The organism is Streptomyces sp. NPDC088915 (assembly GCF_044749825.1).
GTDB lineage: Bacteria > Actinomycetota > Actinomycetes > Streptomycetales > Streptomycetaceae > Streptomyces.
The window spans coordinates 616,695-672,896 of sequence record NZ_JBIVIR010000001.1 but is presented as its reverse complement, the minus strand read 5'-3'; the positions used below and the strand labels follow the sequence as shown (position 1 = coordinate 672,896).

Here is a 56,202-nt window from a genome sequence, read left to right as displayed (position 1 = left end):
TGTGGACGGCGCCGCTGAGCCCGTACGGGGTGTCGTTGGCGATCCGGACGGCCTCCTCCTCGCCGTCGAAGGGCACGATCAGGGCGACCGGGCCGAAGATCTCCTGGCTCAGGACCGGGGAGTCGGCGGCGAGGCCGGTGAGGACGGACGGGGAGACGAGGTTGCCGTCGGCCGCGCCGTGCAGCAGGGCGGTGGCGCCGGCGGCGACCGTCTGGTCGACCAGGGAGGAGACGGACTCGGCCTGCTGGGAGTTGATGAGCGGGCCGATGTGGGTGGCCGGGTCGGCCGGGTCGCCGACGCGCAGGGTCTTGACCTTGGCCACGAACTTCTCGGTGAACTCCGCCTCCAGGGAGCGGTCCACCAGGATGCGGTTGGCGGCCATGCAGACCTGGCCCTGGTGCACGAAGCGGCTGAAGACGGCCGCGTCGACCGCGTAGTCGACGTCGGCGTCGTCGAGGACGATCAGGGCGCTGTTGCCGCCGAGTTCGAGGACGGCGTGCTTGAAGTGCTCCGCGCAGACCGTGGCCACGTGCCGGCCGACCTTGTCGGAGCCGGTGAAGGAGATGACCTTCGGGACCGGGTGGGTCAGGAGCGCGTCGCCGATCTCGGCGATGTCGGTGACGACGACGTTCAGCAGGCCGGCCGGGAGCCCGGCCTCCTCCAGGACCTTGGCGACGAGGGTGCCGCCGCAGATCGGGGTGTTCTGGTGGGGCTTGAGGACGACGGCGTTGCCGAGCGCGAGGGCGGGCGCGACCGACTTGAGCGAGAGGAGGAAGGGGAAGTTGAAGGGGGATATGACGCCGACGACGCCGACCGGGACGCGGTAGACGCGGTTCTCCTTGCCGTCGACCGGGGAGGGCAGGATGCGGCCCTCGGGACGCAGCGCGAGCTGGACCGCCTCGCGCAGGAACTCCTTGGCGAGGTGCAGCTCGAAGGCCGCCTTCAGGCGGGTGCCGCCCAGCTCCGCGACGATCGTCTCCGCGATCTCCTGCTCGCGGTCCTCGACGATCCGCAGCGCGCGCTCGAAGACGAGCCGGCGGGTGTACGGGTTGGTCTCGGCCCACGCGGTCTGGGCGCGCTCGGCGGCCCGGTAGGCGCGGTCGACCTCGGCGACAGTGGCGACGGTGATCGAGGCGAGCTTCTCCCCGGTGTACGGGTTGAAGTCGATGATGTCCCACGAGCCACTGCCCGGCTTCCACTCGCCGTCGATGTACTGGTGGGCCAGGTCGGTGAAGTGCGACATGGTGGAGACCCCTCTACCCGCTACCCGCGCGATGCGACTGATGTACGAAACCCGTACGCCTGATGTGGCGTCATCGTACTGATGCGTCAGGAGAGTTGGAGGAGACCCCGGAGGATGTCCCGGCTTTCGGCCGGATCCGGCCCGTCCTGCTGGAGCCGCTCCATCACCCGCCGGTACTGGGCGACCTCCTCGCGCTTGTCGAGGTAGAGAGCGCTGGTGAGCTGCTCCAGGTAGACGACGTCGGAGAGGTCGGACTCGGGGAAGCTCAGCATCGTGAAGGCGCCGCTCTCGCCGGCGTGGCCGCCGAAGCTGAACGGCATGACCTGGAGCGTGACGCCGGGGTGCTCGGAGACCTCGATGAGGTGCTTCAACTGGCCGCGCATGACGGCCCGGTCGCCGTACGGGCGGCGCAGCGCGGCCTCGTCGAGGACGGCGTGGAGCTGCGGGGCGCGCTCGGAGACGAGGACCTTCTGGCGTTCGAGCCGCAGGGCGACCCGGCGGTCGATCTCGGCGCGCGGGGCGTCGGGCATGCCGCGCGTGACGACCGCCTGGGCGTACTCCTCGGTCTGCAACAGGCCGTGGACGAACTGCACTTCGTAGACGCGGATGTGGGAGGCGGCGCCTTCGAGCCCGATGTACGTCTGGAACCAGCCCGGCAGGACGTCGCCGAAGCTGTGCCACCAGCCCGCGACGTTGGCCTCGCGGGCGAGCCCGAGGAGGGCGCCGCGCTCGGCCTCGTCCCCGACCCCGTAGAGCGTGAGCAGGTCCTCGACGTCCCTGGCCTTGAAGCTCACCCGTCCCAACTCCATGCGGCTGATCTTGGATTCGGACGCGCGGATCGAGTAACCGGCCGCCTCCCGGGTGATGCCGCGCGACTCGCGCAACCGCCTCAGCTGGGAGCCCAGCAGGATGCGCCGCACCACGCTTCCGTTCGCTCCGCCCGTTTCGCCTGCGGTCACGGCCCCAGCCTCCCCATTTACGGTGTCGACCCCCGTCGAATCCCCCGTCGCATCCCCGTCGAGCCCCGGATTCTGCCACCAAACGCTTCAGCGCGTACACATTCGATTACGGAAAGGCGGCGACTTCCGGGCATCCACGGGCACAGTGCGTGCAGATCCGGGGAAGTTCCCTTCCAGTAGTGGACCCGGCGCGGACGACTTATGCACAGATTAGGCACAGGAAAGGACAGGTCCGGCGCGTGCACGTGCATCTGCCCTTGCATCCGGGGGTCGCATTCGGAACCATGGGGCCCGCGCAGCCGCGTACTCGTTCGTGTTGTCGTGTTGTCGCACCACAGTCGCGATTCCCGGGAGTGCCTCGCATGGGGACGAATGGATCGACCGTGCTCGAGCCGTTACGGCAGGGCCTTCCGCCGCTCGATCCCGGCGCCGTCTCCACCTCCGCCTCCTGCGCGCTCCCCGCGCGGTACGAAGCCGTGGGCGGGGCACGGAAGTTCACCAGCGCGACGCTCGACCGCTGGGAGCTGTCGGAGCGCTTCGACGACGTGGCCCTGGTCGTCTCCGAGCTCGTCACCAACGCGCTGCGCCACGCGGTGCCCTCGGACGCGTGTCAGGACGACGTCCAGGGCCCGCCGGTCCGCCTGCACCTGATGCGCTGGGCCTCGCGCCTGGTGTGCGCCGTGCGCGACCCCAGCGTGGAGAGCCCGGAGGCGCGCGGCGGCGAGGAGGACTTCTCCGCCGAGTCGGGGCGCGGCCTGTTCCTGGTGGACTCGTTCAGCGACAGCTGGGGCTGGCACCCGCTGGCGGGGACGCTCCGGGGCAAGGTGGTGTGGGCGCTGTTCCAGATCGGACCGGAGTAGACGGCACGTGTGCACGGGGAAGGGCCCGGCGGTGACCGCCGGGCCCTTCCCCGTACGTCCTGCGCGCTCACACCAGGTGGTCGAACTCCCCGTCCTTCACGCCGAGCAGGAGCGCCTCTATCTCGGCGGGCGTGTAGACGAGCGCGGGCCCCTCGGGATGGCGGGAATTGCGGACGGCAACGTTTCCCCCCGGAAGTTTTGCGAACTCCACGCACGAACCCTGGGAGTTGCTGTGCCTGCTCTTCTGCCACACGACACCGCGCAGCTCGGTGGCCGCCATGCCGTTGTACGCGTGATGCGCAGGATGCACTGGTAGCTCCCGAGTTGCTTGGTGCAGGTGTCAACTTGCTCGGATCATAGCCGTGTTCATATGCGGCTGCGTGAGCAGATGCACGTGCACGCGGGGTGCTGTAGCGGATACGCGACAGAGCGTGCCACCTGCCGGTATGCGCTTTTCCGGCCCCTCAGCCGGGGAGTCCGGCGAGCCGCTTCCCCGCCCGGTCGTACAGCGTCACGGCGGTCTCCCCGACGCCCGGTCCGGTGTGCGCGTACCAGACCCCCCAGCCGGGCCGGCCGGGCAGTTCGAGGAGGGTCGCGAGGACCGTGCGGCCCCCGGGGGCGGTCAGCTCGACCCGGCCCGCCGTACGGGTCCCGTAGTAGAGGCCCGAGTGGAAGGCGCCCGCCGGGCCCCCCTCGCTCTGGTGGCTGACGCCGGGCTCGGAGGTGTCGACGTTGCCGTCGACGGCGCTGCGGAAGTTCTCGTACTCCTCCGGGCCGTTCCAGTGCTTGCCCTCCTCCGTCAGCCACACCGTGTAGCCCTGCCCGGCGTCGACGCGCTCGCCCGGGGCCACCACCCGGACCGGCGCCGGGTCCGGGGCGCGGGGCGGGGAGGGGGACGGGGTACGGGCGGTGCTCGGCTGCGCGGCGGCGTGGGCGGGGCCGGCCGGGGACGGGCGTACGGGGGTCAGGACCACGACCGCCGCCACGGCCGCGGCGGCGCCCAGCACCGAGAGCGCCGACAGACCCGCCGCCCGGCGCCGCCGCCGCGCCAGACCCGCGCGCCGGACGGCCGCCAGGGGGACGGGGCCGGGGACGACGTCACGGACGGCCCGCGCGAGGAGGTCGCGGACGTGCTCCTGGTCGGAGGGGGGCGAGGGGGAGGGGTCGGGATCGGGGTCGGGAGAGGGGGCGGGGGTCATCGGCGGGCTCCGGAGGGGGCGGGGAACGGCGGGGCGGAGGCGGGAGCCTGGCCGACATCGGTACCTGTACCGGTACCGGTACCGGTACCGGGTGCGGGGGCGAGGCGGGGGTGGGCGCGCAGGGCCGTCAGGCCGCGCCGGGCGTGGGACTTGACCGTGCCGACCGAGCAGTCGAGGACGCGCGCCGTCTCCGTCTCCGTCAGGTCCTCCCAGTACCGGAGCACCACCACGGCGCGCTGGCGGGGCGTGAGGTCCGCGAGGGCGGCGAAGAGCGCGGTGCGCTGTTCGACCGTCTCGGCGTGGCCCCCGGAGGTGTGGCGGAGGGAGTCCGGCAGGACCGGCGTCAGCAGGTGGGCGACCCGCTTCCGGCGGATCCGGCTGAGGTTGTTGTTGATCAGCGCGCGGCGGACGTAGAGGTCGACCTCGTCCCGGGGGACCCGCCGCCACCGCCCGTACACCTTGGCGAGCGTCGTCTGCACCAGGTCCTCGGCCTCGTGGAAGTCCCCGGTCAGGAGCTGGGCCGTGCGGACCAGGCGGGGCCAGGCGGCGACGGCGAACCCGGTGAACCCGTCGTCTCCGGCGGCGGGGCCGTCGTCTCCGGTGGCGGACTCGTGCGGCACGGTGGCGGACCTCGCGATCGGTGGGGACGGGAAGGGGGACGCGGCGGGGCCCGCCCCGTGCCGGGCCCCGCCGCGCGTCGTGGGCCGGCGGCTCAGAAGGGTCCGGCCGGCAGGTCGGCGAGGAGCGTGCCCCGGCGGTCGTACAGCGCGACGGCGAGGCCGCCCTTCCCGGTGGGCGCGGGGGTGTGGGCGTACCAGACGCCCCAGTCGGGGCGGCCGGGCAGCGCGAGGAGGGTGGCGACGGTCCTGCGGCCCCCGGAGTCGGTCAGTTCGACGCGGCCGGCCCGGGTGGGGCCGTAGAAGAGGCCCGAGTGGAAGACGCCCTCGGCGGTCCCCTCGCTCTGGTGGCTGACGCCGGGCTCGGAGCGGTCGACGTTGCCGTCGACGACGCTGCGGAAGTTCTCGAAGCCGTCCGGGCCCGCCCAGTGCTTCCCCTCCTTCGTCAGCCAGACGGTGTAGCCCCGTCCGGCGTCCACGCGCTCGCCGGAGCGGACTGTACGGATCCGGGTGGGGGCGGGGTCGGCCTCGGCGGGGGCGGCCACCGTGGTCGCGGTCTCGGCGGAGGGCCCGGGGGCCGCTCCCACGGCGGACGGCGCCGCGAGTGCCAGGGAGGCCACGACGGCCACGGCGGCGGCCGGCAGGTGCTTCTTCATCCGAGTGCTCCCGGGGTCCCGGGGCCGCGACCGTCCGCGACCCTCACTCCTCTCAACTCCGTACACCCCGGGGACGGGTGACACGGTGCCGGAATCCCGTCGGAATCCCGTCGGAATCAGCGGCTCGGGGTGGTCTCCGAGAGGGCCGTGGCGAGTTCGTCCAGGCTCTCCAGGAGCAGGACGGCGCCCTTGTGGAGGAGGAAGTGGTCCGGTGGTTCGCCGGACCAGGCGTCGACCGTCTTCCGCAGGTCGTCCCAGCCCGGCTCCTCGCGCTCCCGGACCTCCTTCGCGCCCCGCCCGGTCGACCGGCGCAGGGAGTCGGCGAGGACGGCGGCGTACGGGAGGGGTGCGGCGCCCCGGTCGGGCAGGTGGGCCTCCATGAGCATCGCCACCCGGCCGAACTCCCCGAGCGCGTGCTCGGCCTGCTCGACCGCCGCGTGCGAGAGGCCCCGGTGGCGCACCGGCTCGTGTGCCGCGCGCTCCAGGGCCTCCTGCCAGGCGACCCGGGCGGCGCGGGTCCTCAGGAGCGCCTCGCGGACGACGGGGTCGGCCGGGCCGGCGGGGTCGGCGTACCCGGCGGTGACGACGGCCGCGTACCGTCCGACGGCCTCCAGCCAGTCCGCGAGCAGGCCGCGCAGCCGGGGGGTCTCCCAGGCCGGGTAGACGGCGTACGCCAGCATCGCGAGGAGCCCGCCGAGGAGGGTGAGCAGCACCCTCTCCCTTACGGTCTGGTCCACTCCCCCGCCGGCCGTGCCGAGCAGGAAGACGACGTACGCGGAGACGCAGACCTGGCTCGCCGCGTACCCCGTCCGCATCAGCAGGTACATCCCGAAGGCGCACAGCACCGCGAGTCCGGCCGAGAGGTACGCGCCCGGGTGCGCCGAGCGGACGACCGCCGTCGCGAGGCCGACGCCGACCAGGGTGCCGCCGAAGCGGGCCACCGAGCGGGCGTACGTCTGCGAGAAGTCCGGGCGCATCACCATGACCGAGGCCATCGGGGCCCAGTAGCCGTGGCCGAAGGGGAGGACGGTGCCGAGGAGGTAGCCGGCGGCGGTGACCACCGAGACGCGGATCGCGTGGCGCAGGACCGGGGACTCGTGGCGCAGCTCGGCGCGGACCTGGGCGAGGACGAGGGGGGCGAGGCGGAGGAGGGTGGGGCGGGAGCGGGCCACGCCCGTGCGGACCGACGTCTCCGCGTGCGGCTCGGCGGTCTCCAGGACGTCGCCGAGGAGGGCGGTGAGGCGGACGGCGGCGCGGCGCGGCGGGCCGGTGAGGACGGAGCCGGAGCCGGGGGTGCGGAGGGCGGCGAGGGCGGGGGCGGGCGGGGCGACCGGGTCGCCGTGGCGGATGGCGTGCGCGGCTGCGTCGAGGACGGCGGCGGCGGCGTCGAGGAGTTCGCGCACCCGGTCCCGCTGCGGGCCCTCCCCCGGGACGCCGACGGCCGGGTCCGCGAGCGAGGCGAGGACGGGGCGGATGCGTTCGGCGAGGCCCCGGGAGCCGTGCAGCTCGGCCGGGCGGCGGCGGGCCTGGCGGGGGGTGACGGCGGCGGCGTTGCGGGCGGTCATGAGCGGGACGGGGTCGAAGGGGGCGACCGGGTCGTGGCGCAGGCGGCGGGCGTAGTCGGCCTCGGCGGCGAGCGCGTCCGCGAGGGCGTCGCGCTGGGCGCCCCAGCGGCGGGCCGGGAGGAGGGCGGCCAGGGCGGCCTGGACGACGCCGCCCGCGAAGATCACGGCGGCGTGGCCGGCGGCGGTGGCGACGGAGGTGGGGAGGGTGACCGTGACCAGCATCATCGCCACGTTGGAGGAGGCGATGAGGCCGGCGGTGGGGCCGGCGGCCCAGGCGAGCCCCGCCAGGAACGTCCAGAGGAGCAGCAGGGCGAGGAAGAGCCCGTCGTGGGCGCCGACGAGGTAGCCGACGAAGGTCGACGCGGCGAGGCTGGCGCCGGAGGCGAGGGCGAGGACGGGGCGGGGGCGCCAGGAGCGCTGGAAGGTGGCGATGGCGGCCTGGAAGGCGCCGAAGGCGGAGGAGACGGCGACGGCGGGGCCGAAGAGGGCGAGCGAGAACCCGACGACGAGCGCGAGTCCCAGCGCGCCCCGCGCCGCCCCCACCGGCTCCAGCCGCCGCCGCTCGACGGTGAGCCCGGAGCGGACGGTTCCTTTCAGGGCCCGGAGCCAGCTCATGCGGGAAGCGTATCCGTACCATCCGGCACGAAATGGTCATGCGCTCCGGAGCGGGGGCTCCCGTGGGGCCCGGCTCTCCAGGAGTCGGGGTCCCGTGGCCTACCCGTCGGACGGACCCCGGGACCCGCCCTCCACCCGGTGCCGTTCCGGGTGGAGGGTCGCCCGGTCGGCGGCCGTTGCGCCGTGGGTCCAGCCCGCCTCGTCCCAGGCGGCGCGGACGCGGGTGGTGCGGGTCTCGGGGAAGAGTTCGTCCGTGCGGGTGGTGACCGCCGCCTCGCGGGAGGCGAGGGCCGGCAGGAGGGTCGGGGCCTCGGCGGCCACCCGGCGGGAGGTCGCCGAGAGCCGGGCGCCCAGCCGGTTCGCGTACGCGAGCAGGAAGGACTGCCGGAAGGACTTCGTGCGCTTGCGGCCGCCCGCCCGCTGCTCCGCCTCCGCCCGCGTCATCGCCGCCGTCCCCTGCACGAGCAGCGAGGTGTAAAGCAGCTCCACCGGGTCCAGGTCCGACTCGAAGCCGACCACCGTGGAGAAGCCGTGCGCCTCGTTCCACACCGCCCGGCAGTGGTTCGCCGTCGCCACCGCGTCCAGCAGGATCGCCTTCGCCTGCTCGTACGGCGGTTCCACCCCGATCCGGAGCGCCCCGGGCGCCTCCGGGGACGGCGCCCCCGCCGCGAGGGACGCCTCGTCGAGGCTGTGCCGGGCCATCAGCTCCTGCGCCTTGGCCGTCAGCGCCTCGGCCTCCTCCGGGTATCCGGTCGCCTCCGCCTTCGCGAGCAGCGCCCTGATCCGGCCCAGCATCCGGGGCTCCCCCGCGACCGGCGGCGGCAGCGCCTCCCCCGGCGCCGGCCCGACCGCGTCCAGGCGCGGCAGCCGGACGAGCAGCCGGTACAGCTCCAGGACGGCGGTCGCGTACGAGAAGCGGTCGGCCGGGCGGCCGGGGCCCTCGGGCAGCTCGGCCACCTGCGCCGCCCAGCGGTGCGGCAGCCGCCCGTACCCCGCCGTCTCCGTCCTGATCAGGCCCGCGAGGAGCCGTACGTGCTCCTCCGCCAGGTCGCGGCGGGCCGTGCGGAGCAGGTCCGCGGGCTGCCAGCCGCGCCCCCACAGCGTCCGGACGAACTCCTCGCCTCGCCGCGCCAGTTCCGCGTCCGCGCCCCGGTCGGCGGCGAGCAGCGAGGCCGCCGTGTCGAGCGACCCGTCGTCGCTCGCGTACAGCGCCTCGAAGGCCTTGTCGATGGTGGTGCCCACGCCGTCCTCGCGTCCCGTCCCGGTGCCCGTTCCCCTCCCCATGGTCTCAGCCCCCGCCGGGCGCCCCCGGGGGCAGGTGCGAGGGGCGCCCCGCGTGGCGCGCCGTCCGGCGACCGGTCATGGTGGGACGACGGGGCGGTGACCGGGGTCGGAGCCGGGTCACCGCCCCGGTCCCCTCGTCAGGCGACCGTTCCCGCCGCCTTCGCCGCGCGCCACTCCGGCGCCAGGACCGACCAGACCTCCTCGTCGTGGCGGCGGCCCCGGTGGGCGTGGCTCTCGCGCAGGACCGCGTCCCTGGTCATGCCCAGGCGGCGGGCCACGGCGATGCTCGGCGCGTTGTCGGAGGAGACGACCCACTCCACCCGGTGGATCCCGCGCGCCTCGATCGCCCAGTCGACGAGCGCCCGCGCCGCCCGGGTCACCAGGCCCCGGCCCGTCGCGGCCGGCTCCAGCCAGCAGCCCGCCTCCGCCGTGCCGTGCGCGGTGTCGAGCGTCCGGAGGATCACGGCGCCGACCAGGGTCCCGTCGAGCCGGATGCCGTGGATGCGGCCCGTGTCGGCCGCCGTCCTCTCCGCGTACGTCCGGAGGAAGGCCCGGCTGGACTCCAGGTCGGTGACGACGTCCGGGAGCGCGTTGCGCGCGCCGATGAACTCCCGCCCCCGGTCCATGTGCGCCAGGAACTCGTCCGCCTGCCACGGTTCGAGCGGGCACAGCTCCGCTCCGTCGTCCCCCAGGGACATCGCGTACATCGTCCTCCCCCTCCACGTCCGGATCCGGTGTCCGCGCCCCAGCGTAGGAGAACCGGGTCTGTCAGTGGCAACTGCCAGACTCGCCCCCATGAACGAGAGGTGGGCGCTGGCCGCCGAGGAGGAGGGGGACGGGGCCCTGCTCGCGCCCCTCGGCCCGGACGGGGCGCCCGCCGGGCCGGTGCGGCGCGAGCCGGACCTGGTGGCGGCCGTGCGGGACCGGCCGGAGGTGGCCCGGTGGGTGTGGCGGTCGACGGCCGAGGTGTATCCGAGGCTGCTCGCCGCCGGGGTGCGGGTCGAGCGGTGCTACGACGTGGAGGGCGCCGAGCAGCTGCTCCTCGGGCACGAGGGGCGGCTCGGCGAGCCCCGCTCGGCCGCCGCCGCCTGGGCGCGCCTGCGGAACGCGCCGGTGCCGCCCGACCCGCCGCCCCGCACCGCCGAGCCCGGCTCGCAGGACTCGCTCTTCGAGCCGCGCCGGGTGGCCTCCGTGCCCTTCGAGGGGCTCCTCGCGGTCTACGCGGAGCAGCTGCGCCGCCACGGCCTGGCCGAGCACCCGGGCAGGATGCGGCTGCTCACGGCCGCCGAGTCGGCGGGAATGCTGGTGGCCGCCGAGATGCACCGGGCCGGGCTGCCGTGGCGGGCCGACGTGCACCGGGGGCTGCTGGACGAACTGCTCGGCGAGCGGTACGCGGGCGGGGGCGAGCCGCGCCGCCTGGCCGAGCTCGCGGACGAGGTGTCGGCCGCCCTCGGCCGCCGCGTCCGGCCCGACCTGCCCGCCGACGTGGTGAAGGCCTTCGCGGGGGCCGGCGTCAGGCTGCGCTCCACGCGCCGCTGGGAGCTGGCCCGGGTCGACCACCCGGCGGTGGAGCCGCTGATCGCGTACAAGAAGCTGTACCGGATCTGGACGGCGCACGGCTGGTCCTGGCTGGCCGACTGGGTGCGGGACGGCCGGTTCCGGCCGGAGTACCTGCCCGGGGGCACGGTCAGCGGGCGCTGGACGACCAACGGCGGCGGGGCCCTGCAGATCCCGAAGGTGATCCGGCGGGCCGTGGTCGCCGACGAGGGCTGGCGGCTCGTCGTGGCCGACGCCGACCAGATGGAGCCGCGCGTCCTCGCCGCGATCTCCCGCGACCCCGGTCTGATGGAGGTCGCGGGCCACCCCGACGACCTGTACACCCGGCTCTCGGCCCGCGCCTTCTCCGGTGACCGCGAGCACGCCAAGCTGGCGCTCCTGGGGGCGGTCTACGGGCAGACCAGCGGCGACGGCCTGAAGAACCTGGCGGCGCTGCGCCGCCGCTTCCCGCTCGCCGTGGCGTACGTCGACGACGCGGCGAGGGCGGGCGAGGAGGGCCGGCTCGTGCGCACCTGGCTCGGCCGGACCAGCCCGCCCGCGGCCGGCGCGGGCGACGCCGACGAGGCGGGCCTGCCCCAGGAGGGCGGGGAGGAACCGGCCGTGGAGGAGGGCGAGTTCACGCCCGGGTACGCCTCGGGGAACACGCGGGCGCGGGGCCGCTTCACCCGCAACTTCGTCGTCCAGGGCAGCGCCGCCGACTGGGCGCTCCTGATGCTGGCGGCCCTGCGGCGCTCCCTCGCCGGGATGCGGGCGGAGCTGGTCTTCTTCCAGCACGACGAGGTGATCGTGCACTGTCCGGCGCAGGAGGCGGAGGCCGTCACGGAGGCGGTCCGGGCGGCCGGGGACGAGGCGGGGCGGATCACGTTCGGGGAGACGCCGGTGCGGTTCCCGTTCACGACGGCGACGGTGGAGCGGTACTCGGACGCGAAGTAGGGCGTACGGGGGAGGAGTTCTCTCCCCGTACGCCTCCCCCCACGGTCCTACTTGATCAGCTTCCACCACTTCGGGCTCAGCGCGATCGCTTTCAACTGCTCGACGGTCAGGGCGGGTTCGGCGCGCGTGGCGGGGGCCCGGTAGCCGTCGGAGTTGAGGGTGGTGATCACGACCCGGAAGCCGTCGGGCGTGAGGGTGTCGACGGTCCGCGCGACGACGCCGTCGCCGCCCTTCTCCGCGGCCTCCTGGGTCACTCCGACCAGGCGGCCGTCGGGCAGGGTGGTGGCCCCGATGCCGTGCAGGTGGGCGGCGACGTCGGCCATGCCGGTCTGGACGTTGATCTCGACGAGGCTCCGGCCCCTGCCGTCGTCGACGACGACGTACCCGTAACCGCTCTGCCCGCCCTTGTCCTTCACCTTCGCCTCCCGGGGGAGGAGGGAGCGCAGGGTGGACTGGAGGGCGTCGGCGGAGGGCTCGTCCGGCGTGCTCGGGGGCGCGGTCGGCCGCGGCGGCTCTGGCAGCTTCGCGAGCAGTGACCTCCAGGCGTCGGCCGTGACGAGGGCCTTGAGCCGGTCGAGGCTGAAGGGCGGGTTCTCGCGGCTGACCGGGGCGCCCTTCTCGGCGGGTGCGTTGTACTCGTTCACGTCGACGAGGAAGCCGGTCCGGGTGAGCAGGGTCGCCCGCCAGTTCTTGGTCTCCTCGCGCCGGTCGGGGTACTCGTACCCCTGGAGGAGCATCAGCCGGCCGACGCCGGGGAGCTTCTCGGTGGTGCACTCGACGTCGGGGGCGTGGGCCTCGTCGGGGCAGGTGACCATGCCCTCGCCGGCGCCGTGGGCGCGGGCGAGGGAGACGGAGACGGCGGCCTTGCCGTGTCCGTCGTCGTACACGCCGAGCACGCTCTGGCCCACCCCGTCCTCGTCGTCGATCTTCCACCGCCCGGCGGGGGTGTGGGCCTTGAGGACGGCCGCGAGGTCCTTGACGGGGAGGTGCGCGATGTCGGCCGGCGGCCCGGTGGTGGAGGCCGGCTTCGGCGCCGTCGCCACGGACGCGGTGTCCGCCGCTCCGGTGGGGCCGAAGAGCAGGCCGCCGTACACCCCGCCGACGCCCAGGGCGGCGAGCGCGAGGGCGCTGCCGGTCACCGCGAGCCTCCGGCGCACCAGGCGGCGCCGGCCGCGCCGGAGGCCGCCCTCGACGAGCCCGCGCCGGTCGTCGGCGGCGAAGCCGTCGCCGGTGCGGCGCAGGACCGCGCCGAGCTCCTCCTCGAAGCCGTCGTCGTGGGGGCCGTCGTGCTGCGGGTCTTCGTTCCGGGGCATGCGGGATCACCGTCTCGGGTTCGGGGCGGAAGGAGTGGGGAGGGGGGTCCGGTCAGCGGACGGCGAGCTCGGCGAGGCCGCCGCCGAGCCGTTCCCGCAGCTTGGCGAGGGCCCGTACGGACCGGGTGCGGACCGCCGCGGAGCTGACGCGCAGGGCCTCGGCGGTCTCCTCGACGCTGCGGTCCTCCCAGTAGCGGAGCACCACGACGGCCCGGTCCTTGGGCGCGAGCCCGGCGAGGGCGTCGAGGAGCGCGATGCGGAGCGCCGGGTCCCCGTCGGCCTCGGAGGCGCGGTCGGGCAGCTCGCCGAGCGGGCGCTCGGTGGCCGAGCGGCGCCGCTGGTGGCTGAGGAAGGTGCGGACGAGCACCGTCTGGGCGTACGCGGCGGGGTTCCCGATCCGTGCCACGCGGCCCCACAGGGCGTACATCCGGCCCAGCGTCTCCTGGGTGAGGTCCTCGGCCAGATGGGTGTCGCCGCCGGTCAGCAGGCATGCCGAGCGGAACAGGGGCCCCGTGCGCGCGGAGGCGAACTCCAGGAACTCGTTCGCCCGGGACTTTCTCATGCCCCTCCTCGTCTCGGCCGCGTCGTCTCGGTCACGGCGTGCGTTCGCCGTACATCCCATTGACGCGACGGGGGCGGGCATATGTTTCAGATAAATCGGAAGAGATTCCCGCCCGGCGCATCCAAAGAAGCGGAATCGGGTAATCCGTAGACATGAACACTCTCAGCGCAACAGAGAACCTGGCGGCTGGAGTCTGGCAGTCCGGTCTGGCGCAGGTTCTCGGCGGTCTCATCGTCGTCGCCGTCCTCATCGGCGCGTTCGCGTTCGGCATCCGCGTCCGGAACCGCGAGTCGGCGCCGCCGAAGACCGAGGAGCAGCCGCACCGGCCGGACGACGGCTCCCTGCCCGGCGAGGCGAGCGAGTACCGCCAGGGGGCCGAGATGCCGCACACCGACGCCGAGCACCGGCTCATGCCGTACCAGCTCAACCACTCCGGCACGGAGACCTCGCCCCAGCCGCCGGACGAGGAGAAGCGCAAGTGGGGCGGCATCTCCAGCGGAGGCTTCGGCAGCGGAGGCACCGGGCACGGCGACTGACCGGACGCACGCGCGGGAGCGGAATCCGGCGACGGGGCACGACCCCGCCGCCGTTTCCGCGCGCACGCGTACGGACCCGGACCCCTCCGCCTACTTCCCCGCGGCGCGCCCCGCGCGGGAGGCGATGTGGGCGGGCGGCGCGAAGCCCTCGGGCAGGGCGGGATCGGTGACGGGTTCCCCGAAGGCGGTCACCACCGGCAGGACCCCCGCCCACAGCCCGAGCGCCGCGTCCTCGGAGTCCCCGTCGTCCGGCGGCCCGCTCCGCGTCTTCACCGAGGCCTCGGTCAGGTCGAGCACGAGGAGGGCGGTCGCGGCCAGCTCCTTGCGGCTGGGCTTCCGCGCGTACTCCCACTGCCCCGGCGCGCTCTGTTCGGTCAGCACCCGCAGGCCCCGCAGCTTCTCCTCGGGGTCGGTCACGAGCCGGGGGACCCCGTAGACCATCGCGCACCGGTAGTTCACCCCGTGCTCGAAGACGGACCGCGCGAGGACGAGCCCGTCGACGTGGGTGACCGTCACGCAGACGGTGGCCTCGGGCGCGCGGACGAGGCTGCGGCCGGCGACCGACCCGTGGAGGTAGAGCCGGTCCCCCTCCACCCCGTACGCGGTGGGCACCACCATCGGCGTCCCGTCGACGACGACCCCGAGGTGGCACAGGAACCCGGCGGCCAGCACCGCGTCCAGATCGGCCCGCCGATGGCTCCCCTGCTCCCGCATCCGCCGCAGCCGGGTCCGTTCGGTGACGTCCAACTCCGCAGTGCTCACGCTTCTCCCTCGCCCCTCGTCCCATCGATCACCGTTCAGGTGTTCGTACGGGTGTTTGTACGGGGTCGGAGCCCGTCACCGCCACCGGCGCCCTCCTGCCGGGACACCGGCTCGGTCCAGGCGCAGGCGACCGGCACCGCGTCGCGGTCGTCGTGGGGTGCGGACCAGTGGACGCGGTTCCAGGTGCCCGTGCGGGGGTCGAGGGGGACCGGCACGGTCCAGGGGCGGCCGGAGAGGCCCTCTCCCCGGGCCTTCACGCAGGCCTCCTGGACGGTGAAGACCCGGGCGAAGCCGAGCCTGCGGGCGTCCTCGGGCAGGGCGGCCAGGGCGTCGGCGTCCCCGGGGAGGCAGCAGCGCCGCAGCAGGCGGTCGCCGACGGGGGCCGGGACCTGGACGTCGACTCCGACGTCCCGGCCCCGGCCGACGGCCGCGGCGACCCAGCCCGCGGAGTGCGAGAGGCTCACCCCCGGGCCGGGCCGGCCGGGCAGGTACGGGCGACCGCCCGGAAGCGCGGCGACCGGCCCGTCCCCGGCGTCCTCGCCGACCTCCCGCAGCAGGAACCGCAGCAGGGTCCGCGAGGCGAGGTGTTCCGCGGCCCGCCACGGCGGCAGCCCCGCCGCGGCCACCCGGTCCGCGGCGGCGACGGGCAGCACGCCCAGCACCTCCTCGTTCCGGGCGGCCAGGTGGTGCACGCCGTCGACGGGCGTGCGGATCCGGCGGCCGGGCAGGGGCGTGCGGGCCCCGTCGGGCACGGGCGGACCGGCCCCGTCAGGCGCGGTCCGGGACACGGTGCAGGGTGCGGATCGGGCGGGTCGCCAGGAGGGCGGTGGCGGTGAGGAAGGAGACCACCACGCCGACCACGAGGACCGTGTCGGTGCCGAACGCGCCGACGGCGGGCCCGGCCAGCGCGCTGCCGATCGGGTACATGCCGACGGACCCGGCGACCTCGTAGGCGTGGACGCGGTTGAGGACCTCGCCCGGCACCTGCGTCTGCACGCTGGTGGCCCACATGACGCCCCAGACGCCGATGCCGGCGCCGACCAGGACCTGCGCGGCGACGAGCAGCCAGACCGGCCAGCCGAGCACGATGCCGAGCGGGTAGAGCGGGTACGCCATCATCGCCACGGCCCCGGCGGCGAGCGGACGCTGGGGCTTGTAGCGGATCGCGAGGAGCCCGCCGGCCACCGTGCCGGCGCCGAGCGCGGCGTTGATCAGGCCGAAGGCGCTCGCGCCGTGCTCGGGCACGATGACGCCGGCGGCCACCGAGAGCTGCGGTCCCCAGGACAGCACCGCGTAGAACATCCAGATCAGGATGACGCCCCAGAGCCAGCTGCGGGAGCGGAACTCCTGCCAGCCGACCGCCAGGTTGCGCCACAGGCTCTCGCCGGCCGGCGGGGCGGGCACCGCGCCGAGCCGGAGGGCGAACAGGCAGATCGCGCTGGTGCCGTAGGCGACGGCGGAGATCACCATGACCCAGCCGGTGGACCCGAAGCCGACCAGGGCGCCGGCCAGCGCCGGGCCGCCGAGGCCGGTGATCGCCTCGGAGGTGCGCAGCACGCCGTTGGCGCCCTGGACGTCGCGGGAGACCAGGGGGACGGTCGAGGAGGCGCCCGGTTGGAACAGGGCGTTGGCGGTGCCGGCGACGACGAGCAGCGCGTACAGCTGCCAGAGGTGGTCGATGCCGTGGAGGAAGAGCAGGGCGAGCAGGATGTGGGCGGTGAGGTTGGCCAGGTCCGCGACGATCATCATCCGGCGGGCGGTGAACCGGTCGGCGAGCACCCCGCCGAACAGCACGAGGCCGGCGAACGGGGCGACCAGGAAGGCCATCGAGTACCCGGCGGTGTCCAGGCCGTACCCACCGCTGAGCAGACCCGCCGCGACCGCGACCGGCAGCATGGCCCAGCTCAGCAGGCCGGCGCTGCGGGCGGTGAAGTAGTACCGGAAGTTGCGGGACCAGATCGCCGGTTCGTCCGGGGAGGGTCCCGAGGCCCGCGCCCCGGGCTCCCCCGGCTCTCCCGGCTTTCCCGAGGCCCGCGCCCCGGGCTCCCCCGGCCCTTCCGGCGGCGGCGTCTCCAGCTTCCCCGGCTCTCCCGGCGGGGGCGCCGTCGTCCGGGCGGGCTCTGCCAAGCGTTCTTCCATGACCCTTCAGTCCTCCGGTCGTTGATCGGGGTTCGCGGGGGGGCTCAGACGCCTTCGGGGCCCGTGCGGGGCGGTGGGGCGAGTTCGTCCAGGGCGACCGGTTCCAGGCCGCGTTCGAGCAGGCCCTCGACGATCGCCGGGAGGGCCGCCACGGTCTGGCTCCGGTCCCCCGCGCCCTCGTGCATCAGGACCACCGAGCCGGGGCCGACCCCCTCCAGGACGGTCTTGGCGATCTGCTCGGGCCCCGGCCGCGACCAGTCGCGGGCGTCCACGTCCCACATCGTCAGGGTGGCCGGGTGCGCGGCCAGGGCGGCGAGCACCTCGGGGCTCAGCGCCCCGTACGGCGGCCGGAACCAGGCCGGGGCCGCGCCGGCCACCCGGTCCAGCTCCTCCGTCGTCCGGTCGATCTGCTCGCGCAGCTGCCCCGGCGTCAGGTCGAACAGGAAGGGGTGCGACCAGGAGTGGTTGCCGAGCCCGTGGCCGCCCGCCACGATCCGGCGCACCTCGTCGGGCAGCGCGGCGACGTGGTGGCCGACGCAGAAGAAGGTCGCCCGGGCCCCGTAGCGGTCCAGGACCTCCAGGACCTGCCGGGTGAAGACCGGGTCGGGGCCGTCGTCGAAGGTCAGCGCCACCTTCGGGACGTCCCGGCGGCCGTGCTCGAAGCAGCGCCCGGCCGCCGTCAGGGCCTTCTGCGCGGGCTCCCCGCGCCGTACGCCCTCGAAGTACTCCTCGGCGCGGCCGGTCAGGGTGCCGCCCTCGGCGGTCACCCGGGCCAGGTCGCCGGGCGCGGCCAGGGCCCGTTCCGCGAGCTGCCCGGCCGTGACGGAGCCGAAGTCCGGCCGGGGCGGAAGGAGCCAGGGGTCCGCCCGGTAGACCTCCAGGCCGGCGGCGGTCATGGGGCCGTCGAGCAGGCCGTTGGTGCTGTCCAGGACCACGGCCGGGGCCGGCCCGCCGTCGAGGTCCCGCAGCCAGGCGACGAGTGCGGCGACCCGGGCGGCGCCCCAGTCGCGCGGCTCCGCCACCCGGCGGCCGGTGCCGTCCAGGACCTCGACCCGGTAGCCCGCCTCGGTCCAGGCGATCCCCGCGTACCTCTTCTCCGTCAGCGGCGTCATCAGTCCCCCAGCGCGATCGCCTCGGCGACGACCAGCCGCTCGACCCCGCGCAGGAAGCGCTCCATGCCCGCGCGGTCGAGGACCGCCGGGTCGGCGGTCATGGCGAGGTCCAGGGCGCCCGGGGCGGTCAGCACGTCCACCGCCGCCGAGACGTTCCTGCGGGCCGGGAACTCCGTCGGCCAGCTCAGTTCGGTCCGGCCGATCAGCTCGCTCAGCGGGGCCTTCGGCCTCTCGACGCCGTCGAAGGGCCCGACGCCGGGGTCGCGGGTGTCGTTCCACCAGTACGAGTGGTCAGCCGCCTCCCCCTTCTCGACGAGGAGCGCCACCTCGCGGTCGAGCGCCCACTTGTCGTACGCGGCGTGGCGGAAGGCGCTGAACGCGACGGACCGGGTCCGGCGCACCGCGTCCTCGAAGTCCCGGTCCGCGTCCGTGAGGCGGAAGAGGGCCTCCTGCGCCACCGTGCTGACGGAGGCGGCGGCGGCCGGCTGGAAGCGGTTGCCCACCACGACCTGGAAGAGCACGTCACCGCTCCCGGACATCCGGGCGAGCTGGTGGGAGGCCGCCCCCAGGAGGACGGCGGCGTCGCTCACCTCCAGCTCCGCCGCGACCCGCCCGACGGCGACGGCGAGGGCGGGCGAGCGCAGCAGCGCGTTGGGGAACCCGCGGTCCGGATCGTCCGCGAGCTCCGGCGCCGCCGGCTCCCGGACGATGCGCCGGGGGCCCGCGGTGAGCTGCTCGATCCAGTGGCGGCGGGCCGCCTCGTCGCGGCGGCGGCCGAGCGGGGAGGCCTGGACCTCGGCGGCCTCCAGGGGCTGGAGGGCGGGGCGCGACGCGCGCAGCGACGCGGCGGTCTCGCCCGCCTGGACGGACTCCAGGTCGCGCAGGAGCCGGCCGAGGCCCCAGTAGTCCATGCCGGTGTGCGCGCCGGCCAGGACGAGCCGGTGGACCAGGCCGCCGGACTCGATCAGGCCGACCCTGAGGGGCCACTCCCGGGTGTGGTCGAAGGGGCGTCCGGCCAGCTCGCCGAGGAGGGCGGCGCCGTCCTCGGCGGAGCGTTCCGCCGGGCCCGTGCGGACCTCCACCGGGAGTTCGCCGCTGCCGTCCACGACCTGTTCGAGGCCGTCCTCGCCGTCCGGCAGGAAGCGGGTGTGCAGGCTGTCGTGGAGCAGGAGCAGCTCGGTCAGGTCCGCGAGCACGCGGTCCACCGGGCGGGGCGGGGAGACGGGGAGGTGGACCGGCAGGTTGTACCGGGGGGCGTCGTCGCCGAGCCGGGTCACGACGCCCCAGATGGCCCGCTGGCCCCAGGTCGCCGGGCCTCTCCCGGCCCGTGCGGAGTCCAGTCTGATGGTCCGCTGCTCCTCAGCCGTGGTCATGGTGTTCCTGCCTTCCCTTCGGGTGCGTCGTCGGGTGTCTGTCGGAGCCGTCTGCGAGAGCCGGGGGCGTCTGTACGAGCGGCGGGACCGTCCGTACGAGCCGGGGGGCCGCGTCTGTACGAGCCGGGAGGCCGCGGGCGGGCCGTCGCGCTTCCGGTGGGGGTAGAAGCGCGACGGCCACCCGGACCGAGGGGACCGAGGGGTCAGCCCCCGTCGCCGGCGAAGAGCGCCACGTGCGTACGGCCCGAGCGCGGGTCCGTGTCGCACAGCACGATCCGCCGGTGCTCGCGCCCCCACTCCCGCCAGTGGTCGGCGAGGTCCAGCCAGACGCCGGTGCAGTAGCTGCCCGGGGCCGCCCGGTGCACCGGGCCGCCGTGTCCGGGGAGGTCCCCGGACACCCAGGGACCGAGCACGAGGAGCGTGCCGTCCTCCCCGAGCTCCCGGCCGAGGGCGTCCGCCGCCGAACCGGCCGCGTGGGCACGGACGAACCGGGGGCCGTCCCCCCGCCCTGTGGAGGTGCCGAGGACGAGCGCCGCGGCCGAGTCGACCAGCGGGGTCTCCCGGACCAGCGGGAAGGGCGTCGGCAGGGTGGTCTGTTCGAGGACCGCGATCACGACCTCCGCCGCCCGTCCCGCCTTCGCGTACGCCGAGGCGATCCGCAGGGCGGTGAAGGGCGCGGCCAGGCCCTGCTGGGCGATCGCGAAGTTGGCCGCCCGGCCGCCGAGGCGGTCGGTGAGGTACGGCGCGACGGCGGTGAACGGCACCACGTCCGGGAGGGCGTGGGTGACGATCAGGAGCTCGGGCCTGCTGGCGCCGACGCCCTCGTCGGCGACGAGCAGGTCCGCGAGGTCCCGGTGCCGGACGTGCCGGCCGCCGTCGAACAGCTCCTCGTCCGGCTTCTCCCCGAAGGGGGCGAGCAGGTCGCGGAAGTAGCCGAGCGCGGCGGCCCGGTCGTCCGGTTCCCGGGCCTCGGGCGCGCGGACCGCGGCGGCGGCCCGGACGGCGAGTCCGCTCATGGCGTCCCCTCCTCTTCGCGGAGCGCGGCCTCGACGTAGTCGGCGAAGGAGCCCACGGTCCGCAGGTGGTCGATGTCGAGCGCCTCCGGGTCGACCGAGATCCCGGTCGCCTCCTCGACGGTCATGAGGAGGCCCAGGACGGCGAGGGAGGTGAGCTGGAGCTCGTCGAAGAGCGCGGTCTCCTCCGTGAGGCCGGTGACCGGCCGCTCCAGGACCTCGCCGAGCGCCTTCTCGATGGTGAGGATCAGCTCCTGACGGTTCATCGGGAACCGCCCCCCGCCCGGTGGGTGATGACCATGGCGCCGAAGGTGGCGCCCAGGCCGACGGAGACGAGGAGGTAGTGCGCGCCGTCCACCAGGCGGCCCTCGTCGCGCAGGGTGGTGTAGTTGACGAAGACGTCGGAGGCGAAGGTGTGGCTGTAGCGGGGGACGTTGTCCAGGAAGACCTTCTCCGGCTCCACCCCCAGCTCCTTGATCGTCTGCCGCCAGGCCAGCTTGTTGACGTTGTGCGGGATCACCAGGTCGACGTCGTCGAGGGTCAGCCCGGCCTCCTCCACCGCCTGGTGGATGACCTCGGCGATCCGGCCGCCGTACTGCTCCCCGAACTCGGTGTTCTGTTCGGGGGTCAGCTCCAGCCACTGGGCGTACTCGCCCAGGGTCCGGGTGGCGAAGGAGCGGACCACGTCCCCCTCGCCGTCCAGGGTGATCAGGCAGGAGGCGGCGGCGTCGGCCATGATCGAGGTGTTGGGGACGTGCTGGACGACCGGCGAGTACGCCTGTTCGCCGGTGACCATCAGGGCGTACGCGCCCTCGCCGCCCTCGGCGCGGAGCAGTTCGCCGAGGACCTCGATGGCGCCGAGGCTGCTGACGCAGGCCTGGTGGCTGAGGCCGAACGCCTCGGTGTCGGCGAGCCCGAGGTCGTCGCCGACCAGGCGCGCCACGTCCACGTCGGCGGGGGCGACCGCCTGGGTGACGTGGGCGTACGCCAGGTAGTCCACCCGGCCGCCCTCCGGGAGGGCGGCCAGGGCGCCGCGCGCGGCGGGCCGCAGCAGGTCCAGGAGCGGGAGCTCGGGGTCGTACCGGAGCCGGTCCAGGCCGTAGAACTTGCGGAACACGCCGAGCTGCGCCCGGTGCAGTCCGAGCCGTTCGCCCAGCTCCTCGATCCGTACGCTGCGCTCGGGCAGGTACGACTCGATGCGCTCCAGGGTGATCCGGCGGTCGGTGGCCGTCTGGGTCATCAGGACTTCACGACCTCGGCGCGGATCAGCCAGAGCCGGTTGGCGCCGCGGCGGTCCCTCGGCTGCACGTCGTACGGCCAGCGGCCCTCGCCGGCGCCGGGCTGGCCCGGCTCGCGCAGGTCGGTGGTCTTCCAGCCGTTCGCGGTCAGGAACTCCTCGGGCTCGTCGGTGCCGAAGATCCACGGCGTGCCGTCGGCGGCGAGGGTGTCCAGGAAGCGCTTCGAGAACGGGCTGCGCAGCAGGGCGCGGCCGAGGATGTCGAAGGCCAGGTGGCTGCCGGGGGCCGAGGCGGAGGCGAGCAGCCGGAGCAGTCCGGCGGCCTGCTCCTCGGTGAGGAAGAAGGTCAGCGCCTCGGCGACCCACAGGGTCGGGCGGTCGCGGTCGAAGCCCGCGGCCTCCAGGGCGGGCAGCCACTCCTGGGTGAGGTCGGCGGAGACCTCGCGCCGGTCGACGCGCGGCTCGGCCCCGAGGGCGGCGAGCCGGCGGCGCTTCTCGGCGATCAGGAGGGCGTGGTCGACCTCGTACAGTTCGGTGCCGTCCGGCCAGTCGAGCCGGAAGGCGCGGGTGTCCATGCCGGCCGCGATCAGCACGACCTGCTGGATCCCGCTCTCGGCGAGGACGTCCTTGATCGCGTCGTCCAGGAAGCGGGTGCGGATGGAGATGAAGGGCAGCAGGCCGCCGCCGGCGTAGCGCTCGATCAGCTCGAAGCCGCGGGGGGCGGCCAGGTCGCGGGCGAACGGGTCGACGAACAGCGCGTCCTCGCGCTCGGACTCCTCGGCGCGGGCCGCGGCCATCCACTGGGCGGTGTACGAGACTGCATCCATGGTGAAGACCCCTCCTCGGGATCGGGCGGAGCGGGATCAGGCGAAGAAGGCCTTCTCGATGCTGGCGAGGGTCTGGAAGTCGTCGATGTCGATGTTGTCGAAGTCGATCTCGACGCCCGCGGCGTCCTCGATCGTGTAGACGAGCTCGACGAAGGCGAGCGAGTCGACGAGCCGGCTCTCGATGAGGTCGACGTCGGAGGCGAGCTCGGTGCGCTCGGGGTGACGGCCGAGGATCCAGTCCCGGACCTTGTCGATACCTGCGGAACTCATGGCGTTTCCCTTCGGGGTCACTGCTCCAGCGGAACGGGGCGGTCGTGCGGTCGTGCGGGGGTGGTGCGGTCGTACGGGGAGGCGCGGTCGTACGGGGAGGCGCGGTCGTACGGGGTGGTGCGGTCGTACGGGGTGGTGCGGTCGTACGGGGTGGTGGCGGCGGCGACGGCGATGGCGAAGCCGGCGTCGTGGCTGATGCTCACGTCGATCGGGCCGATCCCGGCGGTACGGGCCAGCTCGGCCGCCCGGCCGGAGAGCCGGACCCCGGGCCGGCCGCCGGGGCCGCGCAGGACCTCGATGCCCTGCCAGGGGACGGGCTTCCCGACGGACCCGAGGAGCTTGAAGACGGCCTCCTTGGCGGCGAGGCGCCCGGCGATCCCCGACGGGTCGGGCGCGCCGTCGGGGGTCCGGGAGGCGGCGAGCTCCTCGGTGGAGAGGAGGCGGGTGAGGAGCGGTGCGGGGTGGGGGTCGGTTCCGGGGGCGGTTCCGGGGTCGGGACCGGTTGCGGGGCCGAGTCCGGTTACGGGACCGGGGTCGGTGCTGGTGCCGGGGTCGGGACCGGTTACGGGACCGGGGTCGGTGCTGGGACCAGGGCCGGATCCGGTCGCGAGGAGGTCGCGGACCCGGGAGAGGGGGACGAGGTCGACGCCGATCAGGGGCCGGGTCACGGCGCTTCGACGGCGGAGGCACCCGCGGTGGCGGTGCTCGTGGCGGTGCTCGTGGCGGCGCTGCTTGTGGCGGCGGCACCCGCGGTGGCGGCACCCTTGGCGAGCTCGGCGGCGGCAACCCGTACCGCGTCGAGCGCCGCGTCGAGGTCCTCCTCGAAGTGCTCCGTCAGGACGGCGAGCCAGCGCTCCAGGCCGAAGGCCACGCAGGAGGTGTAGGCGTGCTCGCCGGACTCCAGCCGGATCCCGCAGCGCTCGCCGAAGAAGTTGCGGTGGGTGTTGACGGAGGCGATCGCCAGGTCGCCGTACTGGAACTCGTACTTGACCGGGCTGAGCTTCTGCATCAGGGCGCGGCCGCCGTCGTTCCGGAAGAACGGGTCGCCCGCCGCCTCCCTGCCCAGCTCGATCCCGAGCGCGGCGGCGAAGGCCTGGATGCGTCCGGTGAAGCGGGCGAGGACGTGCTGGGTGTGCTCGAAGCCGCCGAGCGCGACGACCTCGCGCATCTGGAAGCTGGCGAGCCGGCGCAGGCCGCCGTAGTGGTCCTCGTTGCGGAAGCAGCGGTTGACCAGGGTCACCAGGGCGTCGTCGGCGACCTGCCCGCCCTCGTGGAAGAGGTAGGCGCCGTAGCAGGTGGCGTGCGGGAGCCCGTACCGCGCCTCGGTGACCGCGCCGGGCCCGAACCTCCCCTCCACCGGCTTGAACTGGTCCTCGGTCAGGTCGAGCGAACCGGCGACCCAGGCGAGGTGGGGGAAGTTGGTGTAGACGTCGAACTTCTCCAGGTCGGTCACCGGGAAGAGCGGCGGGGCGCTGATCTCCTCGGCGCCGTCCGCGAGCCCCCAGCCGGCGAAGACCCCGTCCAGCTCGCGGACGAGCCGGGTGGCCCCGGGCCCGAGGATGGCGAGGGCGGGGGCTCCGTCGCTCCCGGTCAGGCGGTTCATCGGACGATTCCCGTCTTCTCCAGGTACTTGGCGGTCTTGCGGAAGGTGCGCAGCTCGGCCTCGGCGCGGGCCGGGGATTCGAGCAGGGCCCGGCGCAGCTCGTGCGGGCGCTCCAGGCCGGCGTCGCGGTAGACCTGGGGGTGGTAGAGGGACTCGAAGCTGTGCTTCATGTAGCGGCGCAGATAGGTGGAGACCTGGTCCAGCTCCTCCTCTGTGGCGGTCTTCTTGAGGTCCAGGTGAAGGAGGTTGACCAGTTCGCGGCCGAAGGCGATGTGCCGGGACTCGTCCTGGTGGTGGATCCGGTTGATGCCGCGGATCGTCTCGTGCAGCCGCTCGTCCTCGGCCATCGCCGAGTTGAAGTGGTCGACCAGCTCCTCGAAGATCAGGATGCGGGCGAAGACCAGCAGGCTCTGGATCTTGTCCGAGGGGGCGGCCGCCTCCGCGCCGCCGGCCGGCTGCCGGTAGATCTTCCCGCCGTAACGGAGGCAGAATTCGGCGAAGAACCACATGTGCTCGTTCTCCTCACCGATGAAGTGGTGGAAGAACTCCGACGGCGTTTCGAAACCGGCGGTGTGGATCCGGTTGACCACCTCGATGAGCAGTTCCCGGATGCCGTGCACGTTGAGGCTGTAAAAATTGATGCTCTCGTGCTTGGAAAGCGCGTGGAGCTGCTGCGGAGTGAGCTTCTCGGCCCATTCCGTACCGTACGTGGTGGTGAGCTCGGGGCTCATCCACCACATGTCCTCGGGGAGCCGGTCCGGCCACTCGAACAGCCGGTACGGGTTGTAGTAGTCGTCGATCGACTTGGTGGCGAGCCGGTCCAGAATTCCCCGGAACCGGTCGTTGCGGTCGATCACGTCGCTGACCATCGCGCGATTTCTCCGTTCGCTTCGAGGGTTCTTCGCTGTTTCCAGACTGGGCCCCGGGGAGGGGTCCCCTCAATGCCCGGAACCGGCTGCCGAATTCGGTCAGTGGACGGAGCGGCGCAACGACCTCCCGGGCCTCACGGAGAAGGCGGACCGCCGTCCCCCCGCAGCGCGGCGAGCTCCGCGCGCAGGGCCGCGTTCTCGTCCTCCAGGGCGGCGAGACGGCCGCGGACCGGCGCCAGGGCCTCGGAGAGCTCCTCCTGGCTGAAGCGGGGGGTGATGTGGTTGGGGCAGTTCCAGGCGAAGGCCTCGACCCGGACGGTGACGAGCTGTTCGACCGTTCCCTCGGTGCGCGTCGCGTCCAGGCGCGCGGCGAGCGCGGGGTCCTCGCCGGCCGGCACGGCGGTGGCGCGGCCGAACAGCTTGAGGCGGGTCCGGCGTGCGTGGTCGATGAAGAAGAGCGCGACCCGGTCGTCGCCGCGCAGGTTGCCGGTGGTGATGTACTGCCGGTTGCCCCGGACGTCCAGGTAGGCGAGGGTGCGCGGGTCCAGGACGTGGACGAAGCCCGGCGGGCCGCCCCGGAACTGGATGTACGGCCAGCCGCTCTCGCTCACGCTGGAGAACAGGAAGCCGTCCAGGCCGCGGATGAAGCCGGCCGCGTCGGCGGTGAGCGGCTCGGGCCCGCCGTCCGGCTCCCGCAGGCGCCGGCCGGCCGCCGTGGCGCTGCCCATCTCCTCCTGGGCCTTCCGTACGGACGGGGTGTACGCGATGTGGTCGTAGCGGCTCACGCGGGGCTCCCCGGGGACGGGTCGACGTGGTCGTAGCGGCTCACGCGGCGCTCCCCAGGGACAGGTCGACCAGGCCGGCCCGGGCGGCGAGGACGCCGGCCTGGAAGCGGCTGCCGGCCGACAGCTCCTGCATGATCGCGGCCACGTGGCGGCGGAGGGTCCGCTCGGACATGCCCACCCGGCGGGCGATGGCCTCGTCCTTGGCGCCGGAGGCGAGCAGGTCGAGCAGGGTCGCCTTCAGGTCCCCCATCGTCCCGGCGTAGCCGGACGCCCCGGAGTCGAAGTCGAACGCGGACTCCCAGACCCGGGCGTGCAGCCCGGCGAGGAAGGACGCGACCGCGCCGTCGTAGACGACGGCGATGGCCTCGCCCTCGCCGGCCGGGATGAAGGCCGTCTTCCGGTCGAAGACCAGGAAGCGGTCGCGCACCTCCTTGGTGGTGCGCACCCGGCCGCCCGCGGGCAGGACCTCGCCGAGGTGCGCGCGGGTGTCGGAGTCGCCGCGGGCGGTGTGGGGGTAGAGGATCCGGCCCTGCGCGCCGCGCCGCAGCACGTCGAGGACGAGGGGGCGGGCCAGGCGCAGCTCGGGGGTCTCGCGGGCCACGCAGGGCTGCATCACCAGGACCTCGGTGGTGCAGGCCTGGGCGGCTTCGAGGAGGCGCAGCTCGATCTCCTCCCGGTCGTCGGTGATCACCACCGACTCGGCGCGGGCCCGGGACTGCTTCTCGAACGCGGCCGCGAAGGAGCTGAGCTGCCCCTTGAACCCGGCGAGGCGGCGGCGTCCGTCGAGGATCTCGCGCTCCAGGGGGACGAGCAGCTCCATCTGGGCGGCCTCCGGGCTGACCGCGACCAGCCGGCCCGTGCCGTCCTCGGCGGGCTTGACCAGGCGCAGTTCGCGCAGCACGCCGACCGCCTGTTCGGCCCGGTGGCGCGGGACGCCCAGCTCCTCGGCGATCCCGGCGGGGCTGAAGTCGGCGCGCCCGACGGCCCGCTCGTAGAACGTGACCACGAACTCGTCCACGGGGGCGGCCCTCCGGGCCTCCTGGCGTGGGATCTGTGTCGCGGTTTCCATCGTCACCTCGTTCTGGTCGCACGGATGTGGTCGGCAGGGAACGGTGCGGGAACGGCGCGGGAGCCCGTCCGGGGGGGCGGCGGCTCCGGAACGCTTCTGGATCGGTTCTGGATCGGTTTTGGATCTGTTCTGGATCGGTTCTGGATCGGTTCTGGATTGCGTACGCATCGCTTCGGGATCGCTTCTGGATCTCTTCACGACCGCTTCACGACCGCTTCGGGATCGCTTCGGGATCGCTTCGGGATCGCTTCGGGATCGCTTCGGGCAACGGCTTTGCGGTGCGGCCACACCGTATGGCCCCGGACTGGGCGGCCCCCTACAGCCGGGCCAGAGGACCGGCAGCCTCCGGAAGCCCGCCCGGGGACGGGCGCACCGGTGCCCACCTGTGGTTCCGGCGCCCGCCGCCGGTATGCCCGTGGCAACCGGCAGAACTGTGGCAACTGCCGGAGTACTTGTCCTTCCGCACGTTCAAGTTCCCGCAACAAAACGGTAGTTGGCTGAAAAACGCCTCACCGGTGGGCCGTCATCCGGACAGGTCGAGACCTTCGGCGGCGTCGGCCCCGGGCCCCGTCCCGGCCCCGCTCCGGGCGAGTTCGCGGGCCCGGGAGAGGTAGCCGGAGGCCAGGCGCGCGGAGCCGTTCTCCTGGTGCGCGGCGCCGATGCGGCGCAGGGCGAGGACCTGGCCCTCGGTCCAGTCGGCCTGCCGCGCGAGGTCCAGGGCGCTGCCGAACAGCTCCAGGGCCTGCGCGTCGTTCCCCAGCGCCCGGTGGCACTCGGCGCGCCGCAGCTGGGCCGAGGCCTGGGCCCGCGGCTCGCCGTCGGCGACGGCGGCGAACAGGCTGGCGGTCGCGACCTTGAGGCAGTCGCCCGTGTACATCCTCGTCGAGAGGTAGGGGTGGAGGCTTTCGGCCAGGCGCCAGGCGACGGTGGTGAAGCCGGTTCCGGACGCCTGGAGGACGGCCCCGGCCAGGTTCTCCCGCTCGCCTTCCAGCCACTCCGAGGCCTCGCCGTGGTCCGGGAAGACCAGCGCGGCCGAGGGCGCGGCCGCCCCGGCGGACACGGCCGCCTCCGCCGGGTGGAGCAGCCGGGCCGCCGCGTCGGCGTGGTGGAGGTACCAGTCGAAGAGCCGCTGCCGGGCGGCGTGCGCCTCCTCCCGGCCGGCCAGCTCGCGGGCGTACGAGCGCAGCAGGTCGTGGAGTCCGAACCGGCCGGCCGCCCGTTCCCGTACGAGGTGGGCGTCGGTCAGGGCCGCGAGGAGTCCGGCCGCCTCGGCCGGGGTGGTGTCCGCGAGGGCCGCGGCGCCGCCCACGGTCAGGTCGGGCCCCGGCATCAGGCCGAGCAGCCGGAACATCCGCCGGCCCGCCGCCGGGAGCGCGCGGTACGAGAGGTCGAAGGCGGCCCGTACGGTCGAGCGCCGGTCGCCCTCGACGCGCAGGCGGCTGAGCATGTCGTCGCCGGGTAAGGCGGCGCAGTGGTCGGCGATGCGGACGTCGCGGGCGAGCAGGTTGGCCCCGGCGATCCGGATGGCGAGGGGCAGGCCGCCGCAGACCCGCACGAGCCTGCGGGCCGCCTCCTCCTCGGCCGCGACCCGGCTCTCGCCGATGGTGGCGGCGAGCAGCCCGCGGCCCTCCTCCGGGTCGAGGACGTCCAGGACGAGCTGGTGGGCGCCGTCGCTGGCGACGAGACCGGCGAGCCGGCTGCGGCTGGTGATCACCACGGCGCAGCCCCGGGCGCCGGGGATGAGCGGCCTGACCTGTTCGGCGTCGCGCGCGTTGTCGAGGACGATCAGCATCCGCCGGTCGGCGAGCAGCGTGCGGTACAGCGCGGCGGCCTCGTCCTCGTCGGCGGGCAGCCCGCCGGGCGGGGCGCCCAGGGCGCGGAGGAACTGCGCGAGGACGTCGCCGGGGCGCAGCGTCGGGAGCGGGGAGTGGCCGCGCAGGTCGACGAAGAGCTGCCCGTCCTCGAAGTGGTCGCGCCGGGCGTGCGCCCAGTGCTTGGCGAGGGCGGTCTTGCCGACCCCGGGCGCGCCGACCACCGCCATCACGTGTGCGCGGGCGGCCGGGTCGGGCGCGACGAGGGCGTCCAGCTCCCGCATCTGCCGCCGCCGTCCGACGTAGGGCCCGGCCGTGGCGGGCAGTTGGGCCGGGAGGGGACCGGCGGAGGCGGTGCGGCCGGGGGACGCGGGGCGGTCGGGGCGCGGGCCGGGGCGGCCGGGGCGCCGGGCGAGGGGCAGTTGCTGGCGCAGCACCCGCAGGTGGGCGTCGCGGACCTCGGCGCTGGGCGCGATGCCCAGTTCGTCGTCGAGGCGGTCGCGCAGTCGGTTGAAGACGCCCAGCGCGGCGGCCTGTTCGCCGCAGCTGGCGAGGGCGAGGATCAGCCGGGCGTGCAGGCCCTCGTGGAGGGGCTCGGCGTTGACCATGTCCCACAGCACCGGGACGGCCTCCTCGGGCCGGCGCAGCAGCAGCGCGGTGTCGGCGTGGAGCAGGACGGCCTTGACCCGCCGCTCGTTGGCGACCACCGCGGCGGGGTGCTGGCGCAGCACCGGGTCGGCGTCCGCGAGGACCGGGCCCCGCCACCAGCGCAGGGCCTGCGTCAGCGCCTCGTGGGCGGACGCCGGGTCGGGCGTGCGGTGCAGGCGCTCCGCCTGGTCGAGGAGCTCGTCGAAGTGGCCGAGGTCGATCTGGTTCCGGGGCGCTTCGAGGAGGTACCCGACGGGGGTCCGGACGACGCTGGGCGAGGAGCCCTCCTGTTCGAGGAGCCGGCGGACCTGGCTGACGTAGGTGTGGACGAGGCTCTGGTGGGAGCTGGGCGGGCCGGACGGCCAGAGGACGTCGGTGATCTCCCGCTGGGTGGCGGGCTCGGGGTGTTTGAGCGCGAGCAGCCCGAGGAGGCGGCGCAGCATCGGGCTGGTGACGGGGACGGGGGTCCGGCCGCGCCGCAGCGAGAGCGGGCCGAGGATGAGGAGCCGCGGCCGGCCGGCGCCGCGCGGTGCCCCGGCGCGGGCGGCGGCCAGCAGGTCCGCCAGCTCGTCGCCGGTGAGGCCGAGCGCCTCGGCGAGCCGCTGGAGGGTGCGCGCCTGGGGCCGCCGGACCCGTCCGCACTCGATGTCGCGCAGCGCCCGGGTGCTGATCCCGGCCCGCGCGGCGGCCGTCTCCTGACTCAGCCCGGCCCGTCTGCGCAGCGCCCGGAGCCGCGCGCCGAACGGCCCCGGCCCGTCGTCCGGATCACCCCCGGGAACCCCCGTGGCCGACGCCCGCTCCGACATGGCATCCCCCTCATCGATGACCGCGTCCTGTCGATCATGACCGGCGGCGGCCTGGCGGGCCGTGCACGGCCGACTCTGCAGAGGCTTCGTCGATGATCAGTTTGGACTAGACCAATGCCTCCGGCAAGGGCGAACCCTCTTCGCGCGCGTGCGCGCGTGCGCGTGCAGGAGGCCTCGGGAGGGGCGTGCGAGGACCCCGCCCCGGCCGGGCCCCTCGAAAAGATCTCCAAGAAGTCCTCCGAGGGGGCCCGGGAAGATCCTCCAGAAGGATCTTCGAAAAGATCCGCGCAAGATCGCATTACGAGTCCTTTACCGGCCATTGACCCGCGACGCGGCCCCAGTTCACGGAAAGTGATCACACCTCTGCCCCCTCCCTATGTGACGTGCATCACTCATCGGACCGCTTGAGGGTGGATATATCGTGTCAAGCCGCCCTTATGAGACGCACTCTGCTCACCGGAATGAGAGGTTCACGGTGCGGACGGTGATCGACCTCCGTCCGGTCGGTGTTCCGAGAGCCGGGATGTCCGCAGGTCATCACGGTGCGTCCGGTATTCCGCTTTGCCTTCCGGACGACGTAATAGGGAGCCTCCGCGCATCGCATTTCATGAGCGTTGACAGGGGCCGTCACGGACTGTTGTATGAACGCGACCAAGGGGGCGGGATGGCAAAAGGTGGCCGACCGACGAGCTTGACGCCGTAGACGCGTCGCATTCACCTATTGCCATCTCCATCACGGGGAGAGATGTCATGAGCAAAATGAAGCACACCCTTCCGCTCGTCGCCGCGGCCCTTGTTTTAACGACGGGGAGCTTCATCGGCCCCAGCTTCATCCAGCCCGAGGCGGTGGCCGCGAGCAAGCCGGCCGCCACCACCACGACGCCGGCTCCGTCTCACGTCATCGGCGCGCGCACGGCGGCGCGCACCCCCGCCGAACTGCTGATGATCCTGGGCGAGCGGATCAAGAACAAGGACGTCGAAGGGATCATCGCCCTGCACGAGCCCGAGGCGGCCGTCGTCAACTACGACGGGTCGCTCGTCCAGGGCCACGCGGCGATCCGGGCGTTCTACATCGAGTGGTTCAAGTCGGATCCCGTCCTCACCGTCAACCCGCGCCAGACCGTGACCGCCGGAGGCTGGCGCACCTGGGACGGCAAGACGCGCGACCGCACGGCGTCCATCATGGGTGACTACACCCTCACGCAGAACGCGGCCGACGGCACCCGCGAGACCTTCACCGGCGCCTTCTGCGACACCGTGAAGGAACAGTGGGACGGCTCCTGGCTCTACCTCCAGGACAACCCGTACCCGCCGCACGGCGGGCCGGCGCCCACGGCCGCCCACCACTGACCCGGCCGCTCACCACCGCCCCGGCACCCCGGCCCGCCGCGACGCCCCGGCCCGCTTCGGCGCCCCGGCCCGTCCCGGCGTCCCGTCCCTGCCCGGCCGGCGGATCGGCGGACCCGTCACGCACGCGTGAATTCCGCTCCGCCGTGCCGGAAATCGAGGTTCCGGAAATCGAAATTCCGGAAACCGGACGTCCGGAGATCAAGCATTCCGGGGAAAGCCCGGTCACCCGTGGAAAGGGAAACCCCACGGGTGACCGGCCGCCGGGAATCGACCGGCGGACATCGACGCGCCGGCCGTCCGTAGGTTTGGAGCACACGTGAACGTCATCCCCCTCGAAGAATTACCCACCCCGAACGCACGGCAGCAGCCCCCGTGGGAGGACCCGGCGGAAGTCGAGCGGGTCCGGAGGGCGCTGGCCGCCCTCCCCCCGCTCGTGGAGACGGAGTCGCTGGGCAGGCTCCGGCAGCGGCTCGCCGAGGTCGCCGCCGGACAGGCGCAGGTGGTGCAGGCGGGCGACTGCGCGGAGGACCCCGCGGAATCCACCGCGGCGGACGCGGAGCGCAAGACGGGCCTCCTCGACGAACTCGCCGACGTCATGAACGCCGTCACCCGTCAGCCGGTGGTGCGGGTCGGCCGGATCGCCGGCCAGTACGCCAAACCCCGCTCGGCGCCGACCGAGACGGTCGGCGGCGTCGAGATCCCCGTCTACCGGGGGCACCTGGTGAACGGACCGGAGCCGGACCCGGAGGCCCGCCGCCCCGACCCCCGGCGCATGCTGGCCGGCTACCACGCCGCGAGCCGGCTCATGGCCCACCTCTGTCCGACGCCGGAGGCGCGCGTCGACCCGCCCGTCTGGACCAGCCACGAGGCCCTGCTCCTCGACTACGAGATCCCGATGCTGCGACCGGACCGGGAGGGCCGGCTCGCGCTCACCTCGACGCACTGGCCCTGGATCGGCGAGCGGACCCGCCGGCTCCGGGGAGCCCACGTCGCGCTGCTGGCCGACGTGGTGAACCCCGTGGCCTGCAAGGTCGGGCCGCGGACGACGGTCGCCGAGCTGCTCGGGCTCTGCGAGCGTCTCGACCCCGGGAAGGAGCCGGGACGCCTCACCCTGATCGCCCGGATGGGCGCCGACGCCGCCGCCGGCCTGCTGCCGCCGCTGGTCCGGGCCGTGCGCACCGCGGGACACCCGGTGATCTGGCTGGTCGACCCCCTGCACGGGAACACCGTGACCACCGCCGACGGACGCAAGACCCGCGTCGTGGAGACGGTCGTCCGCGAGGTCACCGCCTTCCGGACCGCCGTGCGCGCGGCCGGCGGAACACCGGGCGGGATCCACCTGGAGACCACCCCCGACCCGGTGACCGAATGTGCCGACACCCCGCACGACACCGACCGGGTCGGCGACAAGTACACGACGCTGTGCGACCCGCGGCTCAACCCCCGCCAGGCGAGGACCGTGGTGGCGGCCTGGCGGGAACGGATTCCGCGGGAACGGATTCCGCGGGAGCGGACGACGGACCGAGTGGAGGGAGAACCATGGCGGGCATAGCCCCGATACCGGCCTATCCGCTGCCGACGGCGGCCGAACTGCCCGCCGGCACGGCGAAGTGGACGCCCGACCCGGGCCGCGCGGCCCTGCTCGTCCACGACATGCAGCGGTACTTCCTCGCGCCCTTCGCCCCGGAGACCCGCGACCCGCTGGTGCGCCACTGCGCCCTCCTGCGGGAGCGGTGCGCCGGGCTCGGCGTCCCGGTGTTCTACACCGCGCAGCCCGGCGGCATGACGGACGAGGAACGCGGCCTGCTCAAGGACTTCTGGGGGCCGGGCATGCGGGTCGACCCCGCCGACCGCCAGATCGTCCCCGAGCTCGCCCCCTCGCCGGCCGACCGGGTGCTCACCAAGTGGCGCTACAGCGCGTTCTTCCGCTCCGACCTGCTGGCGCAGCTGCGTGCCCGGGGCCGCGACCAGCTGATCGTCTGCGGCGTGTACGCCCACGTCGGAGTGGTGGCGACGGCCCTGGAGGCGTTCACCAACGACATCCGGACGTTCCTGGTCGCCGACGCCGTCGGCGACTTCTCCGCCGACCACCACCGGCTGGCCCTCGCGTACGCGGCCGCCCGCTGCTCGGTGGTCACGACCACGGAGGAGGTGTTCCGGTGAACCCCACGGAGCTGCTCCGGCGGGTGCTGGGCCCCGACCCGGGAGCCTTCGCCCTGCTGCACCGTCCCGAGGCCCTGGGCCCGGACCGCGTGGAGGTCCTGCTCGGCCGGATCGGCACCCCGGCCCGGCTCGCCGACATCCCGGTGGCCGACCGGACCGGGCAGCCGGACGGCCCCCGGCACGAGACGCTGGTCCTGGTGCCCCACCGGCAGGTCGCCGAGCGCGGTTTCGCCGCCGCCGAGGACGGCTCGCCGCTGCTGGCGATGGAGGTGACCGACCAGGGGCTGGTCCGTACGTCCGACGTGCTCGACGCGCTGCCGGACGAGCCGATCACCCTGACCGGCGGGCACTTCGACACCGACGACGAGGCCTACGCGGACACCGTCCGCACCGTGCTCCGGGACGAGATAGGCACCGGAGAGGGCTCCAACTTCGTCATCAAGCGCTCGTTCGTCACCGGCATCGCCGGGTACTCGACGCGCAGCGCGCTCAGCCTGTTCCGCCGGCTGCTCACCCGGGAGAGCGGCGCCTACTGGACCTTCGTCGTCCACACCGGCACCCGCACCTTCGTCGGGGCCACGCCCGAGCGCCACGTCAGCCTGCGCGACGGCGTCGCCGCCATGACCCCGATCAGCGGCACCTACCGCTACCCGGCCACGGGACCGGTCCTGTCGGAGGTCATGGAGTTCCTCACCGACGGCAAGGAGACCGACGAGCTGTACATGGTCCTCGACGAGGAACTCAAGATGATGGCCCGGGTCTGCCGGGGCGGCGGCCGCGTGGCCGGGCCGTTCCTGCGGGAGATGGCCCGGCTCGCGCACACCGAGTACACCATCGAGGGGCACAGCGACCTCGACCCGCGGGACATCCTGCGGGAGACGATGTTCGCCCCCACCGTGACCGGCAGCCCGCTCGAGAACGCCTGCCGGGTGATCGCCCGCTACGAGCCCCGCGGCCGGGGGTACTACGGGGGCGTCGCGGCCCTCATCGGCCGTGACGCCGACGGCGCGCGCGCCCTGGACTCGGCCATCCTCATCCGTACCGCCGACATCCGGACCCCGGACGCCGACGGCACCGCACGCGTCGAGGTCGGCGTCGGCGCGACCCTGGTCCGGCACTCCGACCCCGACGCCGAGGTCGCCGAGACCCGCACCAAGGCCGCCGGCGTGCTCGCGGCGCTGGGCGCCGACGGGCGGCTCCACGGACACCCGCTGGTCCGGGAGGCACTGGGCAGGCGCAACGAGTCGATCGCGGACTTCTGGCTCAGCGAGACCGGGAAGCGCGCGCGGCCCCATCCGGTGCTCGAAGGCCGCCGGGCGCTGGTCGTCGACGCCGAGGACACCTTCAGCGCGATGCTGGCCCACCAGCTGCGCGCCCTCGGGCTGACCGTGGAGCTCGGCGGCTTCGACGCGCCCCACCGCTTCGACGCCCACGACCTCGTCGTCATGGGCCCCGGTCCCGGCGACCCCCGGGACGCCGGCCACCCCAGGATGGCCGGACTCGCCTCGTCCATCGAGGAGCTGCTGGAGCGGCGCGCGCCGTTCCTGGCCGTCTGCCTGAGCCACCAGCTGCTCTGCCGGCGCCTCGGCCTCGAACTGCGGCGCCGGGACGTCCCGAACCAGGGCGTCCAGCGCGAGATCGACCTGTTCGGCTCGCGCGAACGCGTGGGGTTCTACAACTCCTACTCGGCCCGCGCGCGGGCCGGCCGGCTGGAGTGCCCCGGCGTCGGCGAGGTGGAGGTCTGCCTCGACCCCGGCACCGGCGAGGTGCACGCCCTGCGCGGACCGCACTTCGGCTCGGTGCAGTTCCACCTCGAGTCCGTGCTCACCCGGGACAGCGGGCGCGTCCTGGCCGAGCTGCTCGTACCGCTGATGGAGACCGCGGAGGTACTGAACGCATGAAAGCCACCATCGCCTGGTGGGACCTCACCGGGTCCGGCCAGACCGTCGAGTCCCTGCGCGTCTACCTGCGCGACGAGGGCGTGGAGCCGTGGACGGAGGTCCCCGGCATGCGGTTGAAGTTCTGGATCTCCGACCCGGCGACCGACCGCTGGGGCGCCGTGATGCTGTGGGACTCCGACGCCGACCTGACGGCCCCGATGCCGCCCAACCGGGCCACCGAGCTCATCGGGCGTCCGCCGGCCGTCCGGATGGTGTCCGACGTCGAGGCCGTCGTCGAGGGCGCCCACTCCGGCGGGCCGCTCGAAGGCGGCCTGGCCTTCGACGCGATCGGGAAGGCGTCGTGAGCGCCCCGGCCCGGCCCCGGGCCGCCGAGGAGTTCACCGCCCCGCCCGCCGAACCGATGGCGCTGCTCAGGGCCTGGTTCGACGGCGCCGTCGCGGACGCCGTCCGCGAGCCGGGGGCGCTGGCGCTGGCCACCGTCGACGCCCGCGGCCACGTCTCCAACCGGATCGTCCAGGTCCTCGGGATCCGTACGACGGGCCTGGTGTTCGCCAGCCACTCCGACAGCCGCAAGGGCCGGGACCTGGCCGGTTCGGGACGGGCGTCCGGGGTCTTCTACTGGCGCGAGGCCGGCCGCCAGGTGAGCGTGAGCGGCGCGGCCCGCCCGCTGCCCGACGAGGAGTCCGAGGCCCTGTGGGCGGCGCGGCCCGCCGCCACGCACCCGATGTCGGTGGCCGCGCACCAGAGCGCGCCGCTCCTGGACGAGGACGCGCTGCGCGAGCGGGCCCGCGAGCTGGGCCGGGACGGCACGGCGCTGCCCCGCCCGGACCGCTGGCTGGGCTATCTGCTGGAGCCGGATTCGGTGGAGTTCTGGCAGGCCGAACCGGAGGACCGGTTGCACCGCAGGCTGCGCTACGAGCGCGGCGGTTCCGGCTGGAGCGCGGGCCGGCTCCAGCCGTGAGCGTGCTCCGGACCGTGGACCCGAGAGGAAGAAGGGCAAGTCGATGTGTGGAATGACGGGCTGGGTCTCGTTCGACCGGGACCTGACGCAGCAGCGTGCGCGGCTGGACGCGATGACGGAGACCATGGCCTGCCGGGGCCCCGACGCCGCCGGCGGCTGGCTCGACCGGCACGCGGCGATCGGCCACCGGCGGCTGGCGGTCATCGACCTCGAAGGCGGCACCCAGCCCATGGTGGTGCCCACCGACGACGGACCGGTGACCATCACCTACACCGGTGAGGTCTACAACTACACCGAGCTGCGGGCCGAGCTGCTGCGCCGCGGCCACCGGTTCCTGACCCGCAGCGACACCGAGGTCGTGCTCCACGGCTACCTGGAGTGGGGCGAGGGGGTCGCCGAACGGCTCAACGGCATGTTCGCGTTCGCCGTCTGGGATTCCCGGGTCGAGAAGCTGGTGATGATCCGCGACCGGATGGGCGTCAAGCCGCTCTACTACTACGGCACCGACGACGGGGTGCTCTTCGGCTCCGAGCCGAAGGCGATCCTCGCCAACCCGCTGGCGGACCGCGCCGTCGACCTCGCCGGGCTGCGGGAGCTGGTCAGCTTCACCCAGACGCCGGGCAGCTCCGTGTGGTGCGGCATGAACGAGGTGGTCCCGGGCGGCCTGGTCACCGTCGACCGCTCCGGCCTGCGCGAGCACCGCTACTGGACGCTGCCCACCCGCCCGCACACCGACGACCTGAAGACCACCGTCGCCACCGTGCGCGAACTGCTCGAGGACATCGTCAGCCGTCAGGTGGTCTCCGACGTCCCGCGCTGCACCCTGCTCTCCGGCGGTCTGGACTCCAGCGTGATCACCGCCCTGGCCGCCGCGAAGCTGGGCCGGCCCGGGGAGCACGGCGAGCCCGGCGAGAAGGTGCGCAGCTTCGCGGTGGACTTCGTCGGACGGGAGGACGACTTCGTCGCCGACGACCTGCGGGGCACGACGGACGCCCCGTACGCGCTCGAGGTCGCCGCGCACGTCGGCTCCCGGCACGAGGCGATCGTGCTCGACCACGCCGCGATCGCCGATCCGGACGTGCGCCGGGCCGTCATCACCGCGCGGGACAGTCCGCTCAGCCTCGGCGACATGGACGCCTCGCTCTACCTGCTGTTCCAGGCCATCCGCCGGCAGTCCACCGTCGCCCTGTCCGGCGAGTCCGCCGACGAGGTCTTCGGCGGGTACCGGTGGTTCCACCAGCCGGAGGTCCAGGCCGCGCAGACCTTCCCCTGGATGGCCGTCTTCGTCAGCGGGGCGCGGGCGCAGGTGTCCGACCGCTTCAACGCCGACATCACCGCCGCCCTGGACCTGCCCGCGTACATCCGCGACCGCTACTCCGACGCGGTCGGCGAGGTCGAGCGGGCCGAGGGCGAGAGCGACCACGAGATGCGGATGCGGGTGATGTGCCACCTGCACCTGACGCGCTTCGTCCGGATGCTCCTGGAGCGCAAGGACCGGATCAGCATGGCCGTCGGGCTGGAGGTCCGGGTCCCCTTCTGCGACCACCGCCTCGTCGAGTACGTCTACAACACCCCGTGGTCGATGAAGACCTTCGACGGCAGGGAGAAGAGCCTGCTCCGCGCCGCGACCGCGGACCTGCTGCCGCGGTCGGTGCTGGACCGGGTGAAGGCCCCCTACCCGGCCACGCTGGACCCGCACTACACCGGCGCGCTCCTCCAGCAGTCCAAGGAGCTGCTCACGACCGACGACCCGGTCTTCGGCCTGGTCGACCGCGGCCGGCTGGAGGAGATCACGCGGCAGGACCCGGCCACCATGCCGATCGACGTCCGCAACGGCATGGAGCGCGTGCTCGACCTGAGCACCTGGCTGGACGTCTACCGGCCCGAGCTGCGGCTCTGACGCCGCTTCCGGCCGTCCCGGCCGACGACCGGGACGGCCGCGCGCCCCACGTCGACGCCCATGCCCGCACCACGGATGGAGGAGTACGAAGATGGGAACGGAAGACGCCCGACCCGAGGGACCCGACGCCGGCCTCGACCTGCGCGCCCGGCACCGTGCCGTCGTCGCGGACTACATGAGCCGCAAGGGCGAGAACCGGCTGACGCGCTACCTGCTCTTCACCGAGGACGGCAGTGCCGGCCTGTGGACCAGCGACACCGGCGAACCGGTCGACTCCCGGGGACACGAGAAGCTCAAGGCGCACGGCGAGTGGTCGCTGCGCATGTTCCCCGACTGGGAGTGGAAGAACGTCGAGATCTTCGACACGCAGGACCCCAACCGGTTCTGGGTCGAGTGCGACGGGGAGGGGAAGATCCTCTACCCGGCCTATCCGCCCGGCCACTACCGGAACCACTTCATCCACTCGTTCCTGCTTCAGGACGGGAGGATCAAGCAGCAGCGCGAGTTCATGAACCCGTTCCAGCAGCTGCGCGCGCTGGGCATCGAGGTGCCGAAGATCGACCGCGGCGGGATCCCCACCTAGGGGATGCGTCGCGAAGGTCCCGCCCGCCCGTCCACACCCACGGCAAGGAGCACCAGGTGACATCTCGGCTCAACCCGTACATCGCCTTCGACGGGAACGCCAGGGAGGCGATGGAGTTCTACCACGAGGTCCTCGGCGGCAAGCTGGAGCTGGGCAGCTTCGGCGACTTCGGCTCGTCGGAGTCGCCCGACGCCGACAGGATCATGCACGCCACGCTCACCACCGCCGACGGCTTCACGGTGATGGCCTGGGACGTCCCGGAGCGGGTCCCCTTCGACCCGGGCACCAACGTCGCGCTCTATCTCGGCGGCGACGACCCCGGCCTGCGCGCGTACTTCGAGGGGCTGTCCGCCGGCGGCACCGTGGCGATGCCCCTCAAGCAGCAGATCTGGGGCGACGAGGCGGGCACGCTCGTCGACAGGTTCGGCATCACCTGGATGTTCAACATCACCCGGCGGCAGCCCTGAGATCGCCCGGTGCGGGCGGCGCCCCCGACGGCGCCGCCCGCGTCGGGGGCGACCCGTGTCGCCCGAAAACCCCTGTCGTGCCGCGGGACACCGCGGCGAAGCGGACCGGCCGGATCCGGTCGGCGGGTCGGAATGGTGAGGTCTCCATGACAGTCGACGTGCAGGCCACGCGGGACGTGGTCGACATCATCACCGGGGGCTGGAGGGCGCAGGCGCTCTACACCGCGGTCAAACTCGGCCTGCCCGACCACGTCGAGGCCGGCCGCGACACCGACGCCGAACTGGCCAAGGCGACCGGGGCGAGCGAGGGGGGCGTCCACCGCCTGATGCGCCTGCTGGTGGCCATGGGCATATTCGAGGGCGGCGACTCCACGGGCTACCGCGGCACCCGGGTGAGCGCCGCCCTCCTCGAAGGCCCCGGATCCCTGGGCGACATGTGCCTGCTGTACGGCGAGGAGTTCTACTCCGCCTGGGGCCACGCCCACCACGCCATCGGCACCGAGAGCTCGGGGTTCGAGATGGCCCACGGCCGCCCGTTCTACGACTACCTGGGGCAGGACGCGGCCACCGCCCGCCGGTTCCAGGCCACCATGAACACCGCCAGCATGTTCTTCCACCGGGTGCCCGAGGTCTTCGACTTCTCCGGGAAGAAGGTCGTGGACGTGGGCGGCGGCGGCGGGCAGCTGCTCGCCACGATCCTCGGGGCCGCGCCGGACGCCCGGGGCACGCTCTTCGACCTCGCGCACATGATGCCCAAGGCGCGGGAGCACCTGTCCGCCGCCGTCGGCCCGGACCGGGTCGAGCTGGTGCCGGGCGACATGTTCCGGGGCGTCCCGGCGGGCGGCGACGTCTACCTCCTGTGCCGCGTGCTGGCCGGCCACGACGACGAGGCCGTCGTCCGCGTCTTCGAGCACTGCCGCCGCGCCATGGCGGACTCCTCCTCCCGGCTGCTGATCCTCGACCGGTTCGTCGAGGACGAGAACCCCACCGTGCTGCCCGCCCTGTGGGACCTGCACCTCCTGGTGACGACGGGCGGCGAGCACCGCACCGTCGACCGGATCACCCGGCTCCTCGGCCGGGCGGGCCTGGAGGTCGCCGAAACCGCGGAGCTGCCCATGGAGACGACCGCCCTGATCGTCGCTCCGCGTCCCGCGTAACGACAGGAGGAGACCTCGGTGTTCAAGCTGGCAACGATCGGCGTCTACGGATTCGACGGCGATTCCTTCCTGGAACGGCTGCGGCTGGCGGACGTGCGCCTGCTGCTCGACGTACGGCAGCGCCGCGGGGTCCGCGGACCGGACTACGCCTGGGCGAACTCGCTCCGGCTGCAGGCGGCCCTCGCCGGGGCCGGGATCGCCTACCGGCACCACCGCGAGCTCGCCCCGACCACCGAGCTGCGCCACCTGCAGTACGCCGAGGACGACCGCCAGGGGGTCGGCAAGCGCTCGCGGCGCGAGCTCGCGGCCGAGTACACCCGGCGCTACACCGCCGAGATCCTCGACCCGGCCGACCTCGACCCGCTCGTGGACGAGCTGCCGGACAGCGGCGTCGCGGCGCTGTTCTGCGTCGAGCGCGACCCCGAGGCGTGCCACCGGTCGCTGATCGCCGGCCGGCTGGCCGAGCGGCACGGCGTCACCGTCGAACACCTGAGGCCGCTGTGACGGGCGGCGTCCTGCGGGCCGGTCCGGCGCGCCCGCGGATCGCGGTGTTCGCCGGGCCGACGGCGACGATCCTGAACACCCCGGACCTGGTCACGTCGAACAAGGCCCGCGCTCGCCACGGCCTTCCGCTCCGCCCGGACCGCCGCGACGTCCTGCGCCCCCAGCGGCTCGCGGCGCCCGCGACGCTGTACGTCGAGGCGTTCAGCGCGCACCCGCTCGAAGGGGACGCGGCGGAGCTGTACGCCCCGCCGGACGGCTGGCTCGACGGGGACGGCACGTTCCACGCCGAGCGGCCGTCCGGCGACGCCACCGCGGTGTACGTCGTCGAACTCGACCCGTCCGACGGCCTCTACCCGCTCCCCTACATGGCGCGGCAGGCCGACGGATCGGCCTGGGAGGAGACCTCGGCGGCCCCGTACGCGCCGCCGGAGGCCGCCCGGCAGACCTTCTACCCCGACGCCCGCCGCCTCTACGAGGAGATCGAGCGGTTCGGTCTCGCCGACCACGGCACCCCCGTCGAGCTGCGGTCCCTCGCCGACTTCGCGTTCTTCCGCGCCGCCCCGTCCGGCGGTCCCACCACGGGCCCGGGGTCCGAGCGCCTCGGGCGGGACTTCTTCGTCTACTACCCGTACCACCTCCAGAGCGAGCCCGGCCTGGCGGAGCTCGCCCGGGCGACCAACCAGGTCCAGGACGTACTCGCCACGGGCGAGTTCGCCGGCGTGCAGTGGCTGGAGGGGAGCCCGACCGTCGACGAGACCCTGTACTGGCTCGGGCTGCTGATCGACACGAAGGTGCCGCTCGTCGGGCACGCGGCGCAGCGCCGTCACCAGTCCCTGAGCGCCGACGGCGACCGCAACGTGGTGGACGGCGTGAAGTTCATCGCGTCGGGCGTCGCCCTGGACGAGCGGGGCGAGGACCGCGTCGGCGCCTGCGTGATCGTCGACGAGCTCGTCTACTCGGCCCGGGACGTGACCAAGGTCGACGCCCGGCCGGGCGGCTACGAGGTCACCGGCGGCCACGGAGGAGTGGTCGCCGACCTCGGCGGCTACGGCCCCCCGCAGCTCACCTACCTCCCGGCCCGCAGGCACACCCACCGCTCGGACGTGCGCCTCACCGTGCTCCCCGGGCGGGTGACCGGCGTGACCGGGCGCCTGGACACCGGCGTGAGCACGGTCGACGTCGGGACGAAGGACGCCGGGGGCCTCGTGCCGGAGGCCATGCCGTACGTGTCGATCACCAAGTACAGCCGGTACGCGGCGACCGGGACCGGCACCGACGACCCGCCCGTCGCCGAGGAGGAGGTCGAGATCCTGGCCCGGATCGACGCCAACCTCGCCCGCGCGCCGCTGTCCGGCTTCGTGTGCGAGGGCATGTCGCCGTTCGGGATGGCCGACCCGACGAGGAACGCGGCACTCGGCGTCGCCGTCTTCGCCGGCATGCCGGTGGTCCGCACGGGCCGCGGCAACACCGGGGGCATGGCCTACCGCACCGATCCGGTGTTCGTCTCGGGCAACAACCTGACGGCCACCAAGGCGCGTCTGCTGCTCATGGCCGCCCTGCTCAGGTTCGGCGCCCTGCCCCCGGCCGCGGACCCCTTCCACCCGACCCCCGACGAGCGCGCGGCCACCGAGAAGGCGGTCGCCCGGTACCAGGACCTCTTCGACACCCACTGAGTCCCCGACGCCCCGACGCCCCGACACCCTCTTTGAGAACGGAACCCATGGGTACGTACGAGTACGTGGTGGCCGACGTCTTCACCGACGTTCCGCTGGAAGGAAACCCGACCGCGGTCTTCCTGGACGCCTCCGGCCTCTCCGCCGAGCGCATGCAGCGGATCGCGCGGGAGATGCAGCTGTCCGAGACCGTCTTCGTCCTCCCCGCCGAGGAGGACGGCGACGTGCGGGTCCGCATCTTCACCCCGGTGAACGAGCTGCCGTTCGCCGGACACCCCACCCTGGGCACGGCCGTGGTGCTCGGCCGGACGCACCCGGCGAAGGACCTCCGGATGGAGACCGGCAGGGGCACCGTGGTCTTCGAGCTGGAACGGGACGACGACGGCCGCACCGTCGCGGCCGTCATGTGGCAGCCCCTGCCCGTCCGGGAGCCCTACGACCGCGCGGACGAACTGCTCGCCGCCCTCGGCCTGACGGACACCGGCAGCACCCTGCCGGTCGAGGTCTACGACAACGGGCCGCGGCACGTGTTCGTCGGCCTGGACGACGTGCCCGCGCTCTCCGCCCTGGAGCCGGACCAGCGGATCCTCGCGCGGCTGCCCGACATGGCGGCCAACTGCTTCGCCGGCTCCGGCACCCGGTGGCGGCTGCGCATGTTCTCGCCCGCCTACGGCGTGGTGGAGGACGCGGCCACCGGGTCGGCCGCGGGCTCGCTCCCCGTACACTTGGCGCTGCACGGACTGATCCCGTTCGGGGAGTGGATCGAGATCCGCCAGGGGGTCGAGATGGGGCGCCCCTCGACGATGCGCGCCCGCGCGACGGGGACGCCGGAACGGATCGAATCGGTCCAGGTGGCGGGGTCCGCCGTGGTCGTCGCCCGGGGCACGCTGTACGCGTAGCCGCCGGGACCGTACGACCGACCTGTCCACCGAGGAAGGGCCGCCGCGCGTGTCCAGCAGAGCACCGTCCCCCGTCCGTCCCGGGCGCCACGGCGTGCCGCGTACCGAAGGGCGGGGGGAGTGAGGGCCGCCGAGGACGACGGGCTGTTCGCGTTACCGACGCCGGACGACGGGCTGTTCGCGCCACCGACGCCGGACGGATCCCCGCCCGCGCCCGTGCGGGCGGACGACCCCCCGCCCGCCGACCCCGTACGGGCGGGCGGGCCGCTGGCGGCCCGGATGCGGCCGCGCACGCTCGCCGAGTTCGTCGGCCAGACGCACCTGCTGCGTCCCGGCGCGCCGCTCCGGCGGCTGGCGGAGGGCGGGGAGGCGGTGTCGGTCCTGCTCCACGGCCCGCCCGGCACCGGGAAGACCACCTTCGCGCGGCTGCTCGCCGGCGCCGCCACCCGGCACTTCGTCGCCCTCTCGGCGCTGTCCAGCGGGGTCAAGGAGCTGCGCGACGCGATGGCCGAAGCGCGCCGCCGCCAGGGCCGCCACCACCAGCAGACCGTGCTGTTCGTCGACGAGGTGCACCGCTTCTCCCGGACCCAGCAGGACGCCCTCCTCGGCGCCGTCGAGGACAGGCTCGTGCTGCTCGTCGCCGCCACCACGGAGAACCCGTCGTTCTCGGTGGTGTCCCCGCTGCTCTCGCGCCTGCTGGTGCTGCGGTTCCGGCACCTGACCGAGGACGAGCTCCGCGAGCTGCTGCGCCGGGCGGTGCGGGACGGGCGCGGCCTCGACGGCGCGGTCACCCTGTCCCCGGAGGCCGAGGACGCCCTCGTACGCCTCGCGGCCGGCGACGCCCGGAGCGCGCTGACCGCGCTGGAGGCGAGCGCCGACGGGGTGACGGGGACGGGCGGCACGGTGGTCGACGTGCCGGCCGTGGAGCGGGCCGTCGCCGAGACGACCGTGCGCTACGACCGGCAGGGCGACCAGCACCACGACGTGGTCAGCGCGTTCATCAAGTCGGTCCGCGGCTCGGACCCCGACGCCGCGCTGCACTACCTGGCGCGCATGCTCGTGGCCGGGGAGGACCCCCGGTTCATCGCCCGGCGGCTGGTGGTGCACGCCAGCGAGGACGTCGGCCTCGCCGACCCCACGGCCCTGCAGGCCGCCGTCGCCGCGGCGCAGACGGTCCAGCTCGTCGGCATGCCCGAGGCGCGCCTCGCCCTGGCCCAGGCCACCGTGCACCTGGCCACGGCGCCGAAGTCGAACACGGTGATCACCGCGATCGACGAGGCGATGGCCGACGTACGGGCGGGCGCCGTCGGCGAGGTCCCCGCCCCTCTGCGGTACAGCCGGTACGCGGGCGCCAGGGAACAGGGCAACGGCGTCGGCTACCGGTACCCCCACCGGGCCTCCGAGGGGGTGCTGGAGCAGCAGTACCCGCCGGACGAGCTGGTGGGGAAGGACTACTACCGCCCCACGGAGCACGGCGGGGAGCGCGCCCTGCGCGAACGCCTCGCCCGGCTCCGCCGCGCCGTCCGTGGCGCCCGTGGCGTCCGTGACGAGGAGCGGTAGGCGCCGGGAACGCGCCCCGGGCACACCGGAGCGCCGGCCCCGCGTCCGTGGGGCCGGCGCTCCGAGGGGCGTCACGCGACGGCGGTGCCCTCGAGCTCGATCATCTGGCCGGGGACGGCCAGGCGCGTCACGCCGAGCATGGTGGTGGTCGGCGCGATGCCGGCGGCGCCCAGGCGGCCCGCCAGTACGCCGTAGTGCTGGAAGAGGAGGTCGACGTCGGTCGTGTAGACGTTCAGCCGGACGAGGTTCGCCAGGGACATGCCGGCCTCGGCGAGGACCGCCTCGACGTTGTCGATGCTCAGCGCCAGCTGCGCCGCCATGTCGCCCTCGTGCTCCGGCCTGCCCTCCTTGCTCATCGCCGTCTGGCCGGAGATGTACAGGGTGCGCGAGTGCCCGGAGACGACCTCACCCTGGTTGAAGCCCATGTCGACCGACCATGACACCGGGTTGACCGCGTTACGTTCCATTGCCGCACCTGCTCCGTTCGGTTCACTGACACTGCGGACGCCCATCGACTCGGCAGCCGCCGGGACCTGACGCCGTGTGAAGGAGCCTGCCAACAAAACGTGACACCTATGGTCATGTATTTCGTTAGTGTTTTCTCATGCGCGCCGACCGGCTGGTCTCCCTGGTCCTCCTGCTGCGCCAGCGCGGTCGGATGACCGCGGACGCGCTCGCCCGCGAGCTGGAGGTCTCCACGCGAACGGTGCTGCGCGACATCGAGGCGCTGTCGGTGGCCGGCGTCCCGGTCTACGCCGAGCGCGGCCGGCACGGCGGGTTCGCGCTGCTGCCCGACTTCCAGACGGCGCTCACCGGGCTGAACCACGACGAGGCCCTCGCCCTGCTGGTCGCCGGATCACGGCGCGGCGCGCAGGTGTTCGGCCTCGGCTCGGCGCTCGCCTCGGCCATGCTCAAGGTGGTCGACGCCCTGCCCGAGGGCCTGCGGGACAACGCGGCCGGAGCGGCGCAGCGCCTGCTCGTCGACCCGGAGACCGACCTCCTCTCGCGCCGGGTGGCCCCCGAGGAGCTCTCCGACGCCGTCGTGGCCGAGGTCCGGCGCGCGGTGCTCGCGGGCCACCGGCTGCGCATCCGCTACGAGGCCGTGGGCCAGGCCCCGAAGTGGCGCACCGTGGATCCGATCGGCCTGGTCACCGTACGCGAACAGGGCTATCTGCTGGCCAGGCGGGCCGACGAGGACCGCACGTACCGGCTGTCGCGCGTCCTGGCCGCCGAGGAGCTCGACGAACCGGCGCGGCGCCCGGACACGGTCGACCTGGACCGGGCCTGGCAGGAGCGCAACGCGCGGTTCCGGACCGGCGGCGACAAGGTCGCCGTGCTCGTACGGGTGGCCCCGGCGCGCCGCGAGCACCTGGTCGGCACCGCCCTCGCCGTCTGCGCCGAGGAGACCGACGCGGACGGCTGGATGCGTCTGAACGTGATCTTCCAGGACTCCCGCCACGCCGAATGGGCCCTGTGGCAGCACGCCGTGGACGTGGAGGTCCTCGCCCCGCAGTGGCTGCGCACCACCCTGCACGAACGCGCCGTCACGATCGCCACCCGCTACGCCCGCCCCGACACGCCCCCGAACCACCCCGCCCGGAACCACCCCGAAAACCACGAAACCCCAGACCGGACGAGTCCGACCTGGGGTTCCCACTGAGCCGCCTTCGGGATTCGAACCCGAGACCTACGCATTACGAGTGCGTTGCTCTGGCCAACTGAGCTAAGGCGGCAAGCCGTGCGGTCCCATGGTGGGTGCAGCGGCGTCGCCAAGTCTACACAGTTTCCGGGGGTGCTCCGACCACCCCCGGGGAGGGCCTACGAGCAGCGCTTTCCGTCCGTCGGAGGGGTGCCTTCGAGGAGGTAGGTGTTGATCGCCGTGTCGACGCAGTCGCTGCCCCGGCCGTATGCGGTGTGGCCGTCGCCCTCGTAGGTCAGGAGGGTCCCGGAGGAGAGCTGGCCGGCGAGGGACTCGGCCCACTTGTACGGGGTGGCCGGGTCGCGGGTCGTGCCGACGACGAGGATCGGAGCGGCGCCCCCGGCGGTGATGCGGTGGGGGCGGCCGGTGGCCGGGGCCGGCCAGTAGGTGCAGTTGAGGGCCGCCCAGGCGAGGCCCGCGCCGAAGACCGGGGAGGCCTTCTCGAAGGAGGGGACGGCCTTCGCGGCGTCGGCCGGGCCGCGGTAGGCGGCCGGCAGGTCGAGGCAGTTCACGGCGGCGTTGGCGGCCATGAGGTTGGCGTACTCGCCGTTCGGCTCGCGCTCGTAGTAGCTGTCCGCGAGCGCGAGGAGACCCGCCCCCTGGCCGCCCTTCGCCTGCGTGAGGGCCTCGCGGAGCTGGGGCCAGGCGCCCTCGTCGTACATCGCCGCGATCACGCCCGTGGTGGCGAGGGACTCGCCCAGCTTCCGGCTCTCCCCCGTGGGCAGCGGCTCGGCGTCCACGTCGCGGAAGAACTTCTTCAGCGCCTCGCCGGCCGCCGGGACCGACCCGGTGCCCAGCGGGCAGTCCGGCTTGGTCACGCAGTCGGCGGCGAAGGCGCGGAAGGCGGTCTCGAAGCCGGCGGTCTGGTCGCGGTTGAGGTCGAGCGCGGAGAGCGAGGGGTCCATCGCCCCGTCGAGGACGAGCCGTCCGACCCGGTCGGGGAAGAGCTCGGCGTAGGTGGCGCCCAGGAAGGTGCCGTACGACGCCCCCACGTAGTGGAGCCTCTCGTCGCCGAGGACCGCCCGCAGGACGTCCATGTCGCGGGCCGTCTCGACGGTGGAGACGTGCGGCAGGATCTTCTCCGAGCGCTTCGCGCAGCCGGCCGCGAACTCCTTGAAGGCGGCGCCGAGCGCGTCGGTCTCGGCGGCGTCGTCGGGGGTCTGGTCGACCTGGGTGTACGCGTCCATCCGCGGGCCCGTCAGGCACTCGACCGGCTCGCTGCGGGCCACCCCGCGCGGGTCGACGGCCACCATGTCGTAGCGGGCGCGGACGGGCGCCGGGTAGCCGACGCCCGCGTACCCCTGGAGGTAGCCGACGGCGGAGCCGCCGGGCCCGCCGGGGTTGACCAGGAGCGAGCCGATCCGCTTCCCCGGGCCCGTGGCCCGCACCCGGGAGACCGCCAGGTCGATCTCCCCGGCCTCCGGCTTCGCGTAGTCGAGCGGGGCCTTCAGGGTCGCGCACTGGAAGCCGGTCACGCCGCAGTCGCGCCACTTCAGCTTCTGGGCGTAGAACTTCTTCAGCGCCTCGGGCGCGGCGGAGGGCGCCGACCGGCCCTGGGCCGTCCCGCGGGGCGCGGCGGCGTCGCTCCCGCCCGAGCAGCCGGAGAGGATCAGACCGGCCGCGGCGAGGGCCACGGCGGACGTACGGAGCAAGCGCCTGGAGTCCATCCCCGGAGCGTATCCGGACCGGTACGGAACGTGTCCAATCGTGACGGGTCGCGTACGGGCCGTTCCCAGGCACTCGTCACCGCGCCCGCCGTACCCGCTACCGCAGCGCCATCGTCATCGCCTCCACCGCGAGCAGCGGTGCCACGTTCCGGTCGAGGGCCTCGCGGCAGGCGAGGACGGCCTCGATGCGGCGGAGGGTCCGCTCCGGGGTGGTGTCGCGGGCGACGGTCTCCAGGGCGTCCCGCACGTCCTCGTTCGTCAGGGGCGTGCGGGAGCGGAGCTGGAGGGCGAGCACGTCCCGGTAGAAACCGGTCAGGTCGGTGAGGGCGAGGTCCAGGGTGTCGAGCTGGGTCCGGCGCCCGCGCCGCTTCTGGTTCTCCTCCAGCTCCTTCATCATCCCGGCCGTGCCGCGCGGCATCCGCCCGCCCTGCACGGCCCCGAGCGCCGCCCTCAGCTCCTCGGTCTCCTTCGTGTCGATCTCCTCCGCGACCTGCTTCGCGTCCTCGGCCGCCGTGTCGATCAGCTCCTGGGCGGCCTTGAAGCAGCCGCCGATGTCCGCGACCCGCAGCGGCAGTTTGAGGACGACGGCGCGGCGCGCGCGGGCCCGCTCGTCCGTGGCGAGCCGGCGGGCCCGGCCGACGTGCCCCTGCCCGGCGCGGGCGGCGGCCAGGGCGGTCCCGGGCTCGATGCCGTCGCGCCGCACCAGGACGTCGGCCACGGCCTCCACCGAGGGGGTCCGCAGGTTCAGGTGGCGGCAGCGGGAGCGGATCGTGGGCAGCACGTCGTCCAGGGAGGGGGAGCAGAGCAGCCAGACGGTGCGGGGGGCGGGCTCCTCCACCGCCTTCAGGACGGCGTTGCCCGACCGCTCGTTGAGCCGCTCGGCGTCGGTGACCAGGATGATCTGCCAGCGGCCGTTGGCCGGTGCGGTGAAGGACTTGCGGACGGTGTCGCGCATGTCGCGGACGAGGATCTCCGTACCGACGGCGGAGACCGTCGTGACGTCGGCGTGGGTGCCGATCAGCGCCGTGTGGCAGCCGGTGCAGAAGCCGCAGCCCGGCGTCCCGCCGAGGGCGCGGTCGGGGCTCACGCACTGGAGGGCCGCCGCGAAGGCCCGCGCGGCGTCGACCCGGCCGGCCCCCGGCGGACCGGTGAAGAGCCAGGCGTGGGTCATCTTCGAGGCCTCGGGGACGGGCTCGCCGGCCTCGTGGGCGGTCACGAACGCGTCGGCGTCGCGCGCGGCGGCGGCGAGCTGCTCCTCGACCCGGGTCTGTCCGACCAGGTCGTCCCATACGGCCATGTCTGCCCCTCCTCAGGTACGCCCTCCATTGTGGGGCAGCCCTCTGACAGCCTCCGCGCACAGCCCTTCGGCCGGGAACCGGAAGGTTCCCGGCCGAAGGAGCCGGAAGGGCCGGAAGGTTCCCGGCCGAAGGAGCCGGAAGGGCCGGAAGGTTCCCGGCCGAAGGAGCCGGAAGGGCCGGAAGGGCCGGAAGAGCCGGAAGCCCGGCGGTGTCAGCGGCGCCGCCGGGGCCCCTCCTCCTCGTCCTCGTGCGGGCCGAACAGCTCGTCCGCCAGCGTCGGCAGGTCGTCGAGCGGGGTCTCCTCGGCCCAGTCGGAACGGTGGCGCGGCCGGCCGTTCTCGTCGAGCTGGGGCAGCTCCCTGGTGCGGTCGTTCGCGCCGTGCGGCTCGCCCCGCGGCGCGTCGGCGGAGCCGCCCGCCCGCTCGTCGCGGAAGAAGTCCTTCGGCAACCGCTCGGCGGCGGACTCGGACGCCCGGGGGTCCCGCGAGGGCCGGGGGCTCCGGGGGCTCCGGGGATCCCGTACGGGAGGCAGCACGGCCGTCTCGTCGGCGCCCCGCTCCTCGCGGACCTGCGGCAGCACGGCCGTCTCGTCCGCGCCCCGCTCCTCACGGACCTGCGGCAGCACCGCCGTCTCGTCCGCCCCCCGCTCCTCGCGAACCTGCGGCAGCACCGCCGTCTCGTCCGCCCCCCGCTCCTCACGGACCTGCGGCAGCACAGCGGTCTCCGCCTCCGGCCGGCTCTCCGCCCCCGCTCGGCTCTCCGCCCCCGGCCGTACGGCGGTCTCCGCCCCCGGTCGCACGATCGGCGTGGTCACGGTGACCTCGTCGGGCGAGACGGTCGGGGCGTTCCCGGCGTCCCGCTCCGAGGGGCGCGTTCCGTCCGGCTTCACGACCGGCGTCGGCACGGTGACCTCGTTCGCCGACACCTCGGCGGCGCGGGCGGCACGCTCGGCGGCGGCCTTCGCCGCGACCTCGGCCTTCTTCCGCTCCGCCCTCTCCGCCGCCTCCGCGGCCTTCGCGCGGTCCTCGCGCTCGGCCGCGGCCTCGGCCTCGGCGGCCGCCTTCTCCGCAGCCGCCTTCTCCCGGGCCTCCTGCTCGCGGGCGGCCCGCTCCCGGGCCTCCTTCGCCTCGACCGCCCGCTGGGCCGCCGCCTGCTCCGCCGCGGCGCGCTCGGCGGCGGCCCGTTCGGCCGCGGCCTTCGCCGCCGCCTCGGCCGCGAGCCGCTCCGCCGCCGCCTTCGCCGCGGCCTCCTCCGCCGCCTTCGCGGCAGCGGCGGCCTCGGCGGCACGGCGGGCCTCCTCGGCGCGGAGCAGCGCCTCCTCGGCCTTGCGCTGCTTCTCCAGGCGGCGCGCCTCGGCCTCGGCCCGCAGCCGGGCCTCCTCCTCGGCCTCCTTGCGGAGCCGCTCCTCCTCTTCCTTGCGGGCCTTCTCCTCGGCCGCGAGGCGCCTGCGCTCCTCCTCGGCGGCGCGCTCGGCGGCGATCCGCTCCTCCTCGGCCTTCCGGCGGGCCTCCTCCGCCTTCCGTTCGGCCTCCAGGCGGCGCGCCTCTTCCTCCTCGCGCCGCTTGCGCTCCTCCTCCTCGGCGCGCAGCTTGGCGAGCTGTGCCTGGCGCTCGCGCTCCAGGCGCTCCTCCTCGGCCTTGCGGGCGGCCTCCTCCTCGGCCTTGCGCCGCGCCTCCTCCTCCGCCTTCCGGCGGGCCTCCTCGGCGGCCTTCACCTCGGCCTCGGAGAGCGGCAGCATCCGGTCGAGCCGGTGGCGCACGACGGTGGTGACGGCCTCCGGCTCCTGACCGGCGTCGACGACGAGGTAGCGGCTGGGGTCGGCGGCGGCGAGGGCGAGGAAACCGGCCCGTACGCGCGCGTGGAACTCCGGCGGCTCGGACTCCAGCCGGTCGGGCGCCTCGGTGAACCGTTCCCTCGCCGTCTCCGGGGAGACGTCGAGCACGACGGTCAGGTGCGGGACCAGGCCGTCGGTCGCCCAGCGGGAGATGCGGGCGATCTCGGTCGGGGACAGGTCGCGGCCCGCGCCCTGGTAGGCGACGGACGAGTCGATGTACCGGTCGGAGAGGACGATCGCGCCCCGCTCCAGGGCCGGCCGGACCAGGGAGTCGACGTGCTCGGCGCGGTCGGCCGCGTACAGCAGGGCCTCGGCCCGGTTCGAGAGCCCCGCCGACGACACGTCGAGGAGGATCGAGCGGAGCCGCTTGCCGATCGGGGTGGCGCCGGGCTCGCGGGTGACGACGACCTCGTGGCCCTTGGCGCGGATCCAGTCGGCGAGCGCCTGGACCTGGGTGGACTTCCCGGCGCCGTCGCCGCCCTCCAGGGCGATGAAGAAGCCGGTCCGGGACGGTGCCTGGGCCGGGTCGGAGCCGCGCAGCGCGTCGCGCAGGTCGCGGCGGAGCGGCACGCCCGCCCGGTCGTCGGCCTTCGCGAGGACGAGGGCGGCGACCGGGAGCAGCAGGGCCCCGACGAGCGCGAGCGTGAAGGCGGCGCCGCCGTGCGCGAGGACGGAGCTGCCGGAGCCGATCCGGTGCGGTCCGATCGCGGCGGCGAGCAGCGGGGCGGCGAGCGCGCCGATGCCCATCGCGAGGCGGGCGGTGGCCTGGAGGTGCTCGGTGGTCCGGGCCCGGCGGGGCTCCTCGGTCTCCTGGTCGATCAGGACGTGGCCGGTGTTCGCGGCGACCCCGGCCGCGTATCCGGCGAGGACGGCGAGGAGGAGGACGGTCGCCGTGTCCGGGACCAGGCCCGTGGCGATCAGGGCGACCCCGGTGACGGTGATCGCGAGGGCGAGCAGCCGGCGCCGGGACAGGGCGGGCAGCACGGAGCCGGCGGTGCGGATGCCGACGGCGGTGGCGCCGCTGAGGGCCAGGATCAGGAGGGCGTACGTGACGGGGCCGCCGCCCAGGTCGTCCGCGTGGAGCACGGCGACGGACGCGGCCGCGGCGATCGCCCCGGCGACGGTGGCGCAGGCCAGGACGAGGAGGGTCAGGATCCCGGTACGGCCGGCCTTCTCGGCGCCGCCGCCCTTGCCGCCCTTGTCCGCGCCGCCCTTGTCCGCGCCGCCGTTCCTCGGGTCGCCGTTCTTCGGGTCGGCCTTCCTCGGGTCGGCCTTCTTCGCGGACGGCCGGCGCAGGCCCTCCAGGGGCGAACGGGGCCGGGGCGTCTCCCCGCCGGGCAGCGCCATCGCGTACAGGACGGTGACGGAGGCGGCGAACAGGCCGGCGGCGACGTACGAGCCGAGGGCGGCCCGGTGCAGCGAGAACCAGTCGATCCCGACGCCGAGCAGCTCGCCGACCAGGGTGGCGACGAGCAGGACGACGGCGGCGGCCGGGACGGCGAGGAAACCGGTGCGCTGGGACAGCCGGCGCAGCGCGCCGAGGTGGTCGGGCAGCGGCCGTACGGCGGCGCCCTCCAGGGGCGGGGCGGGCAGCAGCGCGGGCGCGGCGCCCTCGCGGCTGATCGTCCAGAGCCGCTCGGCCGCGCCGGTGACGAAGACGGTGCCGAGCAGGTACCAGAGGGCGCTGCCGGGGGTCCAGTCGATCCACAGGGGCGCGACGACGAGGAGCGCGACCCGCACGCCGTCGGCGCCGATCATGGTCCAGCGCCGGTCGAGCTTCCCGCCGGGCCCGGTGAGCGCGATCAGCGGTCCGAGGAGGACGGCCCCGAAGAGGACGGAGGCGACGAGGCGCGCGCCGACGACGGCGGCCACGGCGAACGCGGCCCCCCGGTAGCCGCCCCCGAGCGCGTCCTCCGTCACGGCCGCCTGGAAACCGAGGAGGACCAGGACGAGGAGGGCGAGGGCGTCGCCGGTACTGCCGAGCAGGTGGGCGCTCCACAGCCGGCGCAGCGGCTGGTGGCGCAAGAGGGCGCGTACGGCGCGCTCCCGGGAATCCGCGACGAGTGCGGCGTCGGAATCGCCGAGACGGTCTGGCTGCTCTGCTCGCGTCATCCGTCCACCCTATCCGGACGCCCTTCCTCCCCGCGGCCTGCGCCCGAACATCCGGACGAGGCTGTGACGGGAGGGCAGGAGGAACGGTGAAGGGGCGGAGACCACCGGTCTCCGCCCCTTCACCACCGTCACAGAACGGCTACTCCACCTTCTCCGCCGCCGAAGCCGCCGCCGTCTTCTTCGCGGCCGCGGTCTTCGTCGCCGCCGTCTTCGTGGCCGCCGTCTTCGACGTCGTCGTCTTCTTCGCCGCCGTCTTCTTGGCGGTGGTCGTCTTCTTCGCGGCGGTCTTCTTCGCCGGGGCCTTCTTCGCCGGGGCCTTCTTGGCGGTCTTCTTCGCCGGCCCCTTGGCCCGCTTCTCCGCGAGCAGCTCGTAGCCGCGCTCGGGCGTGATCGTCTCCACGCTGTCGCCGGTCCGCAGCGTCGCGTTCGTCTCGCCGTCGGTCACGTACGGGCCGAACCGCCCGTCCTTGACGACCACGGGCTTCTCGCTGACCGGGTCGGTGCCCAGCTCCTTCAGCGGCGGCTTGGCCGCGGCCCGGCCCCGCTGCTTCGGCTGGGCGTAGATCGCGAGGGCCTCGTCGAGCGTGATCGTGAAGAGCTGCTCCTCGTCGGTGAGCGACCGCGAGTCCGTGCCCTTCTTCAGGTACGGGCCGTAGCGGCCGTTCTGCGCGGTGATCTCGACGCCCTCGGCGTCCGCGCCGACGACCCGGGGCAGGGACATCAGCTTGAGCGCGTCCTCCAGGGTCACCGTGTCGAGGGACATCGACTTGAAGAGCGAGGCCGTGCGCGGCTTGACCGCGTTCTTGCCGGTCTTCGGGGTGCCCTCGGGCAGGATCTCGGTGACGTACGGGCCGTAACGGCCGTCCTTCGCGACGATCTGGTGGCCGCTGGCGGGGTCGGTGCCCAGCTCGAAGTCGCCGCTCGGCTTGGCGAGCAGCTCCTCGGCGAGTTCGACGGTCAGCTCGTCGGGCGCGAGGTCGTCGGGGACGTCGGCGCGCTGGTGGCCCTCGGCGTCCTTCTCGCCGCGCTCGACGTACGGGCCGTAGCGGCCGACGCGGAGCACGATGCCGTTGCCGACGGGGAAGGAGGAGATCTCCCGCGCGTCGATGGCGCCGAGGTCGGTGACGAGCTCCTTGAGGCCGCCGAGGTGGTCGCCGTCGCCGTTCCCGGCGTCCGCCGCACCGCCCTCGCCGGGGGTCGCGCCCTCGCCGAAGTAGAAGCGCCTGAGCCACGGCACGGCCTGGGCCTCGCCGCGCGCGATGCGGTCGAGGTCGTCCTCCATGCGGGCGGTGAAGTCGTAGTCGACGAGCCGCCCGAAGTGCTTCTCCAGGAGGTTGACGACGGCGAAGCTCAGGAAGGACGGCACGAGCGCCGTGCCCTTCTTGAAGACGTAGCCGCGGTCGAGGATGGTGCCGATGATCGAGGCGTACGTCGACGGGCGGCCGATCTCGCGCTCTTCCAGCTCCTTGACCAGCGAGGCCTCGGTGTAGCGGGCCGGCGGCTTGGTCGCGTGGCCGTCCGCCGTGATCTCCTCGGCGGTCAGCGGGTCGCCCTCGGCGACCTGCGGCAGGCGCCGCTCGCGGTCGTCGAGCTCGGCGTTCGGGTCGTCGGCCCCCTCCACGTACGCCTTCATGAAGCCGTGGAAGGTGATGGTCTTGCCGGACGCGCTGAACTCGGCGTCGCGGCCGTCGGAGGACCGGCCGCCGATCCTCACGGTGACCGAGTTGCCGGTCGCGTCCTTCATCTGGGAGGCGACGGTCCGCTTCCAGATCAGCTCGTACAGCTTGAACTGGTCGCCGGTCAGACCGGTCTCCGCCGGGGTGCGGAAACGATCACCCGAAGGCCGGATCGCCTCGTGCGCCTCCTGCGCGTTCTTGACCTTGCCGGCGTAGACGCGCGGCTTCTCCGGCAGGTAGTCGGCGCCGTACAGGTGCGTGACCTGCGCCCGGGCCGCCTTGACGGCGGTGTCGGAGAGGATCGTGGAGTCCGTACGCATGTAGGTGATGAAGCCGTTCTCGTACAGCTTCTGCGCCACCTGCATGGTCGCCTTCGCACCGAAGCCCAGCTTGCGGCTCGCCTCCTGCTGGAGGGTCGTGGTCCGGAAGGGGGCGTACGGGGAGCGGCGGTACGGCTTCGACTCGACCGAGCGCACGGCGAAGGCCGTGTCGGCGAGCGCGGCGGCGAGCGCCCGCGCGTTCCGCTCGTCCAGGTGGAGCGCGTTCGCGGTCTTCAGGCGCCCGTCGGGGCCGAA

Annotated in this window: 50 protein-coding genes and 1 tRNA gene (2 of these 51 running past the window's edge); 18 read left to right on the top strand and 33 right to left on the bottom strand. The window is 74.2% G+C overall.

All coding sequences use genetic code 11. The annotated features are described in order from the left end of the window. Together ACIP5O_RS03220 and ACIP5O_RS03215 are read right to left on the bottom strand one after the other, a co-directional pair. A protein-coding gene (locus tag ACIP5O_RS03220; RefSeq protein WP_401287913.1) for an aldehyde dehydrogenase family protein crosses the window boundary here: on the bottom strand, positions 1-1,243 show its 5' portion. It extends 215 nt beyond the left edge of the window; 1,243 of the gene's 1,458 nt are visible here — the first part of the coding sequence; the start codon lies at positions 1,241-1,243; its stop codon lies off the left edge, out of view. A gap of 86 nt (positions 1,244-1,329) precedes the next feature. Beyond that, positions 1,330-2,202: a helix-turn-helix domain-containing protein gene (locus tag ACIP5O_RS03215; RefSeq protein ID WP_401287910.1), complete on the bottom strand. Its 873-nt coding sequence runs from the start codon at positions 2,200-2,202 to the stop codon at positions 1,330-1,332. 362 nt (positions 2,203-2,564) lie between these two features. Here ACIP5O_RS03215 and ACIP5O_RS03210 point away from each other — a divergent pair, with 362 nt between their 5' ends. After that, on the top strand, positions 2,565-3,062 hold the full coding sequence (locus ACIP5O_RS03210; RefSeq protein ID WP_401287907.1) for an ATP-binding protein: 498 nt from the start codon (positions 2,565-2,567) through the stop codon (positions 3,060-3,062). Positions 3,063-3,129: 67 nt separating this feature from the next. Here ACIP5O_RS03210 and ACIP5O_RS03205 read toward each other — a convergent pair whose 3' ends face one another. The 7 genes from ACIP5O_RS03205 to ACIP5O_RS03175 form a co-directional block, all read right to left on the bottom strand. Further along, positions 3,130-3,342 (bottom strand): DUF397 domain-containing protein, encoded by a 213-nt coding sequence (locus ACIP5O_RS03205; RefSeq protein ID WP_173861569.1) that lies wholly within the window; start codon positions 3,340-3,342, stop codon positions 3,130-3,132. Between the two features lie 184 nt (positions 3,343-3,526). Then, positions 3,527-4,261, bottom strand: a complete 735-nt coding sequence (locus ACIP5O_RS03200; RefSeq protein ID WP_401287903.1) for a hypothetical protein — start codon at positions 4,259-4,261, stop codon at positions 3,527-3,529. Further along, positions 4,258-4,881: a SigE family RNA polymerase sigma factor gene (locus ACIP5O_RS03195; protein ID WP_401287900.1), complete on the bottom strand. Its 624-nt coding sequence runs from the start codon at positions 4,879-4,881 to the stop codon at positions 4,258-4,260. The genes ACIP5O_RS03200 and ACIP5O_RS03195 overlap by 4 nt, the downstream gene beginning before the upstream one ends. 92 nt (positions 4,882-4,973) lie before the next feature. Further along, positions 4,974-5,534, bottom strand: coding sequence for a hypothetical protein (locus ACIP5O_RS03190; RefSeq protein ID WP_401287897.1), 561 nt, complete (start codon positions 5,532-5,534; stop codon positions 4,974-4,976). Between the two features lie 116 nt (positions 5,535-5,650). Continuing rightward, entirely contained in the window at positions 5,651-7,714 is a 2,064-nt protein-coding gene (locus ACIP5O_RS03185; RefSeq protein ID WP_401287894.1) for an FUSC family protein, read from the bottom strand. A 99-nt stretch (positions 7,715-7,813) separates the two neighbouring features. After that, on the bottom strand, positions 7,814-8,998 hold the full coding sequence (locus ACIP5O_RS03180; protein WP_401287891.1) for a DUF2786 domain-containing protein: 1,185 nt from the start codon (positions 8,996-8,998) through the stop codon (positions 7,814-7,816). A gap of 137 nt (positions 8,999-9,135) precedes the next feature. Then, entirely contained in the window at positions 9,136-9,705 is a 570-nt protein-coding gene (locus ACIP5O_RS03175) for a GNAT family N-acetyltransferase (RefSeq protein ID WP_401287888.1), read from the bottom strand. 88 nt (positions 9,706-9,793) lie between these two features. On the opposite strand from ACIP5O_RS03175, the gene ACIP5O_RS03170 reads away from it, so the two are divergent. Further along, complete coding sequence (locus ACIP5O_RS03170; protein ID WP_401287886.1) at positions 9,794-11,488, top strand: bifunctional 3'-5' exonuclease/DNA polymerase; 1,695 nt, start codon at positions 9,794-9,796, stop codon at positions 11,486-11,488. 47 nt (positions 11,489-11,535) lie between these two features. Here ACIP5O_RS03170 and ACIP5O_RS03165 read toward each other — a convergent pair whose 3' ends face one another. Next, entirely contained in the window at positions 11,536-12,801 is a 1,266-nt protein-coding gene (locus ACIP5O_RS03165; RefSeq protein ID WP_401287884.1) for a hypothetical protein, read from the bottom strand. Between the two features lie 52 nt (positions 12,802-12,853). Then, entirely contained in the window at positions 12,854-13,363 is a 510-nt protein-coding gene (locus ACIP5O_RS03160) for a SigE family RNA polymerase sigma factor (protein WP_401287882.1), read from the bottom strand. 152 nt (positions 13,364-13,515) lie between these two features. On the opposite strand from ACIP5O_RS03160, the gene ACIP5O_RS03155 reads away from it, so the two are divergent. Beyond that, positions 13,516-13,899 carry a DUF6479 family protein gene (locus tag ACIP5O_RS03155; protein WP_401287879.1) on the top strand — a complete coding sequence of 128 codons (384 nt, stop codon included), beginning with the start codon at positions 13,516-13,518 and terminating at the stop codon, positions 13,897-13,899. Between the two features lie 90 nt (positions 13,900-13,989). On the opposite strand, the gene ACIP5O_RS03150 is transcribed toward ACIP5O_RS03155, so the two are convergent. From ACIP5O_RS03150 to ACIP5O_RS03075, 16 genes are all read right to left on the bottom strand, one after another. Further along, entirely contained in the window at positions 13,990-14,613 is a 624-nt protein-coding gene (locus ACIP5O_RS03150; RefSeq protein ID WP_401288137.1) for a pyridoxamine 5'-phosphate oxidase family protein, read from the bottom strand. 83 nt (positions 14,614-14,696) lie between these two features. Continuing rightward, entirely contained in the window at positions 14,697-15,413 is a 717-nt protein-coding gene (locus ACIP5O_RS03145; RefSeq protein ID WP_401287877.1) for a 4'-phosphopantetheinyl transferase family protein, read from the bottom strand. 16 nt (positions 15,414-15,429) lie between these two features. Beyond that, positions 15,430-16,800 (bottom strand): MFS transporter, encoded by a 1,371-nt coding sequence (locus ACIP5O_RS03140; protein ID WP_401287875.1) that lies wholly within the window; start codon positions 16,798-16,800, stop codon positions 15,430-15,432. Positions 16,801-16,844: 44 nt separating this feature from the next. After that, positions 16,845-17,912 carry a polysaccharide deacetylase family protein gene (locus ACIP5O_RS03135; protein ID WP_401287872.1) on the bottom strand — a complete coding sequence of 356 codons (1,068 nt, stop codon included), beginning with the start codon at positions 17,910-17,912 and terminating at the stop codon, positions 16,845-16,847. Further along, the gene (locus ACIP5O_RS03130) at positions 17,912-19,285 is read right to left on the bottom strand and encodes a condensation domain-containing protein (RefSeq protein ID WP_401287870.1); all 1,374 of its coding nucleotides are present in this window, start codon (positions 19,283-19,285) and stop codon (positions 17,912-17,914) included. The genes ACIP5O_RS03135 and ACIP5O_RS03130 overlap by 1 nt, the downstream gene beginning before the upstream one ends. 203 nt (positions 19,286-19,488) lie before the next feature. Then, positions 19,489-20,301 (bottom strand): hypothetical protein, encoded by an 813-nt coding sequence (locus ACIP5O_RS03125; RefSeq protein ID WP_401287869.1) that lies wholly within the window; start codon positions 20,299-20,301, stop codon positions 19,489-19,491. After that, on the bottom strand, positions 20,298-20,564 hold the full coding sequence (locus tag ACIP5O_RS03120; RefSeq protein ID WP_401287866.1) for an acyl carrier protein: 267 nt from the start codon (positions 20,562-20,564) through the stop codon (positions 20,298-20,300). The genes ACIP5O_RS03125 and ACIP5O_RS03120 overlap by 4 nt, the downstream gene beginning before the upstream one ends. Then, positions 20,561-21,538: a 3-oxoacyl-[acyl-carrier-protein] synthase III C-terminal domain-containing protein gene (locus ACIP5O_RS03115; RefSeq protein ID WP_401287863.1), complete on the bottom strand. Its 978-nt coding sequence runs from the start codon at positions 21,536-21,538 to the stop codon at positions 20,561-20,563. The genes ACIP5O_RS03120 and ACIP5O_RS03115 overlap by 4 nt, the downstream gene beginning before the upstream one ends. Continuing rightward, the gene (locus tag ACIP5O_RS03110) at positions 21,538-22,362 is read right to left on the bottom strand and encodes a class I SAM-dependent methyltransferase (RefSeq protein WP_401287861.1); all 825 of its coding nucleotides are present in this window, start codon (positions 22,360-22,362) and stop codon (positions 21,538-21,540) included. The genes ACIP5O_RS03115 and ACIP5O_RS03110 overlap by 1 nt, the downstream gene beginning before the upstream one ends. Positions 22,363-22,398: 36 nt before the next feature. Then, entirely contained in the window at positions 22,399-22,632 is a 234-nt protein-coding gene (locus ACIP5O_RS03105) for a phosphopantetheine-binding protein (RefSeq protein ID WP_125667508.1), read from the bottom strand. Positions 22,633-22,649: 17 nt separating this feature from the next. Beyond that, on the bottom strand, positions 22,650-23,300 hold the full coding sequence (locus ACIP5O_RS03100; protein WP_401287858.1) for a 4'-phosphopantetheinyl transferase superfamily protein: 651 nt from the start codon (positions 23,298-23,300) through the stop codon (positions 22,650-22,652). Further along, positions 23,297-24,235, bottom strand: coding sequence for a hypothetical protein (locus ACIP5O_RS03095; protein WP_401287855.1), 939 nt, complete (start codon positions 24,233-24,235; stop codon positions 23,297-23,299). Before ACIP5O_RS03095 ends, ACIP5O_RS03100 begins: the two co-directional genes overlap by 4 nt. Further along, positions 24,232-25,104 carry a diiron oxygenase gene (locus tag ACIP5O_RS03090; RefSeq protein WP_401287852.1) on the bottom strand — a complete coding sequence of 291 codons (873 nt, stop codon included), beginning with the start codon at positions 25,102-25,104 and terminating at the stop codon, positions 24,232-24,234. Before ACIP5O_RS03090 ends, ACIP5O_RS03095 begins: the two co-directional genes overlap by 4 nt. Positions 25,105-25,238: 134 nt before the next feature. After that, positions 25,239-25,889 (bottom strand): pyridoxamine 5'-phosphate oxidase family protein, encoded by a 651-nt coding sequence (locus ACIP5O_RS03085; protein ID WP_356539139.1) that lies wholly within the window; start codon positions 25,887-25,889, stop codon positions 25,239-25,241. A 40-nt stretch (positions 25,890-25,929) separates the two neighbouring features. Beyond that, the gene (locus tag ACIP5O_RS03080; protein WP_401287849.1) at positions 25,930-26,958 is read right to left on the bottom strand and encodes a LuxR C-terminal-related transcriptional regulator; all 1,029 of its coding nucleotides are present in this window, start codon (positions 26,956-26,958) and stop codon (positions 25,930-25,932) included. A gap of 523 nt (positions 26,959-27,481) precedes the next feature. Further along, a complete protein-coding gene (locus ACIP5O_RS03075) occupies positions 27,482-30,223 on the bottom strand; it encodes a BTAD domain-containing putative transcriptional regulator (RefSeq protein ID WP_401287846.1) in 2,742 nt (913 codons plus the stop codon). Between the two features lie 750 nt (positions 30,224-30,973). Between ACIP5O_RS03075 and ACIP5O_RS03070 the strand changes: the two genes are divergently transcribed. The 14 genes from ACIP5O_RS03070 (at position 30,974) to ACIP5O_RS03005 (ending at position 45,341) form a co-directional block, all read left to right on the top strand. Beyond that, a complete protein-coding gene (locus tag ACIP5O_RS03070) occupies positions 30,974-31,573 on the top strand; it encodes a YybH family protein (RefSeq protein WP_401287844.1) in 600 nt (199 codons plus the stop codon). A gap of 316 nt (positions 31,574-31,889) precedes the next feature. Next, a complete protein-coding gene (locus tag ACIP5O_RS03065; RefSeq protein WP_401287842.1) occupies positions 31,890-33,125 on the top strand; it encodes a 3-deoxy-7-phosphoheptulonate synthase in 1,236 nt (411 codons plus the stop codon). Next, complete coding sequence (locus ACIP5O_RS03060; protein WP_401287839.1) at positions 33,113-33,736, top strand: isochorismatase family protein; 624 nt, start codon at positions 33,113-33,115, stop codon at positions 33,734-33,736. The genes ACIP5O_RS03065 and ACIP5O_RS03060 overlap by 13 nt, the downstream gene beginning before the upstream one ends. Further along, positions 33,733-35,637, top strand: coding sequence for an anthranilate synthase family protein (locus ACIP5O_RS03055; protein ID WP_401287837.1), 1,905 nt, complete (start codon positions 33,733-33,735; stop codon positions 35,635-35,637). The genes ACIP5O_RS03060 and ACIP5O_RS03055 overlap by 4 nt, the downstream gene beginning before the upstream one ends. Further along, on the top strand, positions 35,634-35,981 hold the full coding sequence (locus ACIP5O_RS03050) for a hypothetical protein (protein WP_401287835.1): 348 nt from the start codon (positions 35,634-35,636) through the stop codon (positions 35,979-35,981). Before ACIP5O_RS03055 ends, ACIP5O_RS03050 begins: the two co-directional genes overlap by 4 nt. Further along, positions 35,978-36,598 (top strand): phenazine biosynthesis FMN-dependent oxidase PhzG, encoded by a 621-nt coding sequence (gene phzG, locus ACIP5O_RS03045; protein ID WP_401287832.1) that lies wholly within the window; start codon positions 35,978-35,980, stop codon positions 36,596-36,598. The genes ACIP5O_RS03050 and phzG overlap by 4 nt, the downstream gene beginning before the upstream one ends. A 43-nt stretch (positions 36,599-36,641) precedes the next feature. Continuing rightward, positions 36,642-38,498, top strand: coding sequence for an asparagine synthase (glutamine-hydrolyzing) (asnB, locus tag ACIP5O_RS03040; protein ID WP_401287829.1), 1,857 nt, complete (start codon positions 36,642-36,644; stop codon positions 38,496-38,498). 91 nt (positions 38,499-38,589) lie between these two features. Further along, positions 38,590-39,081: a PhzA/PhzB family protein gene (locus ACIP5O_RS03035; RefSeq protein ID WP_401287826.1), complete on the top strand. Its 492-nt coding sequence runs from the start codon at positions 38,590-38,592 to the stop codon at positions 39,079-39,081. Positions 39,082-39,137: 56 nt separating this feature from the next. Further along, positions 39,138-39,548 (top strand): VOC family protein, encoded by a 411-nt coding sequence (locus ACIP5O_RS03030; RefSeq protein ID WP_401287823.1) that lies wholly within the window; start codon positions 39,138-39,140, stop codon positions 39,546-39,548. Positions 39,549-39,694: 146 nt separating this feature from the next. Further along, on the top strand, positions 39,695-40,705 hold the full coding sequence (locus tag ACIP5O_RS03025) for a methyltransferase (RefSeq protein ID WP_401287820.1): 1,011 nt from the start codon (positions 39,695-39,697) through the stop codon (positions 40,703-40,705). Between the two features lie 18 nt (positions 40,706-40,723). Further along, positions 40,724-41,209, top strand: coding sequence for a DUF488 family protein (locus ACIP5O_RS03020; protein ID WP_401287817.1), 486 nt, complete (start codon positions 40,724-40,726; stop codon positions 41,207-41,209). Then, positions 41,206-42,882 (top strand): asparaginase domain-containing protein, encoded by a 1,677-nt coding sequence (locus ACIP5O_RS03015; protein ID WP_401287814.1) that lies wholly within the window; start codon positions 41,206-41,208, stop codon positions 42,880-42,882. Before ACIP5O_RS03020 ends, ACIP5O_RS03015 begins: the two co-directional genes overlap by 4 nt. A gap of 47 nt (positions 42,883-42,929) precedes the next feature. Then, on the top strand, positions 42,930-43,781 hold the full coding sequence (locus tag ACIP5O_RS03010) for a PhzF family phenazine biosynthesis protein (protein ID WP_401287811.1): 852 nt from the start codon (positions 42,930-42,932) through the stop codon (positions 43,779-43,781). A 174-nt stretch (positions 43,782-43,955) separates the two neighbouring features. Next, positions 43,956-45,341: a replication-associated recombination protein A gene (locus ACIP5O_RS03005; RefSeq protein ID WP_401288134.1), complete on the top strand. Its 1,386-nt coding sequence runs from the start codon at positions 43,956-43,958 to the stop codon at positions 45,339-45,341. A 71-nt stretch (positions 45,342-45,412) separates the two neighbouring features. On the opposite strand, the gene ACIP5O_RS03000 is transcribed toward ACIP5O_RS03005, so the two are convergent. After that, positions 45,413-45,808, bottom strand: a complete 396-nt coding sequence (locus ACIP5O_RS03000) for a RidA family protein (protein ID WP_356539169.1) — start codon at positions 45,806-45,808, stop codon at positions 45,413-45,415. Between the two features lie 137 nt (positions 45,809-45,945). Between ACIP5O_RS03000 and ACIP5O_RS02995 the strand changes: the two genes are divergently transcribed. Next, a complete protein-coding gene (locus tag ACIP5O_RS02995) occupies positions 45,946-47,001 on the top strand; it encodes a helix-turn-helix transcriptional regulator (protein WP_401287808.1) in 1,056 nt (351 codons plus the stop codon). Here the strand turns inward: ACIP5O_RS02995 and ACIP5O_RS02990 are convergent. From ACIP5O_RS02990 to topA, 5 genes are all read right to left on the bottom strand, one after another. After that, positions 47,001-47,074 (bottom strand) — tRNA-Thr (locus tag ACIP5O_RS02990). The genes ACIP5O_RS02995 and ACIP5O_RS02990 overlap by 1 nt on opposite strands. An 85-nt stretch (positions 47,075-47,159) precedes the next feature. Further along, on the bottom strand, positions 47,160-48,707 hold the full coding sequence (locus ACIP5O_RS02985; protein ID WP_401287806.1) for an alpha/beta hydrolase: 1,548 nt from the start codon (positions 48,705-48,707) through the stop codon (positions 47,160-47,162). A 97-nt stretch (positions 48,708-48,804) separates the two neighbouring features. Then, positions 48,805-50,004 (bottom strand): DNA polymerase III subunit delta', encoded by a 1,200-nt coding sequence (locus ACIP5O_RS02980; protein ID WP_401287803.1) that lies wholly within the window; start codon positions 50,002-50,004, stop codon positions 48,805-48,807. Positions 50,005-50,216: 212 nt separating this feature from the next. Continuing rightward, entirely contained in the window at positions 50,217-53,951 is a 3,735-nt protein-coding gene (gene tmk, locus ACIP5O_RS02975) for a dTMP kinase (protein ID WP_401287801.1), read from the bottom strand. A 139-nt stretch (positions 53,952-54,090) separates the two neighbouring features. Further along, positions 54,091-56,202, bottom strand: the 3' portion of a protein-coding gene (gene topA / locus ACIP5O_RS02970; RefSeq protein ID WP_401287799.1) for a type I DNA topoisomerase. The gene runs 747 nt beyond the window's last position; only the last 2,112 of its 2,859 coding nucleotides appear in the window; the start codon falls outside the window, past its right edge; it ends in the stop codon at positions 54,091-54,093.

Bases quoted from the DNA above. Each gene is read 5' to 3' on its own strand.
- ACIP5O_RS03155 (WP_401287879.1), top strand. From the start codon at position 13,516: ATGAACACTCTCAGCGCAACAGAGAACCTGGCGGCTGGAGTCTGGCAG.
- ACIP5O_RS03000 (WP_356539169.1), bottom strand. From the start codon at position 45,808: ATGGAACGTAACGCGGTCAACCCGGTGTCATGGTCGGTCGACATGGGC.
- tmk (WP_401287801.1), bottom strand. From the start codon at position 53,951: ATGACGCGAGCAGAGCAGCCAGACCGTCTCGGCGATTCCGACGCCGCA.
- ACIP5O_RS03200 (WP_401287903.1), bottom strand. From the start codon at position 4,261: ATGACCCCCGCCCCCTCTCCCGACCCCGATCCCGACCCCTCCCCCTCG.
- ACIP5O_RS03125 (WP_401287869.1), bottom strand. From the start codon at position 20,301: ATGAGCGGACTCGCCGTCCGGGCCGCCGCCGCGGTCCGCGCGCCCGAG.
- ACIP5O_RS03025 (WP_401287820.1), top strand. From the start codon at position 39,695: ATGACAGTCGACGTGCAGGCCACGCGGGACGTGGTCGACATCATCACC.
- ACIP5O_RS02985 (WP_401287806.1), bottom strand. From the start codon at position 48,707: ATGGACTCCAGGCGCTTGCTCCGTACGTCCGCCGTGGCCCTCGCCGCG.
- ACIP5O_RS03180 (WP_401287891.1), bottom strand. From the start codon at position 8,998: ATGGGGAGGGGAACGGGCACCGGGACGGGACGCGAGGACGGCGTGGGC.
- ACIP5O_RS03075 (WP_401287846.1), bottom strand. From the start codon at position 30,223: ATGTCGGAGCGGGCGTCGGCCACGGGGGTTCCCGGGGGTGATCCGGAC.
- ACIP5O_RS03095 (WP_401287855.1), bottom strand. From the start codon at position 24,235: ATGAACCGCCTGACCGGGAGCGACGGAGCCCCCGCCCTCGCCATCCTC.
- ACIP5O_RS03060 (WP_401287839.1), top strand. From the start codon at position 33,113: ATGGCGGGCATAGCCCCGATACCGGCCTATCCGCTGCCGACGGCGGCC.
- ACIP5O_RS03080 (WP_401287849.1), bottom strand. From the start codon at position 26,958: ATGGAAACCGCGACACAGATCCCACGCCAGGAGGCCCGGAGGGCCGCC.
- ACIP5O_RS03130 (WP_401287870.1), bottom strand. From the start codon at position 19,285: ATGACCACGGCTGAGGAGCAGCGGACCATCAGACTGGACTCCGCACGG.
- ACIP5O_RS03205 (WP_173861569.1), bottom strand. From the start codon at position 3,342: ATGGCGGCCACCGAGCTGCGCGGTGTCGTGTGGCAGAAGAGCAGGCAC.
- ACIP5O_RS03010 (WP_401287811.1), top strand. From the start codon at position 42,930: ATGGGTACGTACGAGTACGTGGTGGCCGACGTCTTCACCGACGTTCCG.
- ACIP5O_RS03110 (WP_401287861.1), bottom strand. From the start codon at position 22,362: ATGGATGCAGTCTCGTACACCGCCCAGTGGATGGCCGCGGCCCGCGCC.
- ACIP5O_RS03135 (WP_401287872.1), bottom strand. From the start codon at position 17,912: ATGACGCCGCTGACGGAGAAGAGGTACGCGGGGATCGCCTGGACCGAG.
- ACIP5O_RS03140 (WP_401287875.1), bottom strand. From the start codon at position 16,800: ATGGAAGAACGCTTGGCAGAGCCCGCCCGGACGACGGCGCCCCCGCCG.
- ACIP5O_RS03035 (WP_401287826.1), top strand. From the start codon at position 38,590: ATGGGAACGGAAGACGCCCGACCCGAGGGACCCGACGCCGGCCTCGAC.
- ACIP5O_RS03120 (WP_401287866.1), bottom strand. From the start codon at position 20,564: ATGAACCGTCAGGAGCTGATCCTCACCATCGAGAAGGCGCTCGGCGAG.
- ACIP5O_RS03185 (WP_401287894.1), bottom strand. From the start codon at position 7,714: ATGAGCTGGCTCCGGGCCCTGAAAGGAACCGTCCGCTCCGGGCTCACC.
- ACIP5O_RS03150 (WP_401288137.1), bottom strand. From the start codon at position 14,613: ATGCGGGAGCAGGGGAGCCATCGGCGGGCCGATCTGGACGCGGTGCTG.
- asnB (WP_401287829.1), top strand. From the start codon at position 36,642: ATGTGTGGAATGACGGGCTGGGTCTCGTTCGACCGGGACCTGACGCAG.
- ACIP5O_RS03175 (WP_401287888.1), bottom strand. From the start codon at position 9,705: ATGTACGCGATGTCCCTGGGGGACGACGGAGCGGAGCTGTGCCCGCTC.
- ACIP5O_RS03160 (WP_401287882.1), bottom strand. From the start codon at position 13,363: ATGAGAAAGTCCCGGGCGAACGAGTTCCTGGAGTTCGCCTCCGCGCGC.
- ACIP5O_RS03190 (WP_401287897.1), bottom strand. From the start codon at position 5,534: ATGAAGAAGCACCTGCCGGCCGCCGCCGTGGCCGTCGTGGCCTCCCTG.
- ACIP5O_RS03210 (WP_401287907.1), top strand. From the start codon at position 2,565: ATGGGGACGAATGGATCGACCGTGCTCGAGCCGTTACGGCAGGGCCTT.
- ACIP5O_RS03170 (WP_401287886.1), top strand. From the start codon at position 9,794: ATGAACGAGAGGTGGGCGCTGGCCGCCGAGGAGGAGGGGGACGGGGCC.
- ACIP5O_RS03090 (WP_401287852.1), bottom strand. From the start codon at position 25,104: ATGGTCAGCGACGTGATCGACCGCAACGACCGGTTCCGGGGAATTCTG.
- ACIP5O_RS03115 (WP_401287863.1), bottom strand. From the start codon at position 21,538: ATGACCCAGACGGCCACCGACCGCCGGATCACCCTGGAGCGCATCGAG.
- ACIP5O_RS03105 (WP_125667508.1), bottom strand. From the start codon at position 22,632: ATGAGTTCCGCAGGTATCGACAAGGTCCGGGACTGGATCCTCGGCCGT.
- ACIP5O_RS03050 (WP_401287835.1), top strand. From the start codon at position 35,634: ATGAAAGCCACCATCGCCTGGTGGGACCTCACCGGGTCCGGCCAGACC.
- ACIP5O_RS03070 (WP_401287844.1), top strand. From the start codon at position 30,974: ATGAGCAAAATGAAGCACACCCTTCCGCTCGTCGCCGCGGCCCTTGTT.
- ACIP5O_RS03165 (WP_401287884.1), bottom strand. From the start codon at position 12,801: ATGCCCCGGAACGAAGACCCGCAGCACGACGGCCCCCACGACGACGGC.
- ACIP5O_RS02995 (WP_401287808.1), top strand. From the start codon at position 45,946: ATGCGCGCCGACCGGCTGGTCTCCCTGGTCCTCCTGCTGCGCCAGCGC.
- ACIP5O_RS02980 (WP_401287803.1), bottom strand. From the start codon at position 50,004: ATGGCCGTATGGGACGACCTGGTCGGACAGACCCGGGTCGAGGAGCAG.